45 protein-coding genes and 1 pseudogene are annotated in these 42,846 nt (G+C 66.6%); 29 read left to right on the top strand and 17 right to left on the bottom strand.

Features of this window, described 5'->3' with window-relative positions; translation table 11 throughout:
- Positions 1 to 68 precede the first annotated feature (68 nt).
- From AC5Y6Y_RS24780 to eccE, 4 genes are all read left to right on the top strand, one after another.
- Positions 69 to 929 (top strand): ESX secretion-associated protein EspG, encoded by an 861-nt coding sequence (locus AC5Y6Y_RS24780; protein ID WP_463828911.1) that lies wholly within the window; start codon positions 69 to 71, stop codon positions 927 to 929.
- Positions 930 to 1,025: 96 nt separating this feature from the next.
- Positions 1,026 to 2,432 (top strand): type VII secretion integral membrane protein EccD, encoded by a 1,407-nt coding sequence (eccD, locus tag AC5Y6Y_RS24775; protein WP_463828910.1) that lies wholly within the window; start codon positions 1,026 to 1,028, stop codon positions 2,430 to 2,432.
- On the top strand, positions 2,429 to 3,826 hold the full coding sequence (mycP, locus tag AC5Y6Y_RS24770; RefSeq protein ID WP_463828909.1) for a type VII secretion-associated serine protease mycosin: 1,398 nt from the start codon (positions 2,429 to 2,431) through the stop codon (positions 3,824 to 3,826). The genes eccD and mycP overlap by 4 nt, the downstream gene beginning before the upstream one ends.
- Positions 3,823 to 4,857, top strand: a complete 1,035-nt coding sequence (gene eccE, locus AC5Y6Y_RS24765) for a type VII secretion protein EccE (protein WP_473140210.1) — start codon at positions 3,823 to 3,825, stop codon at positions 4,855 to 4,857. The genes mycP and eccE overlap by 4 nt, the downstream gene beginning before the upstream one ends.
- A gap of 4 nt (positions 4,858 to 4,861) precedes the next feature.
- Here the strand turns inward: eccE and AC5Y6Y_RS24760 are convergent, their stop codons facing one another.
- Positions 4,862 to 6,076 carry an alpha/beta fold hydrolase gene (locus AC5Y6Y_RS24760; RefSeq protein ID WP_463828906.1) on the bottom strand — a complete coding sequence of 405 codons (1,215 nt, stop codon included), beginning with the start codon at positions 6,074 to 6,076 and terminating at the stop codon, positions 4,862 to 4,864.
- Between the two features lie 164 nt (positions 6,077 to 6,240).
- On the opposite strand from AC5Y6Y_RS24760, the gene AC5Y6Y_RS24755 reads away from it, so the two are divergent.
- The gene (locus AC5Y6Y_RS24755) at positions 6,241 to 7,026 is read left to right on the top strand and encodes a trans-aconitate 2-methyltransferase (RefSeq protein WP_473140209.1); all 786 of its coding nucleotides are present in this window, start codon (positions 6,241 to 6,243) and stop codon (positions 7,024 to 7,026) included.
- On the opposite strand, the gene AC5Y6Y_RS24750 is transcribed toward AC5Y6Y_RS24755, so the two are convergent.
- From AC5Y6Y_RS24750 to AC5Y6Y_RS24740, 3 genes are read right to left on the bottom strand one after another with little or no spacing between them, the layout of a single operon-like run.
- On the bottom strand, positions 7,015 to 8,436 hold the full coding sequence (locus tag AC5Y6Y_RS24750; RefSeq protein WP_463828904.1) for a sulfatase family protein: 1,422 nt from the start codon (positions 8,434 to 8,436) through the stop codon (positions 7,015 to 7,017). The genes AC5Y6Y_RS24755 and AC5Y6Y_RS24750 overlap by 12 nt on opposite strands.
- A 7-nt stretch (positions 8,437 to 8,443) precedes the next feature.
- Positions 8,444 to 9,121 (bottom strand): 5,6-dimethylbenzimidazole synthase, encoded by a 678-nt coding sequence (bluB, locus tag AC5Y6Y_RS24745; RefSeq protein WP_463828903.1) that lies wholly within the window; start codon positions 9,119 to 9,121, stop codon positions 8,444 to 8,446.
- A gap of 16 nt (positions 9,122 to 9,137) precedes the next feature.
- Positions 9,138 to 9,620 (bottom strand): hypothetical protein, encoded by a 483-nt coding sequence (locus AC5Y6Y_RS24740; RefSeq protein WP_473140208.1) that lies wholly within the window; start codon positions 9,618 to 9,620, stop codon positions 9,138 to 9,140.
- A gap of 72 nt (positions 9,621 to 9,692) precedes the next feature.
- Here AC5Y6Y_RS24740 and AC5Y6Y_RS24735 point away from each other — a divergent pair, with 72 nt between their 5' ends.
- Both AC5Y6Y_RS24735 and AC5Y6Y_RS24730 read left to right on the top strand, forming a co-directional pair.
- A complete protein-coding gene (locus AC5Y6Y_RS24735) occupies positions 9,693 to 10,379 on the top strand; it encodes a phosphatase PAP2 family protein (RefSeq protein ID WP_473140212.1) in 687 nt (228 codons plus the stop codon).
- Positions 10,380 to 10,421: 42 nt separating this feature from the next.
- Complete coding sequence (locus AC5Y6Y_RS24730; protein ID WP_463828901.1) at positions 10,422 to 11,078, top strand: L,D-transpeptidase family protein; 657 nt, start codon at positions 10,422 to 10,424, stop codon at positions 11,076 to 11,078.
- Positions 11,079 to 11,093: 15 nt separating this feature from the next.
- On the opposite strand, the gene AC5Y6Y_RS24725 is transcribed toward AC5Y6Y_RS24730, so the two are convergent.
- Positions 11,094 to 11,609, bottom strand: a complete 516-nt coding sequence (locus AC5Y6Y_RS24725) for a nuclear transport factor 2 family protein (RefSeq protein WP_473140211.1) — start codon at positions 11,607 to 11,609, stop codon at positions 11,094 to 11,096.
- Between the two features lie 183 nt (positions 11,610 to 11,792).
- Between AC5Y6Y_RS24725 and AC5Y6Y_RS24720 the strand changes: the two genes are divergently transcribed.
- From AC5Y6Y_RS24720 to AC5Y6Y_RS24710, 3 genes are all read left to right on the top strand, one after another.
- Entirely contained in the window at positions 11,793 to 13,721 is a 1,929-nt protein-coding gene (locus AC5Y6Y_RS24720) for an Hsp70 family protein (protein ID WP_473140207.1), read from the top strand.
- A gap of 187 nt (positions 13,722 to 13,908) precedes the next feature.
- On the top strand, positions 13,909 to 15,309 hold the full coding sequence (locus tag AC5Y6Y_RS24715) for a DUF7159 family protein (RefSeq protein ID WP_473140206.1): 1,401 nt from the start codon (positions 13,909 to 13,911) through the stop codon (positions 15,307 to 15,309).
- A 75-nt stretch (positions 15,310 to 15,384) separates the two neighbouring features.
- Positions 15,385 to 15,807, top strand: a complete 423-nt coding sequence (locus tag AC5Y6Y_RS24710) for an Rv0313 family protein (RefSeq protein ID WP_473140205.1) — start codon at positions 15,385 to 15,387, stop codon at positions 15,805 to 15,807.
- A gap of 8 nt (positions 15,808 to 15,815) precedes the next feature.
- Here the strand turns inward: AC5Y6Y_RS24710 and AC5Y6Y_RS24705 are convergent, their stop codons facing one another.
- Positions 15,816 to 16,493 carry a DUF3060 domain-containing protein gene (locus AC5Y6Y_RS24705; RefSeq protein WP_473140204.1) on the bottom strand — a complete coding sequence of 226 codons (678 nt, stop codon included), beginning with the start codon at positions 16,491 to 16,493 and terminating at the stop codon, positions 15,816 to 15,818.
- A gap of 47 nt (positions 16,494 to 16,540) precedes the next feature.
- Between AC5Y6Y_RS24705 and AC5Y6Y_RS24700 the strand changes: the two genes are divergently transcribed.
- Positions 16,541 to 17,554: an NADP-dependent oxidoreductase gene (locus tag AC5Y6Y_RS24700; protein WP_473140203.1), complete on the top strand. Its 1,014-nt coding sequence runs from the start codon at positions 16,541 to 16,543 to the stop codon at positions 17,552 to 17,554.
- Between the two features lie 102 nt (positions 17,555 to 17,656).
- The gene (locus AC5Y6Y_RS24695) at positions 17,657 to 18,514 is read left to right on the top strand and encodes a glycoside hydrolase family 16 protein (protein WP_463828892.1); all 858 of its coding nucleotides are present in this window, start codon (positions 17,657 to 17,659) and stop codon (positions 18,512 to 18,514) included.
- Here the strand turns inward: AC5Y6Y_RS24695 and AC5Y6Y_RS24690 are convergent.
- A complete protein-coding gene (locus AC5Y6Y_RS24690; RefSeq protein WP_463828891.1) occupies positions 18,511 to 18,750 on the bottom strand; it encodes a hypothetical protein in 240 nt (79 codons plus the stop codon). The two genes, AC5Y6Y_RS24695 and AC5Y6Y_RS24690, sit on opposite strands and share 4 nt — an antisense overlap.
- Positions 18,751 to 18,848: 98 nt before the next feature.
- Here AC5Y6Y_RS24690 and AC5Y6Y_RS24685 point away from each other — a divergent pair, with 98 nt between their 5' ends.
- Both AC5Y6Y_RS24685 and AC5Y6Y_RS24680 read left to right on the top strand, forming a co-directional pair.
- Positions 18,849 to 19,157 (top strand): hypothetical protein, encoded by a 309-nt coding sequence (locus AC5Y6Y_RS24685; protein ID WP_463828890.1) that lies wholly within the window; start codon positions 18,849 to 18,851, stop codon positions 19,155 to 19,157.
- Between the two features lie 45 nt (positions 19,158 to 19,202).
- Positions 19,203 to 20,693, top strand: coding sequence for a bifunctional phosphatase PAP2/diacylglycerol kinase family protein (locus tag AC5Y6Y_RS24680; protein WP_473140202.1), 1,491 nt, complete (start codon positions 19,203 to 19,205; stop codon positions 20,691 to 20,693).
- A gap of 3 nt (positions 20,694 to 20,696) precedes the next feature.
- Here the strand turns inward: AC5Y6Y_RS24680 and AC5Y6Y_RS24675 are convergent, their stop codons facing one another.
- Positions 20,697 to 21,530 (bottom strand): helix-turn-helix transcriptional regulator, encoded by an 834-nt coding sequence (locus AC5Y6Y_RS24675; RefSeq protein WP_473140201.1) that lies wholly within the window; start codon positions 21,528 to 21,530, stop codon positions 20,697 to 20,699.
- Between the two features lie 27 nt (positions 21,531 to 21,557).
- Between AC5Y6Y_RS24675 and AC5Y6Y_RS24670 the strand changes: the two genes are divergently transcribed.
- The 4 genes from AC5Y6Y_RS24670 (at position 21,558) to AC5Y6Y_RS24655 (ending at position 24,449) form a co-directional block, all read left to right on the top strand.
- Positions 21,558 to 22,217, top strand: coding sequence for a class I SAM-dependent methyltransferase (locus tag AC5Y6Y_RS24670; RefSeq protein ID WP_473140200.1), 660 nt, complete (start codon positions 21,558 to 21,560; stop codon positions 22,215 to 22,217).
- A 129-nt stretch (positions 22,218 to 22,346) separates the two neighbouring features.
- A complete protein-coding gene (locus AC5Y6Y_RS24665; protein WP_463828886.1) occupies positions 22,347 to 22,658 on the top strand; it encodes a DUF732 domain-containing protein in 312 nt (103 codons plus the stop codon).
- A gap of 70 nt (positions 22,659 to 22,728) precedes the next feature.
- Entirely contained in the window at positions 22,729 to 23,787 is a 1,059-nt protein-coding gene (locus AC5Y6Y_RS24660) for a hypothetical protein (RefSeq protein ID WP_463828885.1), read from the top strand.
- Between the two features lie 59 nt (positions 23,788 to 23,846).
- The gene (locus tag AC5Y6Y_RS24655) at positions 23,847 to 24,449 is read left to right on the top strand and encodes a helix-turn-helix transcriptional regulator (RefSeq protein WP_473140199.1); all 603 of its coding nucleotides are present in this window, start codon (positions 23,847 to 23,849) and stop codon (positions 24,447 to 24,449) included.
- Positions 24,450 to 24,461: 12 nt separating this feature from the next.
- Here AC5Y6Y_RS24655 and AC5Y6Y_RS24650 read toward each other — a convergent pair whose 3' ends face one another.
- The 6 genes and pseudogenes from AC5Y6Y_RS24650 to AC5Y6Y_RS24625 form a co-directional block, all read right to left on the bottom strand.
- Positions 24,462 to 25,223: an alpha/beta hydrolase family protein gene (locus tag AC5Y6Y_RS24650; RefSeq protein WP_473140198.1), complete on the bottom strand. Its 762-nt coding sequence runs from the start codon at positions 25,221 to 25,223 to the stop codon at positions 24,462 to 24,464.
- Positions 25,224 to 25,225: 2 nt separating this feature from the next.
- Complete coding sequence (locus AC5Y6Y_RS24645) at positions 25,226 to 26,062, bottom strand: class II glutamine amidotransferase (RefSeq protein ID WP_473140197.1); 837 nt, start codon at positions 26,060 to 26,062, stop codon at positions 25,226 to 25,228.
- Positions 26,063 to 26,071: 9 nt separating this feature from the next.
- Positions 26,072 to 26,219, bottom strand: a pseudogene (locus AC5Y6Y_RS24640) (putative zinc-binding metallopeptidase); the annotation flags it as partial.
- 94 nt (positions 26,220 to 26,313) lie between these two features.
- On the bottom strand, positions 26,314 to 28,899 hold the full coding sequence (locus tag AC5Y6Y_RS24635; RefSeq protein WP_473140196.1) for a flavin-containing monooxygenase: 2,586 nt from the start codon (positions 28,897 to 28,899) through the stop codon (positions 26,314 to 26,316).
- Between the two features lie 44 nt (positions 28,900 to 28,943).
- Complete coding sequence (locus tag AC5Y6Y_RS24630) at positions 28,944 to 30,227, bottom strand: VWA domain-containing protein (RefSeq protein WP_473140195.1); 1,284 nt, start codon at positions 30,225 to 30,227, stop codon at positions 28,944 to 28,946.
- A 110-nt stretch (positions 30,228 to 30,337) separates the two neighbouring features.
- Complete coding sequence (locus AC5Y6Y_RS24625) at positions 30,338 to 30,994, bottom strand: winged helix-turn-helix transcriptional regulator (protein WP_473140194.1); 657 nt, start codon at positions 30,992 to 30,994, stop codon at positions 30,338 to 30,340.
- 77 nt (positions 30,995 to 31,071) lie between these two features.
- On the opposite strand from AC5Y6Y_RS24625, the gene AC5Y6Y_RS24620 reads away from it, so the two are divergent.
- From AC5Y6Y_RS24620 to AC5Y6Y_RS24605, 4 genes are all read left to right on the top strand, one after another.
- Positions 31,072 to 31,581, top strand: a complete 510-nt coding sequence (locus AC5Y6Y_RS24620) for a DUF3237 domain-containing protein (RefSeq protein WP_473140193.1) — start codon at positions 31,072 to 31,074, stop codon at positions 31,579 to 31,581.
- A complete protein-coding gene (locus AC5Y6Y_RS24615) occupies positions 31,578 to 31,991 on the top strand; it encodes a nuclear transport factor 2 family protein (protein ID WP_473140192.1) in 414 nt (137 codons plus the stop codon). The genes AC5Y6Y_RS24620 and AC5Y6Y_RS24615 overlap by 4 nt, the downstream gene beginning before the upstream one ends.
- Before the next feature lie 109 nt (positions 31,992 to 32,100).
- A complete protein-coding gene (locus AC5Y6Y_RS24610) occupies positions 32,101 to 32,931 on the top strand; it encodes a CDP-diacylglycerol diphosphatase (RefSeq protein WP_473140191.1) in 831 nt (276 codons plus the stop codon).
- A gap of 47 nt (positions 32,932 to 32,978) precedes the next feature.
- Complete coding sequence (locus AC5Y6Y_RS24605) at positions 32,979 to 33,464, top strand: DUF456 domain-containing protein (protein WP_473140190.1); 486 nt, start codon at positions 32,979 to 32,981, stop codon at positions 33,462 to 33,464.
- 320 nt (positions 33,465 to 33,784) lie between these two features.
- Here AC5Y6Y_RS24605 and AC5Y6Y_RS24600 read toward each other — a convergent pair whose 3' ends face one another.
- Positions 33,785 to 34,969 (bottom strand): Fic family protein, encoded by a 1,185-nt coding sequence (locus AC5Y6Y_RS24600; RefSeq protein WP_473140189.1) that lies wholly within the window; start codon positions 34,967 to 34,969, stop codon positions 33,785 to 33,787.
- Positions 34,970 to 35,101: 132 nt separating this feature from the next.
- On the bottom strand, positions 35,102 to 35,944 hold the full coding sequence (locus AC5Y6Y_RS24595) for a transglycosylase family protein (protein ID WP_473140188.1): 843 nt from the start codon (positions 35,942 to 35,944) through the stop codon (positions 35,102 to 35,104).
- A gap of 553 nt (positions 35,945 to 36,497) precedes the next feature.
- Between AC5Y6Y_RS24595 and AC5Y6Y_RS24590 the strand changes: the two genes are divergently transcribed.
- The 6 genes from AC5Y6Y_RS24590 to AC5Y6Y_RS24565 all read left to right on the top strand — a co-directional run bounded on the left by AC5Y6Y_RS24590 (position 36,498) and on the right by AC5Y6Y_RS24565 (position 39,778).
- Positions 36,498 to 37,100, top strand: a complete 603-nt coding sequence (locus tag AC5Y6Y_RS24590; RefSeq protein WP_473140187.1) for a recombinase family protein — start codon at positions 36,498 to 36,500, stop codon at positions 37,098 to 37,100.
- A complete protein-coding gene (locus AC5Y6Y_RS24585; RefSeq protein WP_473140186.1) occupies positions 37,097 to 37,792 on the top strand; it encodes a uracil-DNA glycosylase family protein in 696 nt (231 codons plus the stop codon). The genes AC5Y6Y_RS24590 and AC5Y6Y_RS24585 overlap by 4 nt, the downstream gene beginning before the upstream one ends.
- The gene (locus tag AC5Y6Y_RS24580; protein ID WP_473140185.1) at positions 37,792 to 37,932 is read left to right on the top strand and encodes a hypothetical protein; all 141 of its coding nucleotides are present in this window, start codon (positions 37,792 to 37,794) and stop codon (positions 37,930 to 37,932) included. The genes AC5Y6Y_RS24585 and AC5Y6Y_RS24580 overlap by 1 nt, the downstream gene beginning before the upstream one ends.
- Before the next feature lies 1 nt (position 37,933).
- Positions 37,934 to 38,077 (top strand): hypothetical protein, encoded by a 144-nt coding sequence (locus tag AC5Y6Y_RS24575; RefSeq protein WP_473140184.1) that lies wholly within the window; start codon positions 37,934 to 37,936, stop codon positions 38,075 to 38,077.
- A 179-nt stretch (positions 38,078 to 38,256) separates the two neighbouring features.
- Positions 38,257 to 38,982 (top strand): site-specific integrase, encoded by a 726-nt coding sequence (locus AC5Y6Y_RS24570; protein ID WP_473140183.1) that lies wholly within the window; start codon positions 38,257 to 38,259, stop codon positions 38,980 to 38,982.
- A 238-nt stretch (positions 38,983 to 39,220) separates the two neighbouring features.
- Positions 39,221 to 39,778, top strand: a complete 558-nt coding sequence (locus AC5Y6Y_RS24565; protein WP_473140182.1) for a hypothetical protein — start codon at positions 39,221 to 39,223, stop codon at positions 39,776 to 39,778.
- Between the two features lie 43 nt (positions 39,779 to 39,821).
- On the opposite strand, the gene AC5Y6Y_RS24560 is transcribed toward AC5Y6Y_RS24565, so the two are convergent.
- The gene (locus AC5Y6Y_RS24560; protein ID WP_473140181.1) at positions 39,822 to 41,087 is read right to left on the bottom strand and encodes a TIR domain-containing protein; all 1,266 of its coding nucleotides are present in this window, start codon (positions 41,085 to 41,087) and stop codon (positions 39,822 to 39,824) included.
- 380 nt (positions 41,088 to 41,467) lie between these two features.
- On the opposite strand from AC5Y6Y_RS24560, the gene AC5Y6Y_RS24555 reads away from it, so the two are divergent.
- Positions 41,468 to 42,463, top strand: coding sequence for an NAD(P)-dependent oxidoreductase (locus tag AC5Y6Y_RS24555; RefSeq protein ID WP_473140180.1), 996 nt, complete (start codon positions 41,468 to 41,470; stop codon positions 42,461 to 42,463).
- Positions 42,464 to 42,846: the final 383 nt, after the last annotated feature.

Genomic DNA, 42,846 nt, shown 5'->3' with positions numbered 1-42,846 from the left:
AGCGACGGTGCCGAAGCCGCCAAGTGGGGCGGCTAGCAGCCGCATAGCCGGACCAGAGACAGACCTAGATGAACTCGACGCCCAATGCCGTCGAGCTGACGGTCGACCAGGCGTGGTTCATCGCGGAAACCGTTGGGGCGGGCAGTTTTCCGTGGGTGCTCGCCATCACCATGCCCTACCGTGATGGCGGGCAACGAGCCGCGTTTCTCGATCGTCAGCGCGACGAGCTGACCCGGATGGGGTTGATGACGCCGGATGCGGTCATCAACCCGAGCGTCGCCGGCTGGATCAAAGTGGTGTGCTTCCCGGACCGATGGCTCGATCTGCGGTACTTGGGACCCACCCGCCCCGACGGCGCCGGCGACATGCTGCGCGGCATCGTGGCGCAGCGCGCCGGTAAGACAGTGGTCGCGCTGCGCAGCGCGCAGCTGGTCACCTTCACGGCGATGGACATCGACGACCCGCGGGCGCTGGTCCCGGTGCTGGGGGTCGGTTTGGCGAACCGGCCGCCGGCCCGGTTCGACGAGTTCAACATGCCCACCCGCGTCGGGGCCCGGGCCGACGAGCGGCTGCGCGCCGGTGCTCCGCTAGCCGAAGTCCTTGACTACCTGGGCATCCCGGCTTCGGCGCGACCGGTGGTGGAGTCGGTCTTCGCCGGATCGCGCAGTTACGTCGAGATCGTCGCGGGCTGCAACCGCGACGGCCGGCACACCACCACTGAGGTCGGCATGAGCCTGGTCGACACCGCAGCGGGCCGGGTCCTGGTCAGCCCGACCCGCGCGTTCGACGGCGAATGGGTTTCGACCTTCGCGCCCGGAACGACGTTCGCCACCGCCGTGGCGATCGAACAACTGACCTCCTACCTGCCGGACGGGGAGTGGTTCCCCGGGCACCGGCTGGCCCGAGACTTCTCCGCCCAGACCAGCTAGCAATTCACGACCCCAAGAGATGAATCAGAAAGAGAGCACGATGCTGCAGCAACGGCCCCCACACAGTTCGGTGGTCCAGTGACGGCCGGGACCGTCATGCCGATCGTTCGCGTCGCCATCCTCGCGGACAGTCGTTTGACGGAAATGGCATTGCCCGCCGAGTTGCCGCTGCGCGAAATCCTGCCTGCGGTACAGCGTCTGGTGGTTCCCGCGGCCGGCAACGGGCATGCGGGTGAGTCCGCCGACGCCGGGGCGGCCACCCACCTGAGCCTGGCGCCGATCGGTGGCGCACCGTTCAGCCTGGACGCCAGCCTGGACACCGTCGGCGTGGTCGACGGTGATCTGCTGGCGCTGCAGCCGGTGCCCGCCGGTCCCGCGGCGCCGGGCATCGTCGAGGACATCGCCGACGCGGCGATGATCTTTTCGACGTCGCGGCGAAACCCCTGGGATATCAAACACATCCGTCGTGGCGCGCTGGCCGCGGTCCTCGTACTGACGCTGGTGGCGACCGGCTTGTCGGTCACCCACCGGGTCGCCACCGGGGCGTTGGCGGGTCTGGTCGCGGTCAGCGCGGTCGCCGCACTGATCGCCATCACCGGCCTGCTGACCACGACGCGTTCCCCGCGCACCGGGATCGCGTTGTCGATCACCGCGCTGGTGCCGATCGCGGCTGCGCTGGCGCTGGCGGTGCCGGGCCGGTTCGGACCCGCCCAGATCCTGCTGGCCGCGGCCGGCGTGGCCGCGTGGTCGCTGGTCGCCCTGATCGTGCCCAGCACCGAGCGGGAGCGCGCCGCGGCATTCTTCACCACGACGGCGGTGGTTGGTCTGGCGGTGGCATTGGCGGCCGGTGCCGAATTGCTCTGGCACTTACCAACTCTGACGATCGGCTGCGGGCTGATTGTCGCGGCGCTGTTGATCACCATTCAGGCGCCCCAGCTTTCGGCGCTGTGGGCGCGGTTCCCGCTGCCCGTCATCCCGGCACCGGGTGACCCGTCGCCGGCTCCGCCGTCGCTGCGGGTGCTCGAGGATCTGCCGCGGCGGGTGCGCATCGGTGACGCACACCAGAACGGATTCATCGCCGCCGCCGTGCTGCTCAGCGTCGCCGGTTCGGTGGCCATCGCGTTGCGTCCCGAGACGCTGAGCGTCGCCGGCTGGTACGTGGTGGTGGCGACCTCGCTGGCGGCCACGCTGCGGGCCCGGGTGTGGGATTCGGCGGCCTGCAAGTCCTGGCTGCTCGCGCAGCCCTTCCTGGTGGGCGCCGTGCTGCTGGTGTACTACACCGCGACCGGCCGATACGTCGCCGCCCTCGTGACGGTGCTGGTGCTCGCCGTGCTGGTGCTGGCGTGGGTGGTGGTGGCCCTGAACCCGGCCATCGCCGCGCCGGACAGCTACTCGCTGCCGCTGCGTCGCCTGCTGGGCTTCGTCGCGGTGGGTCTGGATGCCTCGCTGATCCCGGTGATGGCGTTCCTGGTGGGGCTGTTCGCCTGGGTGCTCAATCGATGATGCGTGCCGGATCAGCCTGCCTGGCAGCCAGCCTGCTGGCCTTGCAGGCGGGCCTGGCGGCGCCACCGGCGCTGGCGGTGAGTCCGCCGGTGGTGGACGCCGCCGCGCAACCGCCCAGCGGTTCCCCGGGACCTGTGCAGCCGATGGAACAGCGCGGCCAGTGCAGCGTCTCCGGGGTCATGCCGGGCACCGACGCGGGCAACCCCACCCCGAGTCAGACGTCGCTGAATCTTCCGGCGGCCTGGCAGTTCTCCCGCGGTGAAGGTCAACTGGTCGCGATCATCGACACCGGGGTGCGGCCGGGGCCGCGGCTGACCAACGTCGATGCCGGCGGTGACTTCGTGGAGTCCACCGACGGCCTGACCGACTGCGACGGGCACGGCACCCTGGTCGCCGGGATCGTCGCCGGCCAGCCCGGTGACGACGGCTTCTCCGGGGTCGCTCCGGCGGCCCGGCTGCTGTCCATCCGGGTGACATCGGCCAAGTTCTCGCCGCGCACCTCCGGCGGTGATCCGGCCGCGGCGCGCGCCGCCATCGACATCGAGGGGCTGGCGAGGGCCATCGTGCACGCCGCCGACCGCGGCGCCCGGGTGATCAACATCTCCGCGATCACCTGCCTGCCCGCAGATCGCCCGGTCGACCAGGCCGCGCTGGGCGCGGCGATCAAGTACGCGGCGGTGGAGAAGGACGCGGTGATCGTGGCCGCCGCCGGCAACACCGGGCCGACCGGCTCGGTCGCGGGCGGAACGTCCTGCGACTCCAATCCGCTGACCGACCTGAGCCGGCCCAACGACCCGCGCAACTGGGCGGGCGTCCGGTCGGTCTCGGTGCCGTCCTGGTGGCAGCCGTATGTGCTGTCGGTCGCCTCAGTGGGCTCCGACGGCCGTCCGTCGAAGTTCACCATGTCCGGACCGTGGGTGGGGATCGCCGCACCCGGTGAGAACATCGCGTCGGTGAGCAACGGTGACGGTGGCGGCCTGGCCAACGGGTTGCCCGACGACCACCAGCAGCTGATCGCGCTCAGCGGCACCAGCTATGCGGCCGCCTACGTCTCGGGCGCGGCGGCATTGGTGCGCGCGAAGTATCCCGGACTGCCGGCCGGCGAGGTGGTGCGCCGCCTCACCGCAACCGCGCAGAACGGTCCCCGAGACCCGTCCAACGTCGTCGGCGCCGGCACCCTGGATCCGGTAGCGGCCCTCACCTGGCAGTTGCCCGAGGGACCGGCGAACCCGCCGCCGTCGGTGCGGCCGGTCACCGTGCCGCCGCCACCGGCCGCCGAGGACACCACCCCCCGCAACGTCGCATTGACCGGAGCCGGCGTGCTGACGTTGCTCGTCATAGTCACCGCCGCAACGGTGGCGGTAGTGCGCCGCCGAAAGGAGCCCACCCCGTGAGCCGACTCACCGGATCCACCTGGAAGCCGGGCAGTGGCCGGATCACCCTGGCCCTGCTGGCCGCGGTGCCCGCCGTCATGGCCTATCCCTGGCAGTCCTCCCGTGCCTACCTGCTGATCGGCATTGCCGTCGTCGCACTGATTCTGCTGTTCGGCCGCTGGCGCGGGCTGTACTTCACCACGATCCTGCGTCGCCGGCTGGCGATCCTGCTTCGGGGCGGCGGTCCGGCGCCCGACCCGGACGCCGACACCCGCACCACGGCCCTGCTGCGGGTCGGTCCGGGCCCCTCGGAGTCCGACGCGCTGCCGTTGCCGCTGATCGCCGGTTACCTGGACTGCTACGGCATCCGCGCGGACAGCATCCGGATCACCAACCGGGACACTGCCTCCGGCCGCCGGGAGACCTGGATCGGTCTGACGTTGTCCGCCGTGGACAACCTGGCGGCACTGCAGGCCCGGTCGTCGCGGATCCCGTTGCACGAGACTGCTGAGGTGGCCGCCCGCCGCCTCGCCGACCACCTGCGCGAAATCGGGTGGGAAGCCGCCACGGTGGTGCCCGAGGACGTTCCGGAACTGCTGCCCGCGCCGGCCGGGAAGGGAACTCGCGAGACGTGGCGTGCGGTGCAGCTGGGCGCATCGGATTATGTTGCAGCATACCGGGTTACGGTTGACGGTGAGCTGGCCGAGGTGTTGAGCGAGGTGCGCGCGCAGGCAGCGCGCGAGACCTGGTCGGCGCTGGAGATTGCGCGCGGCGGCCACGGCAGCCCGTACACGGTTGCCGCGGCGTGCGCGTTCCGGACCGATCAGGCGCCGGGCAGCGCGGCACCCGCAGCCGGATTGACCCTGGAACGCGGGAACCAACGGCCGGCGCTGGCGGCCCTGGATCCGCTGTCCACGCAGCGCCTCGCCGGGCACACCGAAGAACCCGCCGACCTGCTGGCCGGCTTGGCCTGGACCACGCGGGCCGCCGGCGCGCACCGCGCGCCCAACAGCGAGGCCGCCACCCAGGTCATCGCGGTGGGGCGCAACTGACGGCTCAGTCGTACATGAACTGGTGCAGGAACGGCGTCATCCGGCGCAGGTAGTCCAGCTGGCTGACGTGCAGCACGTGGCTGCCGGGGAACCAGTGCAGCGCGCACCGGTCCCAGTGCTCCCACAGCGCCACCGCGTGCTCGGGCGGTGCCATCCGGTCGCCCAGGCCGGTGATGATCATCCGGCGGTTCTTGGGCAGCAGCGGCTGGTAGTTCAGCGGACCGTGATAGGCCAGGCCGGCGCTGAGTTCCGCGCGGCTGATGCCGGTGAGTCGCAGACCCAGGCCCATGAGGGTGCTGGCCGGGAACCATTCGGCGAACAGATCGCCGGGTGTGACGACGGGGCAGTTGGGGATGACGGCCTCGAGCCGGTCGTCGACCGAGGCCACCAGGGCCGACGTGTAGCCCCCCAGTGACAGTCCGGTCAGCGCGATCCGCTCGACACCGGTGCCCTGCAGGTAGTCCACGACCGAGCGAAAGTCGTGCACCGCCTGAGCCATCGCCTCGGCAAAGCCACTCAGCCCGCCGGCGAAGTAGCCGTAACCGCTGAAAGGTGAACATCTTTCGGCCCGTTTGCCGTGAAAAGGCAAGGTGTACAACAAAACATCGTAACCGGACCGGAAATACCAGGGCAGCGAGAAGAACAGTCCGTTGAACACGTACGACGAACCCATGAAGCCGTGGATCACGCACAGCGTCGGTCGCGGCCCGTCGTCGTGCCGCCAATGCTGGGCGTGCACGATGTTGTTGGCGGACAACGCACTCCACCGCTTGCGCAGCGCGGGGTTGACGGCCCGGAAGCTGCTGGGGAAAGCGATGTTGTCGATGGTGGCCAGCGCGACCCGTTCGGCGAGCCGGCTGGGCTGCCGTCGCACGTTCTGCGGCGGTGCCGCCGGCGCCGGGAACGACTTGCGTGGATCCTGCTCGGCCCCGAGTTCGGCATAGAACCTCAGGTTGCTGCGTTCACCGGCGGAATTGACGCGGCGCAGGTTGGCGCTGACCACGGCCGGCGCCACCGTGGTGGCCAGCAGCGAGGACGCCGCGGTGCGCAGCGCCACATCGCCGATCGCCGAGGCCTCCACCACCAGGCGCTGGCGCAGCGAGAGTGCCGAGCGAGCGGGCAGTCCCTCGACCGTGGCGTCGGCCCCGGGCACATCGGGAACCGGGACCGGCGGGCTGATCGGATCCGCCTCGGCGGTCACCTCTGGGATCTCGGACATCTCGCCGATCGTAACTCGGGCGCGGTCGGTGACCGCGGTGGGAAACGACCCCGTTGATATCGACAATTTCCCCCCGGCTGCTGCGATGTGTGGTGGGGTCCGGTAATACGGTTTGTCTAAGACACACCCGGACACGCTCGACGGTGTCGATCAGGAGGACCGATATGTGGGATCCCGATGTCTACCTGGCTTTCGCCGATCATCGCAGCCGTCCGTTCTACGACTTGCTGTCCCGGGTCGGGGCCGACCGGGCCCGCCGGGTGGTCGACCTGGGTTGCGGTCCCGGTCATCTGACCCGCTACCTCGCCAAACGCTGGCCCGGCGCGGTGATCGAGGCGATCGACAGCTCCCCGGAAATGGTGACGGCCGCCCGGGAACGCGGAATCGATGCCACCACCGGCGACCTGCGCAACTGGAAGCCCCAGCCCGACACCGACGTGGTGGTCAGCAATGCGGCCTTGCACTGGGTGCCCGAGCACTCCGAATTGCTGGTCCGGTGGACCAAACAGCTGCCCTCCGGATCCTGGATCGCCGTGCAGGTGCCGGGGAACTTCGAGACGCCGTCACACGCCGTGGTGCGGGCCCTGGCGCGTCGTGAGCCGTACGCAAAAATCATGCGGGACATCCCGTTTCGGGTGGGTGCCGTGGTGCAGCCGCCGTCGCACTATGCCGATCTGCTGATGGACGCCGGTTGCCGGGTCGACGTCTGGGAGACCACCTACCTGCACCAGTTGACCGGTGCGCACCCGGTTTTGGAGTGGATCACCGGCACCGCGTTGGTGCCGGTGCGCGAACGCCTGGACGACGAGGGCTGGGAGCAGTTCCGCGCCGAACTCGTCCCGCTGCTGGACGACGCATACCCGCCGCGGCCCGACGGCACGACGATCTTTCCGTTCCGGCGGGTGTTCCTGGTGGCCCAGGTCGGTGGCGCCGCCCGCTCAGGTCGTTAGCCCGGGCTCGACCTCGTCTTCGATGCCGCGGTCCACCGCGATCGCCGACCGGCTGGTGGCCGGGGTGCGATGGATCTGCAGGTAGGTCTCGGTGTATCGCTCGGCGATGCGGGTGCCGGCGAAGTCCGACGGAATCACGTCACCGGTGCGCTGACGCCAATCATGCAGCCGAACGGCGAGATCCGCCGCGATGGAATTCCGTTCGCCGCCGCCGTTCGCCCCGGCCAGCAGGTTCGTGGTCTCGGTGGGATCGGCTCGCAGGTCGTACAGTTCGCGTTCCGGGCGGGGTGCGGTGACCAACGGGGCGATGGCCAGTCCCGACGGGCTGGCCTCGATGTCCCACGGCAGATCCAGCAGCGGGCGCGGGACGTAGTTCTCGATGTAGCTGTATTCCTTGGTGCGGATGGCCCGAATGGGATCGAACGAGTCGTGGTAGGTCTTCGTGGTGTACACGTGGTCGCGCACCGGTGCGTGCGCGTCCGCCGCGGTCAGCGCATCGGCATGTGAGATGCCGTCGATGTCGGCGGGCGCGTCGACACCCAGCAGACCCAGCAGGGTGGGCAGCAGATCGACGCCGCTGAACAACTCGTCGTAGACGCGCGGAGTCACCGCCGTCCCGGTGGGTGGCCGGACGATCAGTGCTATGCCGGTACCCGCGTCGTACAGGGTGGATTTCGCCCGCGGGAACGCCGGGCCGTGGTCGGTGAAGAACACCACCCAGGTGTTGGTGTCCAGCCCGGTGTCGGCAAGCGTGTCCAATATCGTGCCCACCGCGGCGTCCGCGGTGCTGATCGACCCGTAGAAATCGGCGAGGTCCTGCCGCACCTCGGGTGTGTCGGGCAGGTAGTCGGGTAGTTCGACGGCCGCGCTGTCCGCCGGCTCGTACCGGTCGTGCGGGTAGGGCCGGTGCGTTTCGAAGAACCCCGCCGTGAGCAGGAAGGGCCGCCCGACGGTGTCGGCGGTACGGTCCCGCACCCACTCGTGCAGCCACTGCCCGACCTTGTCCACCACGTACTCGCAGTAGGAGTTGGATACGTCGAACTCGTCGAACCCCAACCGCTTGGGATACGACGTTTCGTGCTGCATGCCGAAGAGGGCTGAGTACCAGCCTGCTTCGCCCAGGAATTGGGGCAGGGTGCGCACGTCGCCGCGGTATTCCCAGCCGTGGTGCGCCAGGCCGATCAGGCCGTTGCTCTGCGGGTAGCGACCGGTGAACAGCGACCCGCGCGACGGCGAGCACAGTGGCGCGGTGGCGTGCGCCCTGGTGAACAGAATGCCCTCGGCGGCAAGGCGATCCAGCCGCGGACTCGATACGTCCGGGTGGCCGTACACCCCGAGGTGACGTCCCAGGTCGTGCCAGTGCACCAGCAGGATGTTCTGCCGGTTCTGTGCTGCGTGCGCCTCGGTCAACGTGGCCTCACCCTCCTGCCGGCCCTTCCACGGGCAGCGCCGGACTCCATTGGTTCACTGCGACGAACTCGTGCAACGGGCGCGCCACCGCCCAGCGGTCCAGTTCCAGCGCGGGCCGGTCCGGGAACTCCGGTACCGGTCCCAGGCACAGGATCGCCACCGGTTCCGCGCCGGGGGGCATCTGCAGCAGCCCGGCCAAGCGCTGCGGGTCGAACAACGACACCCAACCCATGCCCAGGCCTTCGGCCCGCGCCGCCAGCCACAGGTTCTGAATCGCGCACGAGGCCGAGGCCAGGTCCATCTGCGGCAGCGTGCGCCGGCCGAAGATGTGCGCGGCCCGTCCGTCGGGCAGCGCCACCACCAGCAACTCAGCACAGTCCAGGATGCCCTCGACCTTCAAGGCCAGGAACTCGGCTTCCCGCGGGCCCAGTGCCGCACCGGTGAGTACCCGTTCCGCCTCGACCAGCGAGTGAATGCGCCGGCGCAACCGGTCTTCGGTGATCCGGATGAAACGCCACGGCTGCATCAGGCCCACACTGGGGGCCGCGTGCGCAGCGTGCAGCAGCCGGGTCAGCACCTCCTCGGGCACCTCGCCGCCGGCCACGAAGCGGCGCATGTCCCGTCGCTCGGCGATCGCGCGGTATACGGCACGGCGTTCTGCCACGGTGAACGCGTGATCGGTCACCCCGCCATCGTAGGAACTATGGGCTGTAGCTGACGCCCACCGCGCGGAACACGTACTCGGGTGGCACGTCGAACGCCAGCGACCGCCGGGGCAGCCGGGCCAGCACGTCCTCGCCGATGGTGTCTTTGAAATGCAGCGAGAGATGCCCGTGGAACCGCTCGTCGACCGCGGCGGTGTCCAGGTCGAATTGCAATCCCGTCGCGGAGATCTCCGCGGTCGCCGCTCCGCGGTCGGCCGCGTCCCAGCACACGTCCACCGCGCGTCCGGCGAGCTTGGGCACCACCGACAGCGTCGCCAGCACCCGCTGCGAAGTGAACGCCAGTGCGCCGACATAGCCGGCGACGCTGCCCTGGGACCGGATGCCCGGAATGGCGCCACTGAACCTCCTGGTCACCGGGATGCACTCGGCCAGGTGGAGCAAACCCTCGCCGTCGAGCTGAGCCCGTAGCTCGGCAGGCAATTTGCCGACGCCGAACAACTTACGAACAATCACGGCCATGACGCCAGTATGGGGCGGTTCCGTCAGGCCCGCATCGACCCTGGTGCCGGTGTCGCGGTGACCGGCGTGACGATCACCCGGCGTCTGTCGTGGCCAACTTGGCTGGCGGTGGCGGCGCTGGTCCTCTACGCCGCGCTGTGGGTCGGGCACCGCCGGCAGTGGGGCTGGCTGCACGCGTTCGACTGGTCGCTGCTCAATCCGGCGCACGAGATCGGCGTGGCACATCCCGGCTGGGTGTGGTTCTGGGCCGGGGTGTCCTTCGTCCTGGGGCCGGTCCCGCTGCGGTTGCTGGGATTCGCGCTGGCTGTCATCGCGCTGTCCCGGCGCCGGGCGCGCATGGCGCTGCTGCTGTTGTGCTGCGGACCGCTCAACGGGTTCGTGACCTTGGTGGCCAAGGGCCTGGCCGGCCGGCCGCGACCGTCGACGGCACTGGTGGTCGCCCGGGAGACGTCGTTTCCGTCCGGCCATGCCCTCGAGGCGACGGCCACCGTGCTCGCGCTGCTGACCCTGTTGTGGCCGATGTGCACACGCCGGCGGCTGCGCGTCGCCGCGGGCGCCGTGGGCGGTCTGGTGGTATTCACCGTCGGTGTGGCCCGGGTGGCGCTCAACGTGCACCACCCCTCGGACGTGATCGCGGGCTTGGCGTTGGGCTATGTGTATTTCCTGCTGTGCCTGTGGGTGTTTCGACCCGTCCGGCCGGGCACGGCCGAGCCGGTCGGGGATGCCGAGTCACGGCCGCGTGACCCAATCGGGCCTTAACCTTTACTTGACCCTTACCCGCGGCGGTCTGACGATGAAACGATGCGCCGACTGGTTGCTCTGCTGTGTGCTGCGGTGTGCGCCGTCGTGTGGGCCACGGGGTTCGCACAGGTCGCTGCGGCTGCCGGCAATCCGTGGTTCGCCAACTCGGTCGGCAACGCGACACAGGTCGTTTCGGTGGTCTCCACCGGCGGGTCCAACGCGAAGATGGACATCTACCAGCGCACCGGGACCGGCTGGCAGGCGCTGAAGACCGGAATCCCCACCCACGTCGGTTCGGCGGGGATGGCACCGCAGGCCAAGAGCGGTTATCCGGCCACCCCGATGGGGGTCTACAGCCTGGACTCCGCATTCGGCACCGCACCGAATCCCGGTGGCGGACTTCCCTATACGCAAGTGGGGCCGAACCACTGGTGGAGCGGCGACGACCACAGCCCCACCTTCAACTCCATGCAGGTGTGTCAGAAAGCCCAGTGCCCCTTCAACACCGGTGAAAGCGAGAATCTGCAGATTCCGCAGTACAAGCATTCGGTGGTGATGGGCGTCAACAAGAACAAAGTGCCCGGTGGGGGTGCTGCGTTCTTCTTTCACACCACTGACGGCGGGCCCACCGAGGGCTGCGTGGCGATCGACGACGCCACCCTGGTCTCGATCATCAAGTGGTTGCGGCCCGGCGCCGTCATCGCGATCGCGAAGTAGCACAACGCTTTCGGGTCAGTCCGCCGTATCGGCCCGGGCCCGGCCGGGTGTGACGTGGAACTTGAGGTCGGCCACCGACATCGTCGCCTCATAGGTGCGGTCGTAGCCGGTCGCGCTGATCCGCCATCCCGCGGCTGTGCGCCGGTAGGAGTCCCGGTAGAAAGCCGCACCGATCAGCATGAAGTCGAACTCGGCGACGATGACCCGGTCCTGCAGGTACCAGATGCCCGACGCGGTGTCACCCGTCACGGTGATCTCCGGATGCGTCACCCGGTGCTCGGTGACCACACCGGGCCCCATCGCCGAGCTCAGATACTCGACCAGGTCCGTGCGGTTGTCGAAGTGCAATTCCTTGCCCAGCGAGGACCCGTAGGCGCCTACGATGTCCTCGGTCATCGTGTCGGCGAACTCGGTCCAGTTCTTGGTGTCCATCGCGCGCAGGTAACGGTACTTGACCTGTTTGATCGCTTCGACGTCGGCGATCCGGGTTACCACGTCTTCTTCAAGGCTCACCTGGTCATTGCAGCACATCGCTGCCGTGCCGGTGCGGAGTCCCCGGTCCCGGTGGGTTCTGTCAAGGGTGCCGCTCATACCTTTTCGATGACGACACGGCTACGAGGCTATACCAATGAGGTTGGTGCCGAACCATATTCGGTCGTCGCGGATATGGTTGACGCGCTGGCCACCGACCCTGTCGACGAAAGTATTCGCCATATGTTCGACCCGCTGGGGTTGTCGATCGGGACCATGAACTTGGTCGCGGCGGTGAACGGGAAGTCCCCCGTGACCCGTCGTGCCGTGCTCACCCTGTATCCACACTGCGCCCCGAAACTTGTTCCGCCCGAGGCGGATTCGAGCACGCCCGCGCTGGGCATCCCGATGAGTAGCTTCGTGGAACGCATCGGCGATTCGGTCGCGCTGCTCGCACCGGACGGCTCTGCGCACGACCCGGACCTGTTGACGGTCGAGGCGCTGGAGGCCATGGTGGTCGCGATCGGGGCCGATTCCAGTTGCGCGGAGATTGCGATCGCCGTTCCCGCGCACTGGAAGCCGAGCACCGTGCAGGCATTGCGCGACGCACTGCGAACGCACGTCGGCTTCGTCCGCAGTGGGATGGCCCCGCGCCTGGTGTCCGATGCGACAGCGGCGCTGACCGCGGTGAAATCGGAGACGGAACTACCGTCCGCCGGCATGGTGGGGCTGCTGGATTTCGGCGGCTCGGGAACGCAGGTCACCCTGCTGGACACCAAGGACGATTTCGAACCTGTCGGCGCCACAATGCGTTACGAGGATTTTTCCGGCAACCAGCTGGATCAGGCCCTGCTGCTGCACGTGATCGACACCCTCGGTCACCAGGACGCCGATCCGGGCAGCACCGCCGCCGTGGGTCAACTGAACAAGTTGCGGGTGCAGTGCCGCGAGGCCAAGGAGCGGCTGTCCGCTGATGCTGTTACCGAACTGGCCGTTGAGCTGGCCGGGTCCGATACCACTGTGGAGCTCACCCGGGACACGTTCGAGGACCTGATCCAAGACCGGCTGACCGGGTTCATCTACGCATTCGACGACATGCTGGCGCGCAACAACTCCTGCTTCGCCGACCTGGCCGCGCTGGTCACCGTCGGCGGCGGCGCCAGCATCCCGCTTGTGGCCCAGCGACTTTCGGTGCACACCCGGTTGCCGATCCTGACCGCCTCGCAGCCGGTGTGCGCCGCGGCGCAGGGTGCATTGCTGTTGGCCGACCGCGGCGACCTGCTGGACCTGCGGACCCGGACGTCGATCGGGATGCCGGCCAGGAATTCCGGGGCGATCGCGGCACTGGGCACCAGCCTGATCGACCGGCCGGCCGGCGACCTGCTGGTGATCGATCATGATGCGCTGACCGACCGCGAGCTGGCATGGTCGCAAACCGAGTTTCCGGAAGTGCTGACCCGGTTCGAGAAGGAGTCCTACGACGAGGACGGCCCCTGCTTCTCGATGCGGCTGAACGTGATCGACCCGCCCAGGGAACCGCCGTGGCGCCGCTTCCGGTTGTCGCAGGTGCTCATCGGGTTGTGTGCCGCGGTCGCTATGACCGCGATCGGCGGGGTCGCCATCACCTTGACCGCCATCGAACACCGGCAGGCGCCGCAGAAGGCTCCGGTGGTCCCCAGCGCAGTACCCACACCGCCATCCCCCAGCGCCACGCTGCCTAACCCGCTGCCGGCCACTCCGGTCGAACCCAGCCCGCTGCCGCCGCCCAGCCAGGCGGTGGTCCCCAGCCCGGTGCCGCCACCGAGTGCGGACACACCGGCGCCGCCACCACCGCCACCGCCACCCCCGGTGCCGTCGATGACCACCACCAGACCGGCGCCGGTAACCACCACCCGGCCGCCCGCGGCCACGACGCCGCTCACCACGGCGCCGGCCTTGGCGGCGGAGGCACCGAGTGCGGCCGAGGCGCCCAGCGCGGCGGAGGCGCCGAGCCCGTCGGAATCGCCGTCGTCGGTGCGGATGACCACCCAGTGGTTACACGTGCCGCTGCTGCCGGTCCCGATCCCGATTCAGGTGCCGGCCAACGGTGCCCCGCAGAATCAGGTCCCGCAGAACCAGGTCCCGCCGGACCCGGGTCCGCAGAACCCGTTCTCCTCCCCGGGCAGTCCCTAGCGGACGACCCTGCCCACATAGCCGTCCCCTCCGTGCGCGGGTAGGCTTTTAGCTGGCAAACTGCATATAGGCCAATTAAAACCGGTCGCTCCCACGTGGGGCGAAATGTTGTCGACGGCGGCCGCGCGGTGGGTGGTTCGCCTAGACCCTGTAACGAGCTCGACGGCTTGGAGGGGTTGGAGGGGTTATGGACATCGTCCTCGGGGTATCGATGGAGCCCTCGGCAGTCCGAATGCTGCTGATCGAAGGGGTCAACGCCGACGGCGTCACCGTCGAAGAAGAGAGCATCGAAGTCTCCTCGTCACCGGCGGCGCAAGCGGTCGACGCGCTGATCGGAACCCGTGAGGGCGCGCTCGAGGGTGGCTGCCGACTGACTTCGACCGGCGTCACCTGGACCGACCCCGGCCAGGTTCCCGCGCTGCGCACCGAACTCGCTGCCCGCGACATCACTGGCGTGATGCTGGTGTCTCCGCTGCTCGCCGCGGCCGCGCTGGCGCAGACGGTGGGTGCCGCGCTCGACTACCGCCACATCGCGATGCTGTTCGTCGAGACCGACAGCGCCACGCTGGCCGTCATCGACGTCGCAGACGGCTCGATCGTCGACCTGCACCGCCAGCCGTTACGCGAGTCCCTGGCAGCCGAGCTGGTGACGATGGTCGCCGGGCTCGACGGGCCGGGATCCCGCGCCGACGGGGTGTTCCTCGTCGGGTGCGGTGTCGACGTCGTCGCCGTCAAACCCACCCTGGAAGCGGTGACGTCGCTGGTGGTCAGCATTGCCGAGGAGCCGGAGATGGCACTGGCCCGCGGCGCCGCACTGGCTTCGGCGAACGCGCCGCTGTTCGCGGCGTCGACCGCGGCGCTGGCCTACGCGCTGGACCCGGGCACCGGTCAGGTGAACTCGCGCGCACTGACCCCCAGTTATCTCGATGTGTGTGCGATGGCCGGCGTCGACGAGGGTTCCCTGGCCTACAGCGCCGTGGACGACGCGGGCGACATCGAGCACGACCCCGCGGCGACTGGCCTGTTCGCGCGGCACCGGCCGCTGGCGCTGGTCAGTGGCGCGGCGGCCGGCATCGCCGCCGTGGTGGGCGGGATGCTGGTGATGTCGCTGGCCGGCGATGTGCGCCCGACCGCGGCGCAGGAGTCCGCCCCGCGCTCGATTGTGCAGACGCCGCCGCTGCGGGCACCGGCCACCGAGCTGCCGGCGCAGGTGCTGGCACCGGCCTCGAGTGCGCCTCCGGCCGCGGCGCCGCCGACCGAGGTGGCTGCACCGGCCCCGGCCGCAGCTCCGCCACCGGTCGCCGCGCCGCCGGTGCAGACGGTCACCAAACCTGCCCAGGCCCCGGTGAACATGGCGCCCCAGCCCCGCAGGCAGCCCACCCGCCAGGCACCCCCGCCGGTGCAGACGCCGGTGCAGCAGGCTCCGCCACCATCAGCGCCGCCCCCGGCCGCACCCGCGCCGCCGGCTCCGGCACCTGCGGCGCCGACGCCGGTCATGACGGCTTACCTGCACCTGCCGTTCTTCTCGATCCCGATTCCGATCAACCCGCCGCCCCCGCCGCCGGCCCCGCCGGCGCCGGCACCATGACGCCGGGCGGGCACGTGGCACAACCCGCCGGATGAGCGCAGACTGGGTGGTAACCCTTTCGACTTAGGAGGTCGCGTGAGCGGCAGTGGTTCTTCAGGTGGCGGATTCGGCTTCGACCCCGACGACTTCGACCGGGTGCTCAGGGAAGGTGCCGAGGGACTGCGCGACGCTTTCGAGCGCATCGGCAAATTCGTCGGCGGCCCGGGCGCCCGATCGGGCTGGTCGGCGCTCTTCGAGGATTTGTCGTCGTCGCGGCGCCCCCGCCCGGAGCCGGAGACCACCGGCGACATCGGTGACGGAGTGTGGGCGATCTACTCGGTGGATGCCGGCGGCGACGCCCGGGTCGAGCAGGTCTACGCAACCGAACTCGATGCACTGCGCGCCAACAAGAACAACACCGACCCCAAACGCAAGGTGCGGTTTTTGCCGTACGGCATCGCGGTCAGCGTGCTGGACGATCCGAACACCGACGACGCGGCCGGCGACTCGACCGACTGAGCCGGCGCTCAGCCCTGTTCGACCACGTTGTTGCTGCCGGACTTGCTGATCTTCGGCGAGCCGGAGTGGTAGGTGATCTTGTTGTTCAGTCCGGACGCGTCGATGGCGTCGGAGGTCTCGACGGTGACGATGTTCTGCAGGCCGGAGACCGTGACCGTGGCGCAGTGACCGGTGATTGTCACGGTGTTCGAGATGCCGCTGACGGTGATCTCGTTGCCGTCGCAGCTGACCGAGCGGTTCTCGTTGATTCCGGAGATGATGACCGGCTCGGCGGCCGGGACGGCCGCTGAGGACGTCGGTCCCGCGCTTGGTGCGTGGGTCTTGCCGGTGGGCGGATTGCCCCGCGTTGCGCCGGGCGCGGTGCTCACCGCCGTCGTCTCGGCCGGGCCGGCCGGTTCGCTCTCGGACACCTGACGGGCGACGTAGGCGGCGATACCGCCCACCAGGACCAACACGCCGAGCACGCCGACGGCGGCCAGAATCCAGAACCAGCGCATTCCGGACGACGTCCTGGGCGCGGTGCCGGGATACGGCGTGTTGTAGCCGTAGGGCGGCGGCATCGGCCCGGGTGGCGGCGGTGGATAGCTGTAGCCGCCCGCGGCGCCCGATTCGGATGCCCGCGCGGTGTCGGCCAGCGGTTGCTCCAACTCGCGGATCCGGGCTTCCGGATCCTCAGCTGAGTTCATGCCGAGATGCTCCCACACCCGCCGCACGTGGGAATAGGCTCGGCGGCGTGCCCGAGTTGCCGAATCGTCAAATCGTGTTGCGCCGCCGTCCCACCGGGCTGGTCCGGCCCGAGGACACCGAGCTGGTCACCCGCCCGGCACCGGAACCCGCCGCGAGTGAGGCGTTGCTGCGCACCACTTACGTCGGGCTGGACGCCGCGGTGCGGACCTGGCTCGACGACCAGCCCAGCTACCTGCCGCCGGTGCAGATCGGCGAGGTGATCCGCGCCGCCGGGATCGGCCAGGTCGTCGAAACACGTTGCGACGCTTACGCTGTCGGCGACATCGTCACCACGCTCACCGGCTTCCAGGAGTACGTCCTGATTCGCGACGACGTGTTCAGCACGCCGATCCCGGGTGAGGACAACCAACTGGCGATCATGTCCGTGTACGGGCCCACCGGTGCTACCGCCTACTTCGGGATGACCGACATCGGCCGGCCGCAACCCGGGGAGACGGTGGTGGTCTCGGCCGCGGCCGGCGCCACCGGTTCGGTGGCCGGGCAGATCGCCAAGATCGCCGGCGCCCGGGTGGTCGGCATCGCCGGCGGCCCGGACAAGTGCCGGGCGGTGGTGCAGGATTTCGGTTTCGACGCCTGCATCGACTACAAGAACGACGACCTGCCGACCGCGCTCAAACAGCACTGCCCGCGCCGCGTCGATGTCTACTTCGACAACGTCGGCGGACCGATCCTCGACGCAGTGCTCGGCAGGCTGGCCCCCAGAGCCCGGGTTGTGCTGTGCGGCGTCATCTCCAGTTACCTGACGGGGGAGCACCCGGGCCCGGCCAACTACGTGAACTTGCTGTCCAAGACCGCGCTCATGCAGGGGTTCAACGCGTTGGACCAGTGGGGGCGCTTCGACGAGGCCTTCGCCAACCTGCGTCAATGGGAGTCCGAGGGCCGCCTGAAGCACCGCCAGACCATCTTCGAGGGCATCGAGTCCTGCGTCGACGCGCTCAACGGACTGTTCACCGGGGCCAACATCGGCAAGACGCTGGTCAAGGTGAGCGATCCGGGCTGAGCCGGCCCGGGGTCGGCCGACACACCGTCGCTGACCTCCAGGTATTGCGCCACGCGTCGGCGGAGTCCGCGCATCGCCAGGCGGGCTGCTATCTTCCTTGCCATGCCTCAGATGGACCGTCGCCGCATGATCATGATGGCGGGATTCGGCGCACTGGCAGCCGCGATACCGGCTCCGGTCGCGGGAGCCAGCCCGTCCCGCCCGACACCGGCTGCGCCGGCCGCGGGCGCCTCCGGCGGCTTCATCTGGCACGACGAGTTCGACGGGCCGGCCGGCTCGGCGCCAGACCCGTCCAAATGGTCGGTGTCCACCAACCGCACGCCGATCAGGAACCCGGTCGGCTTCGACCAGCCGCAATTCTGGGGGCAGTACCGCGACAGCCGGCAGAACGTGTTCCTGGACGGCAATTCCAATCTGGTGCTGCGGGCCACCCGCGACGGCGGCGGGGTGTTCGGCGGTCTGGTGCACGGGCTGTGGCGTGGCGGCGTCGGCACCACCTGGGAAGCCCGGATCAAGATGAACTGCCTGGGGCCCGGTATGTGGCCGGCCTGGTGGCTGTCCAACGACGATCCCGGCCGCAGCGGCGAGATCGACCTGATCGAGTGGTACGGCAACGGCACCTGGCCCTCCGGCACCACCGTGCACGCCAACCCGGACGGCACCGCGTTCGAGACGCACCCGATCGGGGTGGATGGCGCCTGGCACAACTGGCGGGTCCGCTGGGACGTCACCGGCATGTACTTCTGGGTGGATTACACCGAGGGCGCGGCGCCCTACTTCTCGGTGCCGGCCACCGGTATCGAGAACCTGGACGAGCCCTTCAAGGAATGGCCGTTCAATGACCCGGGCTACACCGTGTTCCCAGTGCTGAACCTCGCGGTCGGCGGGTCCGGCGGCGGTGACCCCGCTGCCGGCAACTACCCGTCGGACATGCTGGTCGACTGGGTGCGGGTGTTCTAAGCGCCGGAATTGCTTAGGTAGAGGTTCCAGAGTCCGTCAGAGCCTTGGCGGCAGTCCCAGTGCGTGTACGCGCCGTCGTTGTGGGTGATCTCGACGTGCGGGCCGTCGGCCTGGCAGGCGGCCTCGGTGGCATAGCTGCCTTCCACCTGCACCTCGTCCGCATTGGCCAAACCCACCGCGGTGCTCATCAATCCGCCGGCTGCCACCAGAATCCCCGCGGCGATAACGGTCCTCATCAGTAGCCCCTTTCCGGAGTTCGTTGGTCGGGGGATTGCCCGAGCGGCGGCCGTCGAAACGTGAGCTACATCCGGTCATTCGAACGTATGATCGACCGATGGGCCGGCTGGCATCGATCGGGTACAACGGGCAGCCGTTGCGCGGCCCGTTCCGGGTGGTGCGCCCGCCCGTCGCGGTGTTGATCGACCTGACGGTGCTGTTCCCGCGCGAACCGCACCGGTCCGGCCGCTACCACCCGAACGGTCTGCAGCTGCACAAGGTGGTGGAGGGCCGGTTGAGCTGCTGGGGCATCTGCGAACAGGGCGACTGGTGGGGGTTGGTGACCTACCCGGTGGAGTTCGGCGCGAAGCGCAAGTCCGTGACGCACTGGGTGCCGGCCTGGACGTTGCGCCGCAAAGGCGCCTGACCGCGGCGCGGAGTCGACGTAACGCCGGCAGTTAATGTTGGCGTGATGAACCTGCGGCCCACGCGACCACTGCACAGCGTCAAACAGATCACCCGCGGGCTGGGCGCCCTGGACCGCGAATTGTTCGAGGCGATCGCCGAGACCCCCACGCCGTTGCTGGATTCCGCCATGCCCCCGCTGACCCGGGCGGCCGATCACTCCAAATTGTGGTTCGCCATCGCCGGTGTGCTGCTGGCGACCGGAAAACATTCCGCGCGGCGCGGCGCGGTCCGCGGTTTGGTGACCCTGGGCGCGGCCAGCCTGTTCACCAATCAGGGCGCCAAGCGAATCCGGCAGCGGCCGCGTCCGCGCTACGAGTCGGTGCCGTTGATCCGGCGGACGCGCCGCCGTCCGACCTCGAACTCGCTGCCGTCGGGGCATTCCGCCAGTGCCGCGGCGTTCGCAGTGGGGGTGGGTCTGGAGAATCCTCCGTTGGGCTTCGGACTGGCCATGCTGGCGGGTCTGGTCGGCCTGTCGCGGGTGGCCACCGGCGCGCACTACCCGGGCGATGTCGTGATCGGCTTCAGCATCGGGGCCGGTTTGGCCGTGACCGGCGGTCGGCTGATTCCGCCGATCGTCGAGGCTTCGCTGCCGAAGACCGAGCCGCTCCTGGTGTCGGTGCCGGAACGGCCCGACGGTGCGGGCGTGGTCCTGGTGGTCAACCCCGCGTCGGGCAGCGGGACCGGCGCGCGGGTGTTGGATCAGGTGCGCGCCGAGTTGCCGGCGGTGGAGATCGTCGAACTGGGACCCGACGACGACCCGGTCCAGGTGCTGCGCGACGCCGCCGAACGCGCCGAGGTGCTCGCCGTCGCCGGCGGTGACGGGACGGTGTCTGCGGGAGCGGCGGTCGCTGCCCAGACCAAGTTGCCGCTGGCGGTGTTTCCGGCCGGAACGTTCAACCATTTCGCCAAGGACATCGGTTGCGAGACGGTGGCTAAGACGGTGCGTGCGATCCGCCGCGGCACGGTGGCATGCGTGGATCTGATGTGCCTCAATGACAGCCAGATGGTGGTCAACACCGCCAGCATCGGCGCGTATCCCGCCTTCGTGCGCAGGCGGGAGAAGATGGAGAAGCGGATCGGCAAGCCGCTGGCCGGTTTCTACGCCATGTGGCGCACCCTGCGCAACGAACAACCGGTCCGCATCCGCTACGACAATAAGACGCTGCAGACCTCGCTGTTCTTCGTCGGCAATTCTCTTTATCTGCCAACGGGATTCGCGCCGGCTCGGCGTACCCGGATGGACGACGGCCTGATCGACGTGCGCATCCTGGAAACCGGTCGCCGCCTGGCGCGGACCAGGATCGTCGCCGCGCTCGCGCTGGGCCGGCTGCAGCGCAGCCCGCTGTACCACGAGATGCAGGTGCCGGAGTTCACCTTCACCGCCGTCGACGGTCCGACCGTGATCGCCCACGACGGTGAGGTGGGGCAGATGTACGACCAGGCCACCTTCATCTCCAAATACCGGGCGCTGCCGGTGTATCGGTCGCTGCGCTGAGCGTCATTCCGCCGGTTGACCGCCGTGGCGGCGGTAGGCCGACGGGGGCCGGCCCCACGCGCCGCGGAACGCCCGGGTGAACGAGCTGGCGCTGTCGAACCCGACCCGGGTGGCGACCTGCAGCACACTCAGCTCGGGATCGGCCAGCAGCGCCGCGGCCCGCATCAGGCGGGTCTGCTGCGTGTACTCGCGCCAGGTCATCTGCAGTTCGCGGTTACACAGCCGGCGCAGCGAGCGCGGCGACACCCCCGCCGCCGCGGCTGCGTCGTCAATAGTGATGTCTGCCAACGTATTACGAGTGTGCCTGAGCGCTGCCGCGAGTTGCGGATGACTGGTCGTCGGCACGCTGAACGGATGCTGCACCTCGAGCAGTTCGGCGAGTAGTTCGGCGAAGCATTGGAAGTACGCGTCCGCGACGTGATCTGACGACCTGCGATCGATGGGCCAGCGGCAGGCGTAGCTGATCATCTGCCGGAGCAGCGGCGAAACCGCCACGATCCCGGCCTCCTGCCGCGCCGGCCGCAGGTGCTTGGTGTGCAGGAAGATCGAGATGGACCGCACTCGAGTATCGATCGTGCTGATGTGCCCGAGCCCGGCGGGAATCCACGCAGCCTGCCGTTCGGACAGCACGTAGGCGCCCGCATCCGTCTCCACTTCCAGCACGCCCTGCACGACGTACTCCAGCTGGTGCAATTCGTGGGCGTGCCGCGGGGTCGTCACCCGATGGCCCTCGTAGACGAATGCGCCGGCAGTCGCGGCACCGCCCTGGCGCATATCCACCAGCACAGTGCTGTCCGCTGCGGAAACGTTCGTGTCCGTTCGTGCAGAGAAAGTCATCGCGGTCCGATGATACGACTGGAAGTCATGTCGACACCGTCATTCACACCAGCCGCCGGGGACCCGAAGTACACGAAGTACTACGACACCGTCGTAGCTCTGATGACCCGCGAGGGCCGCTGGCGCTCGGCCGCCATCGACCGGCTGGAGCTGCAGCCCCGTCACCTTGTGGTCGATATCGGTTGTGGCACAGGGTCATTGGCGATCAGGATCAAGCGGGTGCAACCGGCCGTGCGGGTAGTTGGGGTGGATCCCGACCCGCAGATCCTCGCCATCGCGCGGGACAAGGTGCGCAAGGCCGGCGTCGACGTCGAATTCGTGTCCGGCATGGGCGATCAGGCCGCCGAACTCGTCGGACCCGGCAGCGCCGATCGGGTGGTGTCCAGCCTGGTGCTGCACCAGTGCCCGGTGCCGATGAAAAAGGCCATCATCGCGAACATGTTCGCGATGCTGCGACCCGGCGGCGAACTGGTGATCGCCGACTACGGGTGGCAGCGCAGCGCGCTGATGCGGTTGCTGTTCCGGGGCGTGCAACGCGTCGACGGCAAGGCCGACACCCAACCCAACGCCGACGGCATCCTGCCGCAGCTGATCGAGCAGGCGGGCTTCGCCGACGTCGCCGAAGTGCAGGTGATCCGCACCGTGACGGGATCGCTGTCGATTTACCACGCGCGCCGCGACGGCTAGCCCGGGGTCCGGTCAATTGCCCGGTTTCGCTACTCAAATGGGCCGAAATGGGTAAAGATCGACTTAGCTGAACGCATGCGGGGGTGTGGTTCATGCGCTGTCCCGTCATCCCGCGAAAGGACCTCACCCATGAAATCGATCCTGCGAATCGTCGCTCCCGCCCTGGCGGCCCTCGCCACCGGCGCCGTGCTGGGTGCCCCGGCGGCAGCGGCCGACCCCAACAGCTTCCTGGACGAGCTGCAGACCAACAACGTCCACCTGCCCGGCAAGACACCGGCCCAGACCGTCGCTGCGGGCAACCAGGCGTGCAGCGATCTGCGCGGCGGTGCCTCGGTACTGGATGAGATGACCAAGGTCGAACAGAAGTACGGCTTCAGTCAGGGCACCCTGTTCGTCAGTGCGGCGACGACCAACCTGTGCCCCGACTTCGCCTCGCACTGAGCCCGGCCAACGGCAACCGGTCCTCATGCGCACGACCTGTTTTCGCAAGGTAGCCGTCACGCTCTGGATAGTGGCGCTGGTATGTACCGCCGGCTGCAACAAGGGCGGCACCAGCACACCGGCCAGTGGTTCGAGTTCGGGCTCGGGTTCGAGCTCGGGTTCCCGGCCCAGCGGCGGCAAGCCCGGCGCCGGCGGACCGTTGTTCGACGGTAACCAGCCCTTCACCAACAACATCAGCGGCGTCACAGTATCGGGACGAAGTGCCGCGATCATCGAGGCGCTGAATGGCATGGGCGGGTGGGGCAACGACAACAACTTCCAGATCGACTTCTCCATTCCGCTGTTCTTCGCCGATCGCAGCACCCCGCGCGTAGCGGTCGTCGGCGACGAGAACTACTGCGACGGCGGCCCGGACTGTGACAAGGTTCCGGCCAAGATGCCGGTGCCGGACAACGCCCACTTCGAGGGTTCGCCGAACATGTCCTGTGACGTGACGGGCAACACCGACGGCCAGAGCGACTGTCATCTGCTGGTCGCCGAACGGGACGAGCACAAGCTGTACGAGGTCTACCTGGGCAGCAAGAACGGCGACTCGATCACCGCGCACGCCTTCTTCGTGTGGGACCTGAAGAAGAAGTACCCGGAAACGCTGCGCGGCGACCAGTGCACCAGCGCCGACGCCGCCGGCTTCCCGATAGCCGCGTTGCTGCCCACCGCGGACGAAGTCGCCGCGGGCGCGGTCAACCATCCGCTGCGGTTCATCCTGCCCAATCCCCGGATGAAGGCTAAAGTCTACGTTCGTCCCGCGACGCACGCCGGCGGCCCGGACAGCGAAGACCCGAACGCTCCGCCGTACGGGGTGCGGTTCCGGTTGAAGGCGAACTTCGACGAGTCGCCGTTCTCGGCCTCGGAGAAGGTGATCATCAAGGCGCTCAAGACTTACGGCATGCTGCTGTCCGACGGCGGTCAGATTCCGCTGACCTTCGCCGACGACTCGAACAGCACCGCCAAGTGGGCCAACCTCGGGATCACCGACCAGTCCTTCAGCAAGATCGGGGTGGACAACTTCGAGGTGGTGGAATTGGGTCAGGAAGTTCCGCTCACCTATGACTGTGTGCGTAATCCCTGAGCTGAGACGAGTACGGGAATACTCAGTCGCGGCCGGTGTTGCGGCCGCACGCTGATGTGGTGTCCGATGATCTGGGCGGGATCAGGATCGCCACCGCGGCAGCCGGAAAAACGCGCGCCAGCGGGCAATTCGCCGCCGAAGCGGTGTGCCTGCAGACCGCCGCGCAATTCGGTGACGGTTCGACCGCGGTCCGGCTGCGGGAACTCGAGACCATCGTGGAAGGGCCCCGGGTCGGCACTGCCGCCCGCTTCGCCGGTGCGCTAGCCACCGGCAATGGAACCGAATTATCCTCGGTAGCACAGGAATTCGAGGCGATGGGTGATCTGGTCGCGGCGTTGGACGCGGCGGCACACGCGGCGCTGGCCTACCGGCGCCAGGATTTGCGCGGTTCGGCGCTGGGATGTTCGACGCGAGCCGAGGCGTTGGCCCAGCGGTGTGGTGGCGCGTCCACACCCGCGCTGCGGCAAGCCAGCATGCGTGTTCCGTTCACGCGGCGGGAGCACGAAATCGTGACCCTGCTGGGCGAGGGTTTTTCTAGTCGCGTGGTTGCCGAACGCCTGACCTTGTCGGTGCGCACCGTCGAAGGTCATATCTACCGGGCGATGGCGAAGACCGGTGTGTCAACCCGCGAAGAACTTGCGGCGCTACTGGTGCACCGATGAGCTTCGCCGCAGCTACTGCTCGTCGAGATACGCGTCGGCCCAGGCGCCGATGATGCGACCGGCCCGGCGGGCCTGCCCACGGGCGGTGAGCAGGTGATCGGAGCCCTCCAGCGAGACGAAGCTGCGCGGATGGCGCGCCAGGCGGAAGATCTCGCTGGCGTTTTCGATGTCGACAGTGTTGTCGGTGGGCGAGTGCAGGATCAGTAGCGGCATGCGCAGGCTGCTGATCTTGTCGTGCAGGTGAGCTGCGCGGACATCCTCGACGAAGTCACGCTTCAACGTGAGCGTCCGCCCGCCGACCAGCCACTCGGCGCTGCCCTCCGACAGGCACCGGTCCACCACGGCGTCGTAATGCTTCTCGACATGACTCGGGTCGACGGGTGCCGCGACCGTGACGACCGACCGCACGCCCGGTGCCTGCGCGGCCGCTGCCAGTACCGCGGCACCGCCCCAGGAGTGCCCCACCAGGATGTCGGCCGGGGTTCCGCGGTCAGCCATGAACTGGCATGCCCGGACGATGTCGTCCACCTTGACGGTGAACGAGCCGTCGCCCCAATCTCCTTCTGAGCCACTGAGTCCCAGCGCGTCGAAGCGCAGCATGCCTATCCCGTCGGCGGCCAGCTGCTTACAGATCCGCGCCGCGGCCGGGGACTCCTTGCCGAGGGTGAAGCCGTGCGAGAACACCCCCCAGCCGCGTACTTCCTGTTCCGGCTCGTCGATGATTCCGGCGAGGTTCGGCCCGGTCGAACTCGCGAACGTGACGCGTTCGCCCACCGTCAGACCCGACCCGGGATCGGCCGAAACGGCAGTTCCTCGACGCCGTCGCCGATGATCAGCGCGGCTCCCGGCGGAACTTCCCGCCACATGCCGGGCAGCTCGGTCAGCGGCTCGGAAACCACCACCCGGGCGTCGTCGCCGAAGTGTGCCAGCCGCTCGCTGTCCGGATAGAGCATGCGTACCGACTCCGGATCTTCGCTGACGAACAGCGTGTTGACCTCGCCCGCGCTGGCGTAGCGGACCGCATACAGTCGCGTTCCGTCGCTCACCCCCACCGTCATCTGCAGCGCCGGCTCGTCCACGCCGGCTGCGGTGGCGGCGTCCTCGACGAATCCCGCCATCCGGGCGATGCCGCCGAGCGGATCCTCGGTGAGGCCGAAGGTGAGAGCCAGGTGGAACATCAACTCTGAATCCGTTGAGCCGCCGATATTTTCGAACAGGTCGGGGCGGACGGCCAGCAGCAGCTCCCGACGCAGCCGCTGATAGCCGCCGACATGACCGTTGTGCACGAACAGCCAGTTGCGGTAGCGGAACGGGTGACAGTTGGTCTGCTGCACCGGCGTCCCGGTACCTGCCCGCACGTGCGCCAGGAAAAGCCGGGTGCGGATCTCGGTGGCCAGTTCCAGCAGATTGTCGTCGCCCCACGCCGGGGTGATGCTGCGAAACAGCGCCGGCTCCGGACGGTGTTCGTACCAGCCCAGCCCGGTGCCGTCCCCGTTGGGAATCTCCATGTTCGGCGCATTCCGGCGACTCTGCTCGATCAGCGACCGCTCCGGGTCGTGCAGCAACTCCCGGGGCGCGATCGGCTCACCCAGGTAAGCGACCCACCGGCACATCCGACCTCCCTACCGCGTCTCGCGGATAACTCTATGCACGAAAGCCAGCTTGCCGACCACCGCGGGGGCAATCTCGAACGGGTACAGCGGATTCTTGCCCAGCGGTGTTCACCCGATTCAGGCACAGCGACAACCACTTCCAATCCTCCAGCATCCGCAACCCGAACTCGGTCCGGCAGTCCGGGCAGTGTCGGGATTCGAAGGCGGCGTAGCTGCGGCAGGTCGGGCAGGCGAATGCGAGCATCCCGCTGTTAGGCGGACTTGACGGAGTCGGTCGCGAAGAACCCGTGTAGGGCGGTGGCGAGCTGGGCGCGAATGGGCGCACCGGAGACCACCATGTCGACCATGGACAGCGACAGGTGCGTGTGGCCGCGGGCCCGGATGAGCTCGGTGGGAACGCCAGCTGCGGCGAGCGCTTCGGCGTACGCGACGCCCTCGTCGCGCAGCGGGTCGAAATCCGCCACGACGACCACAGCCGGCGGCAACCCCGACAGATCGGCTGCGCGCAACGGTGCGATCCGCGGGTCGTCCCGTACCTGCGGGTCGGCGTAGCAGTCGAAGAACCACCGCATCATCGCGGCGGTGAGGCCGTAACCGTCGGCGTTCTCCAGATAGGAGGCGCGGGTCTGATCGGAGTCGGTCACGGGGGTCAACAACACCTGCCCGACGATCGCCGGGCCGGCTGCGTCGCGGGCGAGTTGGCTTACCACGGCGGCGATCCCGGCGCCCGCGCTCCATCCGCTCACCGCGAGCTGCCCGGGAATGCCGCCGAGTTCGGCGGCGTGCTCGGCGACCCATTGCACTGCGGCCCAACCGTCCTCGAGCGCGGCCGGAAATCGGTGCTCCGGCGCGTGTCGGTAGTCCACCGAGACGATCAGCGTTTCGCTGCGCACACACAGATCACGGCACAGCGGGTCGTCGGAAACGGAGTCGCCCAGAACCCAGCCGCCGCCGTGGAAATAGACGACGACGGGGTGCGGACCCGGGCTGGCCGGTCGGTAGAGGCGGTAATTGAGGATGCCCCCCGCGCCGGGCAGGGTTCCGTCGACGATCTCGCCGACTTCGGGGCCGGGCGGGCGGGCGAGGTTCATCTCGTCGAGGAAGGCACGCGCCTGCTCGGGCGGCAACGACTCCAGCGGCGGCGGATTCAACAGCGCCATCTGCTCGAGCACCATCTGAACGTCGGGCTGCAGACGGCGCACCACGCCGTCGTTGCACTGCACACCGGCGCTGCCGGATAACCGGAAACCCAGGTAGTCCCGGGCCACCACCTCGTCGCACGCCGCGCGGTAGAAGTCCACTCCGGCGGCGTAGGCCATGAAGGTGCGCGGCTTGCCCGGCACGTTGGCCCCTACGTACCACGAGTTACCTTGGGGGAAAAGCGTTATCGATGCCGCGTCGTCCGAATGCTGCATCCATCCGGCCTCGGCCAGCGCCGTGGGTTCGATCTGGTTCAGCTCGTGCTCGCGCAGATACTGCAGGACGTCGGCGACGAAGTCGACGTGCTGCTCGATCGACACCGCCATGTTCGACAGCACCGACGGGCTGTGCGGGCCGGCGATGAGGAAGAGGTTCGGAAATCCCTCGGTGGTCAGGCCCAGATACGTCGACGGACCGTGCGCCCACTTGTCTGTCAGGGTGAGCCCGCCGCGACCCACCATGTCGATCGCCGCAACCGCGCCGGTGATGGCGTCGAACCCGGTGGCGAAGACGATCGCGTCGAGCTCGAAAGTTTCGGTGGCCGTGTCGATTCCGGTCTCGGTGAGGCCGATTATCGGCTGGTCGCGCAGGTTCACCAACCGCACGTGCGGCAGGTTGAAGGTGTCGTAGTAACCGGTATCCAGACACAGCCGCTTCGCGCCGACCGGATAACTGGTGGGGCACAGCGCATCCGCTGTCTGCGGATCGCGCACGATGCCGCGGATCTTGTCGCGGATGAACTCGGCGAATTCCGCGTTGGCCAGCGGATTGCTCATCAGGTCGGCATAGAGGTTGAGGACTTCGAGCAGTTCTCCTCGCTGCCAGGCACTTTCGTACCGCTGCCGCCGCTCCTCGGCGGACACCGAGAACGCCGGGGTGATGGTGCGTTCGGCCGGTACCCCGCCGAAGGAGTATCTCGCGGCGTTGCGGTACGCCTCGTCGTCGGCCAGTTGGGCGAGCTTCTCCGGCGCAATCGGACCATTGTGGGCCGGGATGGAAAAGCACGGCGTGCGCTGGAAGACGGTCAGCTGTGCGGCCTGGGCGGCGATGAGCGGGATCGACTGGATGCCAGAGGATCCGGTGCCGACCACGCCGACCCGTTTGCCGGTGAAGTCGACGGGTTCGTGCGGCCAGCGACCGGTGAAATAGACCTGCCCGGTGAAGTTCTCGACCCCCTCGATGTCGAGGTCCTTCGGTACCGACAGGCAACCGGTCGCCAGCACCAGGTAGCGACAGGTGATCTGCTCGCCGCGGTCGGTGCCCACCCGGTAGATACCGGAGTCGTTGTCCCAGTGCGCGTGGGTGACCCGGGTGCCGAACTGCATGTCCCGGCGCAGGTCGTGTTTGTCCGCCACGTGGTTGAGGTAGCGCAGGATCTCGGGCTGGGTGGCGTACTTCTCCGACCACTGCCAGTCACGCGACCAGTCCGGATCGAAGCTGAACATGTAGTCGACGCTGGGGATGTCGACGCGGGCGCCGGGGTACCGGTTCCAGAACCAGGTGCCACCGATGTCGTCACCGGCTTCGATGATGCGCATCGAATGGCCCGCACGGCCCAGCCGGTACGCGCAGTACAGGCCCGCGAAGCCGGCGCCGACGACGACGACATCCACATCGGTGTGGCGTACATCACTCATGCGCCTATCATCGCTGCTCGCGCGCCATTTGTTTAGGGGTCTTCTCAGCGGCCCCTGCCGACGATGCCGGTTTCCCGTGCCGCGGCCAGCCAGTCGGGGAACTCCGTCATGACCTTGTCGTAGAACGCTGCGTCGCTCAGCGTCGTCACCTGCTCGACGGCGAAGAACCCCGCGTTGTCGATCTCGCGGCCGGTCAACTCGTCCAGTTTGTGCAGGAACGGGAAGTCGCGTTCGCGGCCGATCGCCATGAACTGGATGAACATCGGCAAACCGGAAGCGCGCAGCACGGCGTCCGTGGCGCTTTTGCGGTCGCTGTTGCCGCCGTCGGTGATGAAGGCGACGTAGGTGGGCAGTGTCGCGCCACGTCGCAGACCGGCGGCGATCTGTTCGATGGGCGGCGCGTACTTGGTCATGCCCCAGATGCCTTTGCGGTTGATGGCGCGGTCGGTCCAGCCCTCGCGGTTGGCCAGAGTGACCGGTTCGCCCTCGTGCACCCGGTGATCGAAGAGGATAGTGTCAACGGTGCCGTTGTCGTCGAACAGCAGGGCCATGGCCAGGAACCGGTCGATGAGTTCCTGGTAGCTGCCGTTGCTGAACAGCGGGCGTGACGAACCGGAGACGTCGAGCACCAAGATGACCTCGGCACGTTCGCCGAGGAAGCCGCGCTTCTCCAGCGAGACGCTGGCGGCGTCGAACTTCTTGAGCAGCACCGGCGACTTCTCCGATACCGTCTTGCGCAGGTTGATCTGCCGCTGCTTGTTCATATCGATGGTCGGTGCGGGTGGCGGCGGCTGGGAAGGTTCGTCGTCGATGGAGATGCCGAACGTCGTCGCGATGCCGGCCAGCCCCGAGTCGAAGCCCTGCCCGACGGCGCGGAACTTCCAAGCGCCCTGCCGGCGGTACAGCTCGCCGAAGATCAGCCCGGTTTCGGTGGTCAGCCCCGAGATGGAGTAGCTCGCTACCGGCTCCCCGCCGGAGGACACCTTGATCGACAGCCCGGGCAGCTGCGCGAAGGTCTGACGCTTGGCGGCGGCGTCGTGGATGGACGCCACGAACGCGACACGGTCGATGCCGGCTGGGACAGCGGCGGTGTTGACGACGAGGCGGTCGCCGCCGGTCGGGATCGAACCGGCGTGCCGAACCGACCCGTCGCGCGAGGCGGGCTGGTTGTAGAAGATGAGGTCGGCGTCGTCGCGCACTTTGCCCGCGGTGGTCAGCAGCAGAGCGCTGGCGTCGGCGTCGACGCCGGCCACGGCCTGCCAGCTGACCTCGACGACAAGTTCGGCGGTGGGCACTGGCGCGTTGGCGCCCTTGGTCAGCTCGGCCATGAACCCTCCGATTCGTCCGATCGTGGCTACAGCGTAGATGGGCCGAGCCCCGTCGCCCCGTCGGCGTTGACTCTGCGGCTGTGCCGACGAAGTGCTTGTCGACGCCGCCCTCAGCGCAGCGTCGACGGCAAGCCGGAGTATCCGAACACCTTCGCCAGCTGGCGCACGGCAGCGCGCCGCCCGTTGACGGTCAGCGCTCCGGTGGCGACCAACTCCGGAAATCGGGCCGGATTCATTGCCGCCGCAAGTGTTTCCGCCGATCCGACCAGCGTGACGTCCGGTTCGGCCGGTGCGGCGTCGACGACGGCGTGCTCGTCGATGTGCAGCGTGGTGGATCCCTCAGGCGTGACCAGTTGCAACACCAGATCGACCCCGGGCCGTTCGTCCCGCGCGTAGGCCCGCACCGCCCTGGCGAGCCATTGAGGGCGGACCAGGTCTTCTGGGTTGCGTGTCTCCAAAAGCCCACGGCCCCAACGCTCGAACGCGTTGATGACGTCCTCGAGTGCGCGGCCCGCGTCGGTCAGTTCGTAGACCTTGGCCGCCGCGGGTGGCGGTAGGGTGCGGCGCGAAACCAAGCCGTTCTTCTCCAACTCGCGCAGCCGCGCGGCCAGCATGTCCGTAGCGATCGGTGCCAATGCGTGCAGCAGATCGACGTAGCGGCGGGGGCCGTCGAGCAGCTCGCGCACCACCAGCAACGTCCAGCGGTCTCCGACCATGTCCAGGCTTTTCGCCAGCGCGCAGTGCTGGCCATATGACTTCGCCGCCACGGAACGATCTTACATTAGCTTTCAATATCCAAGTTGGGACTTGGTAATTCCAAGTATGCGGGTGTAGCGTCTACCGCGTGAGCCGCCCCCCTGCTGCAGATGGCAACTCGAAAACCGGCCTGATCGACGTCGACGCACGCCCGGCGCTGGAACACCTGCTCGACATTCGCATCGAGTTCGATCCGGTGCAGATCTTTTCCACACCCGTCGGCACCCGGTTCACCTATGTGGTCAAACACGGACGATGCGAAGGTCCCCGGATTGCCGGCGACATCCTGCCCGGCGGTGGTGACTGGATCCTGTTCGGCACCGACCGCATCGCACGCCTGGACGTCCGCGCCACCCTGCGCACCGATGACGGCGCGTACATCCACATGACCAACACCGGCAGGGTGGAGATGGATCGCGAGACCGCCGGACGATTCACCAGCGGCGAATTCATCCGCCACGACCAGATGATCGCCCGCTCGAGCCCGTTATTCGACACTGACGATGACCGCTACCGCTGGATCAACGCGATACACACCGTGGCGATCAATGAAGTGTCGCTCTCGGAAGTCCGCTACCGGGTTTTCGCGGTCCGATGAACCGGCTGCACGATCTGTACAGCCGTTACCTGGCCGCCTGGTCCGCCCGCGACGCCGACGCGATAGTGGCGCTTCATGCGAGCGATACGACGTTCTGGTTGCGCCACGGCCGTCGTCCGGTGACGGGGACCGCTGCCGTTCGCGACGCGTTCGCCGCGATGTTCGCCGTGTTGCCCCAGCTCGAATTCGACGTCCACCGCACGGAATTCGGTTCCAGCCATTGGGTTTTGGACTGGACGCTGAAGTGTGTGCTGCCTGATGGCGCCGGGGGAGGACGGGACGTGAGCTGGGACTGCATGGACCTGGTGACGGTGACGGACCACTGGCAGGTGCTGCGCAAAGACACCTTCGTAGACGGGGTCGCGTTCGAGCAGGCACTGACACCGGTGACGCGGAGGCGGCCGACGTAGCGTCACCGTCGCTCGGCCCCGGTGGTGACAATTCAACTGCCGACCAAGACACCTGGTCGAATGTTCGATACTGTGCGGCTACTCGACTGAGTTAGGTGAAGGGCGCCTCATGGTTGAAACGGGCTCGACCGACCGCAGCGTGAACCGTCGCAGATTCCTCACCGCGTCAAGCGCATTGGGCGTCGGTGCGGCACTCGGAGGTGCTGCCGCGTGGCCGGCTTTCGGCGACCCAGCCGCGTCGGGACCAGATTGCGGCGGCCCCAACGATGGCGGCGAACTCTATGCCGCCGTCAAGGATGCGCAACCCGGTGCCAAGACCCTGGCACTGGTCGACTTCCCCACAGCCAACAAGGACCGGGCGTACGGGTACGCGATCAAGACGGGGGCGAAAGGTCCGTGGGACTGGTTGTGTATCCCGCTGATTCGGGTTTCCGGCATCGAATGCGAGAAGTGCTGGAAGGGTCAGATGCTCAACCTGTGGCCCTACGCCGCAGCGTGGGTCAACAACGCACAGAGCAAACTCGCCGGCACCGACTGGGCTCTCGGCATCAACTCCGGGGACCCGCAGGCGCGGACTCAGAACCAGATGCACATCCACGTGACCAAACTGCAGAAGAATGTGCGCGACCAGATCACCGCCGCGGAGAAGAACAAGGTGCCCGTCGCCCAGAGTTTCGGCGACTGGCCGAAGAAGACGATCGAGCTCAACGGTCGACTGTTCCGGTGGGTGCATGTGAAGAATCTGGACCAACCGATCTTCGAGGAAGCCTTCAAAACGGTCGCACAGGGCCAGGCCGGTGAGATGAAGCATCAGTGCATCGCCGTCACCACGGCGGCATCCGGCGGGTTCTACATCATCAACAGCCAGGGGCAGCTCAGCACGCAGGGGCATCACCCGTTCGGCATCAAGACCATCGACGGTCTGTTGTATCGCCAGTAGCTCCAGGAGTACGGCCGGGCAGCCGTCACCAGAGATAGGTTGAGAGCATGAGTGCTGCCGGCATCGTCCTCGTAGCGCTCGCGATCGCCGTCGGAATCATCGGCATCGTGGTGCCGCTATTGCCGGGCACGCTGCTGGTGTTCGTCGCGATCGTGGTGTGGGCCGTCGTCGAGGACAACATCACCGCCTGGGTGACGCTGGGCGTGGTGGCCGCGTTGCTCGGTGCTGCTGTATTGATCAAATACGCCTGGCCCGTGAAGCGGATGCGGGCGGCCGACGTGCGCACGCTGAGTCTGGTGGCGGGCGCGGTGGGGGGCATCATCGGTTTCTTCGCGATCCCGGTGGTCGGCCTGGTGATCGGCTTCGTGCTGGGTGTCTACGTGGCCGAGTTGGCCGTCCGCGGAGACCAGCGATTGGCATGGACCTCGACGAAGCACGCCGTGAAAGGTGTCGCATTATCGATGGGCGTCGAGCTGGCTGCCGCACTGTTCGCCACCGTCGCGTGGGTGATCGGGGTGTTTCTCACGCAGTAAGCGCTTGCCGCCTTCACCTTCTTGCCAGGAAAAGTCGGCGGGACCGCCTTACCGAAGCGCGACACTCGACGGCTTGTCACGCTGCCGAAATTCGGCGGTCAGGTGCTCATCGAGTTGCACGGAGTTTGAACTGCACGTGTGGAGCCGATGACGGGAATCGAACCCGTGTATTCAGCTTGGGATCCGTCCGTCAATTGGAGTGCGCGCAAGGTTGGTCAAAGTGTTGTGGGGCGTGCGATCGACGTCTGATGCAAACTTCGCCCCGCAACTCGTCGATCTTGTCCTGATGCAGAGCCTCGCCCATGCGCTGTGTTTATTGCCTAGGGCGCAGCTGCGGTGATCGCGCGGTAGATCTCTCGGGCGACGTAGTATCGCCCATAGCTGCCATACGGGCCCTCAACTATGCCCAGCGCCAGCAGCTTCTTCACGGCAGTGTCTATGCCCTGCGGTGTCTTGTTGAAGCGCCGTGCGAGTGCTGGAACACGCACAATCGGAGTTTCGACGAGTGATTCGACGATGTCACGCGCAACCCCGCCTCGATACCCGCTGTCTTGGAGAATCTGCACGTAGTTGCGTTGGGCGTCGAGCATCAGATTGACGCGGCGCGCGGTGTCAATCGCGGAGGCCTCGACTCCTTGGGAAAAGAACCGTATCCATGAATCCCATTCACCTGTCTGCGAGACCCGCGCAAGCTCGTCCTCATACTCGCTTCGGCGGATTTCGAACCATGGTGAAACGCTCAGCAGCGGCTCTTGGAGCAGGTTGTCGACCATGAACTGGAGGACGATGAGTAGCCGTCCGATACGGCCATTGCCGTCATTGAACGGGTGCAGGGTTTCGAACTGATAGTGAGTCATTGCGGCAGCGATGAGTGGGTCTCGGTCGCCTCCTGCGGGTATCCATGCCACAAGGTCACGAACGGCGGTTTCAAGTCCGGTGCCCGGCGGCATTGGGACAAACCTTGCCGACTCGATCGTTCCGTCAGGGCTTCCGATCGCGACCTGGCAGCGTCTGATGCGCCCTGCGTCACGCGTCTCGGCGTCCGTTCCAAGGACGAGTTGCTGGTGGGCGTCCAATAGAAGGCTGGTCGTGACGGTCCGATGCTCGGCCACGTAATCGAACGCGACGTCCGCCGCATCCACGTAGTTGAGGACTTCCCTCAACGCGGCGCTTCTGTTCTCGTCGGCGCCGGAGTCGGCAGCCAGGACGTCATCGAGCGGCGCGAATGTACCTTCCAGCGCGGATGTGCTCTGCGCCTCTCGGCTCAACGTTGGTCGTCGGAGTATTCGAGGGTTGCCAACCTGACGTGATGCCTGGTCCAGGTGAGCGAGCGCCCGGCTAGCGCGGGTGACAGCCCGCCATGTGCCGCCTTGAAGGTTGGGCTCCGCCCCGAGCGGGTGAGCAACGTACGCGAAGTGATCGTAGGATCGCCCGTTTCGGCCGTCTGTACCGGAGATGGGCCAAAGGCTGCCGAGCGGGCTCGACGCAAACAGCTCTACCTGCACAAACCAAGTGTACCGCCTCACTGGTTGGTATTACATGCATGAAATTCAGTTCCATTTGGTTTTAGTTGACCAAAAACAACTGACGGCACCTTTCACTTGTTGATGAGGCGATGACAACAAGTTGAATTGGCGTTACCGGGGCGCCGATGCAGTTGCGCGGCGGCAGCGCGGGCCGCAGCAGGCGACGACGAGGGCTGGACGACGACGGGAAGGGTCCGGAACTGTCCGCACCCCGGCGGCGCCCAAAACGTCGACATCAGGGCGACGCGGGTTTCTGCCGATCCGGTCGGCAATCTCGGGTGTGCAGATCAGCCACAACTCGCTCATGTTCTCCGTCGTAACCAAGTCGAACCCCAGGACACCCGCGGCGAAGTCGCGGACGGCCCAATGTGTCAGTACCGCGGTCACGGTGACGTTCTCGGCGGCGGCTTGCGCCTCCCGCGAGCAACGCCGGCCCTGCTGGATTAGCCAGTCCGGCAGGTTCTCGGCCGCGGGGAATTCCGCAACCGTGGTGCCGGAAAGGACCGCCGTACCCCGGCGGTGATTTCCGGTCGGCCGTCCATCGGTTCCTGGCAGAGAAGGAGCCTGGGTGCGGCCATCAGTTCGCTCCCCATCCTTGCCCGCCGCGGCGTTCCAGGTCGCGTTGAGGCGGTTTTCGAGCTCGCCGGAGCCATGCCGGCGTCTTCGATCACGACGGCCGGCGCATTGCGGCTTGCTGGCGCCCTGATTGCCGGCCGGCGCAGCGGCGCCAACAGGACGCGCGTTGGCGCCGGCCGCGGCCGGATTAAGGTCGGCCGGAACGAACGTGTTCGGCCACGCCCCCGGCGCCTGCCGGCGAAGGGTTTCCTCCGCAATCTCGATTTGCTGTTCCCTGCTGGCGAGGTCGGCCCGCTCGGCGAACCGCTTGCCGCCCATCGATTCCCAGGTGAATTGCGTGAATTGCAGGCCGCCGAAGTAGCCGTTTCTGGTGTTCATCGCCAGTTGCCGCCGGACTCTTTCGCCGCGATCGCGTCCCAGTTCGCCCCCGCCTTACCTCTCGCGCTGGCAGCCGCGCGTCCGCCACCCCCGTCAAGACGTATTGCGGGCGCAAGGGTCCGGGACGCCCTCGCGGCTGCTGATCCCGATGGCGTGGTCGACGCCGAGATCGTGACCGAGGGCGCTCAACAGACCGATGCCTATCCGGACGACACCAGTCACCGACGATTCGCCGCCAGGCGAGCCGTTGGGCGGCAGTTTCGATCCGTTCGGTACAGGTGATTCGCCGCCCGACGAACTGTTGCCGCTCAATGAGGCCGTGATCCGCGCGGCTGCGATGAACAGCATGGCGACGGCGGGGCATGCAAAGCTGCACCGACCGCAGCGAGCGTTGCCGCCTGGCCGATCAGGATGAGTCGCAAATCTTTAGTTGTGAGACGACGTTCAGTTGTCGCAATGCCGACCGAAAAATCCTGCTCGGCATGTCTCACAAGTTGAATCAAAAGTATGTGTTCGAAAAACTGTATTTTGCGACTTATGAGACAATGGGACGATGACCGCACCCACCGCTACCGGCACCACGCTTGGCTATGTTCGCGTATCGACCGGACATCAGGCACTAGACGCTCAAGTCGATGCGCTGACATCCGAAGGTATTGCAGCAGAGCGTATTTACCGCGACAAACTGACTGGTATGTCCACCCGCGAGCGACGCCCCGGTCTAACAGCTCTGCTCGACTACGCCCGTCCCGACGACGTGATCACCGTGGTTGGCATCGACCGATTGGGCCGCAATGCTGCCGAAGTCATGACGACAATTCGAGACCTAAACGCACGCGGAATCGTGCTGCGTTCGCTGCGCGAGGGTATCGACACATCCAACGCCACTGGGCGCATGATTGCCGGGGTGCTAGCGAGCTTGGCTGAACTGGAATTGGAGCTAGGTCGCGAGCGCCGCAGTGCAGCGCGTGAAGCACGACGCGCACGCGGCCAATCAATCGGACGCCCGAAGGCGCTCGACGAATCCAAGGCTGCGTTAGCCCGGCGCATGCACGCGGCAGGCGAATCGGTTTCAACCATCGGCAGCACGCTCGGCGTCAGTCGTGCGACGGTGTACCGAGTGCTTGCGGAAACCGAAGGCGAGGCAACCATATGACCGACCCGGAGCAGGGGATTCGTCGCCAGCGAAAGGCGTTGCTTGACGTTGAGATCAAGACGTGTCGGCGTTGTGAGGGGTTGAATCGCCCTCGCGAAACCGAGTCAGCACCTGGCTGGGGCAATTTGGATTCGCCGGTCGCTATCGTTGGGCAGAGCCTCTGTGAACAGTGCATGGAGCCTCAGGAACCGTTCTACGAGGGGAGCGGAAGTCTGCTCAGCCGCAGTTTCGCCAGGGTTCCGATAAGAAAAGACAGACTCTTCATCACGAATGCGGTCCATTGCCATCCGCCCAAGAATCGTGAGTCGTACACCCACGAGATAGCGAACTGCTCGTCGTATCTATACCGCGAACTTGAGATCGTGCGCCCTAGCTTAGTTATTGGACTAGGTGACGACGCCAGCCGCGTCTTGACGTTTCTCTACCCGACTGCGCGGACGGTGCCGTGGCCGTTTGTTGCTCCTCGCAATGTCCGGTCAAAGCTCGTGCCCCGGCTATTCTTCGCAAAGCATCCCTCTTGGATCATTCGCAAACATGACGACGCCCTCGAAGAGGAATGGGTCGACAACGTGAGCGCAGCGTTGAAGTGGGCCATCGCTAAAGGGTCGCTGCGAGGCCAGCCGCCTGCTCGCGTCGAGCCCACGTGCGGAGGCATGGTGCCGGAAGGCATTGCAACTGAGGAAGGTTCGTAATGCACGTCCGTATCCGCAACGCACGTCCCCGCGTCAACGGCAAGCCGGTTGAGCGTTTCGAAGCTACCTGGATTGAAGACGGCACCCGGCACACCGAGACGTTCGATACCCGCGAGGCCGCACAAAAACAAGCTCGATGACGTGAAAACGCTTTTGTTGAAAGGTCAGTCACCGACAAAGCTGCGCGAGCTGGGATCGGCAACCTTCGCCGATGTGGCCGCGCAGTGGTTGGCTAGCCGCCACGATTTGAAGCCGCGCACCCGCGCCGAATACACAACCTGCTAGCCGACAAAACCAGAGCCCGGCGCACCAGTTCCGGTGAATCGACCGCCGATCTGTCGATTGCTTCGACGTTCGGTCACCGCCCGGTCAACGAAATCCGGCGCGCAGACGTGGCCGAGTGGGTGGGTGCGTTGACGAAGGCCGGCAAATCGGTGTCGACGGTGAGGCACCATTATTTCGTTGTGCGACAAGTGCTTTCGCAATGCGTGGCCGATGGCCGGATCATGGTCAACCCGACCGATCACGTGAGGTTGCCGACCGAACGCACCTTGTCAGGCGGCACGCCTGGTGTGGTCGATGATCTGTCGCAGTTCCTCACTGCGGCCCAAGTCTGCGCGCTAGTCGAAGCAACACCGTGGCCGTGTGCGGTGCTGGTGCATCGGGCGGCGTGGTCCGGTCTGCGTGCGGCCGAGCTAGCGGGTCTGTGCGTCGGTGACATCGCCTGGCCGGTTAACCCCAACGGCACGGTGTGGCTGGCCGTTGAGCGCACGGTGATCGACTCAGGCGGCGCACTGGTCTACGACACGACCAAGACCAAAGGTAGCGAGCGCCGGGTGCCGCTGACGGCGGCGACTGCGGACATGCTGCGTGACTACCTGGCGGGCCACCCACGCCGCGACGAGCCGACCGCGCCGTTGTTCTGTGCGGTGACGCTCAAGCCGTCGAAGCCGACCGGCAAGCGCGCCAGCAATGCGCCGTTGTCCGCTGCTGCCAAAGCGCAGCGCCAAGCCACCGCTCTGGCGGATTTGAGCATCGATGCAGCTACCGCACGCCTGGTGCTGGATTGGACGGGGTTACTCCGGCATCAGTCGTTTTATAAGTCGGTGTTTCGGCCTGCGGTGCTTCGGGCGGATCGGCTGGCCGGTGAAACGGTGATTCCTACGGAAATAACGTTCCATTCGCTATGACACACCTACGCGAGCCTTTGCGTCGCAGCCGGGATCGGAGCAGACAAACTGAGCCGCCGACTGGGCCACGCGAAGATCACCACGACGCTGGACATCTACACGCATCTCTTCCCCGACGACGACGCCAGCGGCGACATGGCCGCGTTGGAAGCGATGAACCAGCCAACCGCGCCGAACGTGGTGCCGATGCGGCGTCTGGGTTAGTGTCCTGGTCTGACCGACGATCTAGATTGAAGACATGATCGACTCTGAACGCGAATCTGATCCCATACTTGATGCCGAGTATCGAGAGCTTGTCCGGCTTCTCCACAAAGACACAATTGCTGCCGTCTCTCTTGTTGACGACTGGTGGAATCACCAGGCGTACATGGCAACGATCTCCGGCATGAATGGAAGAGCGGACGCCGCGGAGGTTGACCGCGTCGACAGGCAGTGGCGCGAAGAGATACGCCCCGCATTGCTACGCCTATTGAATGGGCATCCAGATCCCGCCGTGCGCGACGCCGCCGACTTCTTCAATACGCGCCTAGTTGGTGCGATGGTGTTGATGCACCGGCGGCCCGGTGACCCCGAGATGCCGGACAAGGAGCATGTCGACAATAAGACGCTGGACACTTTTACAATCCATCTGGTACATGACGGTTTAACGAAATTGCGCCGCGCCGCTTACCATGCACCGTTTCGTGTTCATCGCCCCGAGCCCGAATGGGAAGGGGTGCCTATTGGAAACTCGGAGGGGTTGCCCGAGGACATTATGGGTCGGATAGAAGAGCGCGGCGAGCACTACGAAGGGTAATCGCGCGGCAACGCAGAACCCGTGAGCCGGTGCGTCGACGCGTTTAATCGTCGTCGTATTCTTCCTGCAAACGCTCGCGTTCAGCATTGAGCGCATCCATAACATCGTCATCCAAACTGAGTGCCACCACGATTTGTTGGTCGGGCGCGGGTTGTTCGCCGTTGATCACCTGTTCGTGAAGATCGTTGACCATTTTCACATACTTATCGATGAATTCATCCAGATCGGACAACGGCCGATCTGTAATCTTCGCCATGAGCTTTACATAGTTCGTCACCGACGGGTGCGGCTGCGTACCGCGCAGGTCTGCGGCGATGTCTAGGAGTCGCTTGTAAACTGATATGAAACGCTCACCGAGATGGATGATCCGCTCGGGATCACCCGACTCACCTGGCGCACCGAACGCCGCGAGATGAACTTCTCGTGACAGAAGCCTTTCGAAATCATCGCTTAATCCCAAAAAATCGCTGAGGGTGTTGAGGTGAAGCTGGACGGCTTCACTCACTTCGGTTACGCGCTTTCCGTTGCGGGGAGCATAACCGATGGAATGATCCAGAATGAGCGGGCGAAGTTCCTCCCGTCCCTGGTACAGCACCGAGGCGTACAGCGCAAACTCCCAAACGGGGGTTTTTTGCGTAATTAAAGCTCGCAATTCTTCTTTCGTTCTCGCAACCTTACCGTGGTAGGGCACAAAGGCCTTGGCTCGTTTATCGCCCAGCTTATGCAAGATGCCGGTTGCGATTCCAGGGACACCTTCACGAATCGCTTCGATATAGATGACTGTTGGCGGCATGCCCGGTAGTTGAGTGTCGTCGATACGAATGGGGAGGACGTACTCGCTTCTTTCGATCAATGCACGTGCCAAAGCGGCGCGCCTTTCCGCGATAGGCCATTCTTTTTCTGCATACTTTTGACTAATGAACATCGCGACATAGCGTGACCGCTTCATATAGACATCTGTAAAATATTCGATGCCATTCTTGCCCCAAGCATCATATTTGTAGTCTTCGTCATAAAAGACGGTAATATCGGGTGCGGACTGCTGGACTGCTCGTACTATTTCCTCAACAAATGCGCGGTTTTCTCCGGCGAATGAAACCGCGATGTCGAAGTCGTACTGCGCCGCTCCGGGATCCGAGCTGCTTTCGTCGGTCGTTGGTCCCTGGGCCTCGGTGCTTCGATCGCTCATCGTCAACGTCTTCCTGCCGTGTGCCTGGTTGCGCCCTGGGTGCGGCCGCCGATAATCGCCGTTGCTTCCTGCCGTGCGTCCGGCCGCGCCCGACGTCCGTACACCCCTGCCGTAAGCCATCGTCGCACTTACCCCGGACGAACCCGGCGAGCGAGCAAACTCATTTTGGGCGAGTCTTGCGCGCGGTGAGCGATGAGACAGCGACAAGTCTCAAGTTTCGGTAAATAGTCTGTGCGCCTCAGCGGGCTATGACCTGCTCTTTCGTGGAGCCGATGACGGGAATCGAACCCGCGTATTCAGCTTGGGAAGTCGAACGGCGGCGTCTGGTCGGCTCTGTCGAGGTTTGCGCTGGTCTGCCGAGCTGGGCGAATCGTCTGGTCCTGTCCGCCCAAGTCCGGGGTTGTGGGCCTCAGTTGTGACATCGGTGTGACAACGAGGTGCTGATTTGCGAGGGGCGTTGGGGTGGGTCGGAAGGAGCATGACCCGCATCCGGTAGCAGTATGGTTCCCGGTCTGGCGACTTCGCCGCTCATCCGTCCGTTCGACCGGCAACTGAGGAGAAACATTCCGATGCGAGTGCTCGTCAGTCACGAGGACGACGACAGAGTCGGCGTTGACCTGCTTGGTCGCGTCGACGGACTCGAGGTCGTCATCTACGACCCCAGCGGGCCACTCTCACCTGAGCAGTGCGACGCTGCGATCCTGATCCCGCCGTACCGCAGCAGCCATCGCCCGATCCCGCTGTTGAAAGAACTCCGCGGCCTCCGCATGGTTCAGCTTCTGTCCGCGGGGGCCGACGAGTGGGCTTCTGACGTGCCGCCTGACGTCATCCTGGCCACCGCCCGCGGGGCACATGCCGGACCCGTCTCTGAGTGGGTGCTGTCAGCGATCCTGTGCCTCTACCGTCAGTGGCCGGCGCTCGTGGATTTCAAGCGGGAGCACACGTGGGCGCATCGTCGCGTTGCCGCCGACACTCTCGCTGGGAGCCGGGTGTTGATTCTCGGAGCGGGTGCAATTGGTGGGGCCGTCGCCGAGCGACTGCGGGCATTCGACGCTCTACCTGTCCTTATTGCCAGTCGGGAACGCGCCGGCGTGCTCAGCCCGGAAGCAGTGCCCGAGATTCTGCCGACGTGCGATGCGGTCGTTATTACCGCGCCGCTGACCGACTCGACGCAGGGCATGGTCGACGTGGCATTCCTCGGTGCACTCCCGGATGGCGCCCTGGTCGTCAACGCCGCCCGCGGCAAGATCGTTGACACCGACGCACTCGTAGCGGAGTTGCAGACTGGGCGACTGCGGGCGGCCCTCGACGTCACTGAGCCTGAGCCGCTGCCGGAAGACCATCGCCTCTGGGATTGCCCAGGCACGATCATCAGCCCTCACATGGCGCGGACCGTGCCAGGAACGAACGCCCTCTGCTACGCCGTGGCCGCAGAACAGATACGCACGTTCCTGAGTGGAGGATCGCCGTCGAACGCGGTGGTTGCCGGTAGCTGACGCGTTGCTCTTAGCGGGGAAGCGTGGCCCAGTGCGCGAATCAGCGAGTACATCGACGCAGCGAAGGATCAGGTCGCAGACTTCATCGCGCCGGGTGTCGTGGCCGGCAACGGCCTGGACGACGGTCCCCACTGACGCGCCACGAAGGCCGACCGCGCGAATTTGGACCCCGCCGCCACGTAGTGGTGGTGGGGCGGTTCGTATCGGAGGAGGGTTGAGGGCGCGGCGTTCCGGCTGATCGGTGCCGAAGCGCAGCAGCGGCAATTGGACCCGGAGAGCAGCAGGCGTGCTGCGGACCGCCGTTGTGGGCGACGAATGCTCGGCGCGATGGCGGAAACTTTGGCCGCAGGTATGAGATGGCAGGAGTTAATGAAGACGCCGCG

The organism is Mycobacterium sp. NGS24, assembly GCF_059813065.1.
The sequence above is the reverse complement of the archived record's forward strand: the minus strand, read 5'-3'. Positions and strand labels throughout refer to the sequence as shown.

Coding starts and splice junctions, on each gene's coding strand:
- AC5Y6Y_RS24780 (WP_463828911.1), top strand. CDS start 69: ATGAACTCGACGCCCAATGCCGTCGAGCTGACGGTCGACCAGGCGTGG.
- eccD (WP_463828910.1), top strand. CDS start 1,026: ATGCCGATCGTTCGCGTCGCCATCCTCGCGGACAGTCGTTTGACGGAA.
- mycP (WP_463828909.1), top strand. CDS start 2,429: ATGATGCGTGCCGGATCAGCCTGCCTGGCAGCCAGCCTGCTGGCCTTG.
- AC5Y6Y_RS24760 (WP_463828906.1), bottom strand. CDS start 6,076: ATGTCCGAGATCCCAGAGGTGACCGCCGAGGCGGATCCGATCAGCCCG.
- AC5Y6Y_RS24755 (WP_473140209.1), top strand. CDS start 6,241: ATGTGGGATCCCGATGTCTACCTGGCTTTCGCCGATCATCGCAGCCGT.
- AC5Y6Y_RS24740 (WP_473140208.1), bottom strand. CDS start 9,620: ATGGCCGTGATTGTTCGTAAGTTGTTCGGCGTCGGCAAATTGCCTGCC.
- AC5Y6Y_RS24730 (WP_463828901.1), top strand. CDS start 10,422: ATGCGCCGACTGGTTGCTCTGCTGTGTGCTGCGGTGTGCGCCGTCGTG.
- AC5Y6Y_RS24725 (WP_473140211.1), bottom strand. CDS start 11,609: ATGTGCTGCAATGACCAGGTGAGCCTTGAAGAAGACGTGGTAACCCGG.
- AC5Y6Y_RS24720 (WP_473140207.1), top strand. CDS start 11,793: ATGTTCGACCCGCTGGGGTTGTCGATCGGGACCATGAACTTGGTCGCG.
- AC5Y6Y_RS24715 (WP_473140206.1), top strand. CDS start 13,909: ATGGACATCGTCCTCGGGGTATCGATGGAGCCCTCGGCAGTCCGAATG.
- AC5Y6Y_RS24705 (WP_473140204.1), bottom strand. CDS start 16,493: ATGAACTCAGCTGAGGATCCGGAAGCCCGGATCCGCGAGTTGGAGCAA.
- AC5Y6Y_RS24695 (WP_463828892.1), top strand. CDS start 17,657: ATGCCTCAGATGGACCGTCGCCGCATGATCATGATGGCGGGATTCGGC.
- AC5Y6Y_RS24690 (WP_463828891.1), bottom strand. CDS start 18,750: ATGAGGACCGTTATCGCCGCGGGGATTCTGGTGGCAGCCGGCGGATTG.
- AC5Y6Y_RS24685 (WP_463828890.1), top strand. CDS start 18,849: ATGGGCCGGCTGGCATCGATCGGGTACAACGGGCAGCCGTTGCGCGGC.
- AC5Y6Y_RS24680 (WP_473140202.1), top strand. CDS start 19,203: ATGAACCTGCGGCCCACGCGACCACTGCACAGCGTCAAACAGATCACC.
- AC5Y6Y_RS24675 (WP_473140201.1), bottom strand. CDS start 21,530: ATGACTTTCTCTGCACGAACGGACACGAACGTTTCCGCAGCGGACAGC.
- AC5Y6Y_RS24670 (WP_473140200.1), top strand. CDS start 21,558: ATGTCGACACCGTCATTCACACCAGCCGCCGGGGACCCGAAGTACACG.
- AC5Y6Y_RS24665 (WP_463828886.1), top strand. CDS start 22,347: ATGAAATCGATCCTGCGAATCGTCGCTCCCGCCCTGGCGGCCCTCGCC.
- AC5Y6Y_RS24645 (WP_473140197.1), bottom strand. CDS start 26,062: ATGTGCCGGTGGGTCGCTTACCTGGGTGAGCCGATCGCGCCCCGGGAG.
- AC5Y6Y_RS24635 (WP_473140196.1), bottom strand. CDS start 28,899: ATGAGTGATGTACGCCACACCGATGTGGATGTCGTCGTCGTCGGCGCC.
- AC5Y6Y_RS24630 (WP_473140195.1), bottom strand. CDS start 30,227: ATGGCCGAGCTGACCAAGGGCGCCAACGCGCCAGTGCCCACCGCCGAA.
- AC5Y6Y_RS24615 (WP_473140192.1), top strand. CDS start 31,578: ATGAACCGGCTGCACGATCTGTACAGCCGTTACCTGGCCGCCTGGTCC.
- AC5Y6Y_RS24610 (WP_473140191.1), top strand. CDS start 32,101: ATGGTTGAAACGGGCTCGACCGACCGCAGCGTGAACCGTCGCAGATTC.
- AC5Y6Y_RS24605 (WP_473140190.1), top strand. CDS start 32,979: ATGAGTGCTGCCGGCATCGTCCTCGTAGCGCTCGCGATCGCCGTCGGA.
- AC5Y6Y_RS24595 (WP_473140188.1), bottom strand. CDS start 35,944: ATGAACACCAGAAACGGCTACTTCGGCGGCCTGCAATTCACGCAATTC.
- AC5Y6Y_RS24590 (WP_473140187.1), top strand. CDS start 36,498: ATGACCGCACCCACCGCTACCGGCACCACGCTTGGCTATGTTCGCGTA.
- AC5Y6Y_RS24585 (WP_473140186.1), top strand. CDS start 37,097: ATGACCGACCCGGAGCAGGGGATTCGTCGCCAGCGAAAGGCGTTGCTT.
- AC5Y6Y_RS24580 (WP_473140185.1), top strand. CDS start 37,792: ATGCACGTCCGTATCCGCAACGCACGTCCCCGCGTCAACGGCAAGCCG.
- AC5Y6Y_RS24565 (WP_473140182.1), top strand. CDS start 39,221: ATGATCGACTCTGAACGCGAATCTGATCCCATACTTGATGCCGAGTAT.
- AC5Y6Y_RS24560 (WP_473140181.1), bottom strand. CDS start 41,087: ATGGCTTACGGCAGGGGTGTACGGACGTCGGGCGCGGCCGGACGCACG.
- AC5Y6Y_RS24555 (WP_473140180.1), top strand. CDS start 41,468: ATGGTTCCCGGTCTGGCGACTTCGCCGCTCATCCGTCCGTTCGACCGG.